At 66.9% G+C, this 53,772-nt stretch carries 39 protein-coding genes (1 of these 39 cut by a window edge); 25 read left to right on the forward strand and 14 right to left on the reverse strand.

Annotation, left to right across the window (positions count from 1 at the left end; translation table 11 throughout):
- The 3 genes from ACFOOR_RS15025 to ACFOOR_RS15035 form a co-directional block, all read right to left on the reverse strand.
- On the reverse strand, nucleotides 1-787 hold the 5' portion of the coding sequence (locus ACFOOR_RS15025) for an MBL fold metallo-hydrolase (RefSeq protein WP_343165261.1). 80 nt of this gene lie to the left of the window's left edge; only the first 787 of its 867 coding nucleotides appear in the window; it begins with the start codon at nucleotides 785-787; its stop codon lies off the left edge, out of view.
- Between the two features lie 68 nt (nucleotides 788-855).
- Nucleotides 856-1,674, reverse strand: coding sequence for a ferredoxin--NADP reductase (locus ACFOOR_RS15030; protein ID WP_343165262.1), 819 nt, complete (start codon nucleotides 1,672-1,674; stop codon nucleotides 856-858).
- 134 nt (nucleotides 1,675-1,808) lie between these two features.
- Entirely contained in the window at nucleotides 1,809-2,759 is a 951-nt protein-coding gene (locus tag ACFOOR_RS15035) for a methyltransferase (RefSeq protein WP_343165263.1), read from the reverse strand.
- Nucleotides 2,760-2,975: 216 nt separating this feature from the next.
- On the opposite strand from ACFOOR_RS15035, the gene ACFOOR_RS15040 reads away from it, so the two are divergent.
- From ACFOOR_RS15040 to ACFOOR_RS15050, 3 genes are read left to right on the forward strand one after another with little or no spacing between them, the layout of a single operon-like run.
- On the forward strand, nucleotides 2,976-3,734 hold the full coding sequence (locus ACFOOR_RS15040) for an ImuA family protein (RefSeq protein WP_343165264.1): 759 nt from the start codon (nucleotides 2,976-2,978) through the stop codon (nucleotides 3,732-3,734).
- Nucleotides 3,646-5,187 carry a Y-family DNA polymerase gene (locus tag ACFOOR_RS15045; protein ID WP_343165265.1) on the forward strand — a complete coding sequence of 514 codons (1,542 nt, stop codon included), beginning with the start codon at nucleotides 3,646-3,648 and terminating at the stop codon, nucleotides 5,185-5,187. Before ACFOOR_RS15040 ends, ACFOOR_RS15045 begins: the two co-directional genes overlap by 89 nt.
- Nucleotides 5,187-8,516, forward strand: coding sequence for an error-prone DNA polymerase (locus ACFOOR_RS15050; RefSeq protein ID WP_343165266.1), 3,330 nt, complete (start codon nucleotides 5,187-5,189; stop codon nucleotides 8,514-8,516). The genes ACFOOR_RS15045 and ACFOOR_RS15050 overlap by 1 nt, the downstream gene beginning before the upstream one ends.
- Here ACFOOR_RS15050 and ACFOOR_RS15055 read toward each other — a convergent pair.
- Nucleotides 8,510-8,962 carry an MgtC/SapB family protein gene (locus ACFOOR_RS15055; protein ID WP_343165267.1) on the reverse strand — a complete coding sequence of 151 codons (453 nt, stop codon included), beginning with the start codon at nucleotides 8,960-8,962 and terminating at the stop codon, nucleotides 8,510-8,512. The genes ACFOOR_RS15050 and ACFOOR_RS15055 overlap by 7 nt on opposite strands.
- Before the next feature lie 200 nt (nucleotides 8,963-9,162).
- Here ACFOOR_RS15055 and ACFOOR_RS15060 point away from each other — a divergent pair, with 200 nt between their 5' ends.
- Nucleotides 9,163-10,695 carry a peptidoglycan-binding protein gene (locus ACFOOR_RS15060; RefSeq protein ID WP_343165268.1) on the forward strand — a complete coding sequence of 511 codons (1,533 nt, stop codon included), beginning with the start codon at nucleotides 9,163-9,165 and terminating at the stop codon, nucleotides 10,693-10,695.
- A 32-nt stretch (nucleotides 10,696-10,727) separates the two neighbouring features.
- Nucleotides 10,728-11,465: a hypothetical protein gene (locus tag ACFOOR_RS15065; RefSeq protein WP_343165269.1), complete on the forward strand. Its 738-nt coding sequence runs from the start codon at nucleotides 10,728-10,730 to the stop codon at nucleotides 11,463-11,465.
- Between the two features lie 9 nt (nucleotides 11,466-11,474).
- Here the strand turns inward: ACFOOR_RS15065 and ACFOOR_RS15070 are convergent, their stop codons facing one another.
- The gene (locus tag ACFOOR_RS15070) at nucleotides 11,475-12,008 is read right to left on the reverse strand and encodes a DUF421 domain-containing protein (protein WP_343165270.1); all 534 of its coding nucleotides are present in this window, start codon (nucleotides 12,006-12,008) and stop codon (nucleotides 11,475-11,477) included.
- Here ACFOOR_RS15070 and ACFOOR_RS15075 point away from each other — a divergent pair.
- The 4 genes from ACFOOR_RS15075 to gltB all read left to right on the forward strand — a co-directional run bounded on the left by ACFOOR_RS15075 (nucleotide 12,007) and on the right by gltB (nucleotide 19,223).
- On the forward strand, nucleotides 12,007-12,582 hold the full coding sequence (locus ACFOOR_RS15075; protein ID WP_343165271.1) for an MgtC/SapB family protein: 576 nt from the start codon (nucleotides 12,007-12,009) through the stop codon (nucleotides 12,580-12,582). The genes ACFOOR_RS15070 and ACFOOR_RS15075 overlap by 2 nt on opposite strands.
- A 67-nt stretch (nucleotides 12,583-12,649) precedes the next feature.
- Nucleotides 12,650-13,210 (forward strand): NADPH-dependent FMN reductase, encoded by a 561-nt coding sequence (locus ACFOOR_RS15080; protein ID WP_343165272.1) that lies wholly within the window; start codon nucleotides 12,650-12,652, stop codon nucleotides 13,208-13,210.
- Between the two features lie 92 nt (nucleotides 13,211-13,302).
- Entirely contained in the window at nucleotides 13,303-14,724 is a 1,422-nt protein-coding gene (locus ACFOOR_RS15085; protein ID WP_343165303.1) for an NAD(P)-dependent oxidoreductase, read from the forward strand.
- Nucleotides 14,721-19,223 (forward strand): glutamate synthase large subunit, encoded by a 4,503-nt coding sequence (gltB, locus tag ACFOOR_RS15090; protein WP_343165273.1) that lies wholly within the window; start codon nucleotides 14,721-14,723, stop codon nucleotides 19,221-19,223. Before ACFOOR_RS15085 ends, gltB begins: the two co-directional genes overlap by 4 nt.
- A gap of 158 nt (nucleotides 19,224-19,381) precedes the next feature.
- On the opposite strand, the gene amt is transcribed toward gltB, so the two are convergent.
- The gene (amt, locus tag ACFOOR_RS15095) at nucleotides 19,382-20,674 is read right to left on the reverse strand and encodes an ammonium transporter (protein ID WP_343165274.1); all 1,293 of its coding nucleotides are present in this window, start codon (nucleotides 20,672-20,674) and stop codon (nucleotides 19,382-19,384) included.
- A gap of 242 nt (nucleotides 20,675-20,916) precedes the next feature.
- A complete protein-coding gene (locus ACFOOR_RS15100; protein WP_343165275.1) occupies nucleotides 20,917-22,149 on the reverse strand; it encodes a NupC/NupG family nucleoside CNT transporter in 1,233 nt (410 codons plus the stop codon).
- 109 nt (nucleotides 22,150-22,258) lie between these two features.
- Here ACFOOR_RS15100 and ACFOOR_RS15105 point away from each other — a divergent pair, with 109 nt between their 5' ends.
- Complete coding sequence (locus ACFOOR_RS15105; RefSeq protein ID WP_343165276.1) at nucleotides 22,259-23,737, forward strand: flavin-containing monooxygenase; 1,479 nt, start codon at nucleotides 22,259-22,261, stop codon at nucleotides 23,735-23,737.
- Here ACFOOR_RS15105 and ACFOOR_RS15110 read toward each other — a convergent pair.
- The 6 genes from ACFOOR_RS15110 to ACFOOR_RS15135 form a co-directional block, all read right to left on the reverse strand.
- Nucleotides 23,734-24,417 (reverse strand): hypothetical protein, encoded by a 684-nt coding sequence (locus tag ACFOOR_RS15110; RefSeq protein ID WP_343165277.1) that lies wholly within the window; start codon nucleotides 24,415-24,417, stop codon nucleotides 23,734-23,736. The two genes, ACFOOR_RS15105 and ACFOOR_RS15110, sit on opposite strands and share 4 nt — an antisense overlap.
- A 167-nt stretch (nucleotides 24,418-24,584) precedes the next feature.
- Nucleotides 24,585-24,944 (reverse strand): phosphate acetyltransferase, encoded by a 360-nt coding sequence (locus ACFOOR_RS15115; protein WP_343165278.1) that lies wholly within the window; start codon nucleotides 24,942-24,944, stop codon nucleotides 24,585-24,587.
- Entirely contained in the window at nucleotides 24,941-25,303 is a 363-nt protein-coding gene (locus tag ACFOOR_RS15120; protein WP_343165279.1) for a MaoC/PaaZ C-terminal domain-containing protein, read from the reverse strand. Before ACFOOR_RS15120 ends, ACFOOR_RS15115 begins: the two co-directional genes overlap by 4 nt.
- Complete coding sequence (locus ACFOOR_RS15125; protein ID WP_343165280.1) at nucleotides 25,300-26,802, reverse strand: AMP-binding protein; 1,503 nt, start codon at nucleotides 26,800-26,802, stop codon at nucleotides 25,300-25,302. Before ACFOOR_RS15125 ends, ACFOOR_RS15120 begins: the two co-directional genes overlap by 4 nt.
- Complete coding sequence (locus tag ACFOOR_RS15130) at nucleotides 26,790-27,593, reverse strand: enoyl-CoA hydratase/isomerase family protein (RefSeq protein WP_343165281.1); 804 nt, start codon at nucleotides 27,591-27,593, stop codon at nucleotides 26,790-26,792. Before ACFOOR_RS15130 ends, ACFOOR_RS15125 begins: the two co-directional genes overlap by 13 nt.
- The gene (locus tag ACFOOR_RS15135; protein WP_343165282.1) at nucleotides 27,590-28,198 is read right to left on the reverse strand and encodes a TetR/AcrR family transcriptional regulator; all 609 of its coding nucleotides are present in this window, start codon (nucleotides 28,196-28,198) and stop codon (nucleotides 27,590-27,592) included. The genes ACFOOR_RS15130 and ACFOOR_RS15135 overlap by 4 nt, the downstream gene beginning before the upstream one ends.
- A gap of 90 nt (nucleotides 28,199-28,288) precedes the next feature.
- On the opposite strand from ACFOOR_RS15135, the gene ACFOOR_RS15140 reads away from it, so the two are divergent.
- The 7 genes from ACFOOR_RS15140 to ACFOOR_RS15170 all read left to right on the forward strand — a co-directional run bounded on the left by ACFOOR_RS15140 (nucleotide 28,289) and on the right by ACFOOR_RS15170 (nucleotide 40,537).
- Entirely contained in the window at nucleotides 28,289-29,203 is a 915-nt protein-coding gene (locus ACFOOR_RS15140) for an alpha/beta fold hydrolase (protein ID WP_343165283.1), read from the forward strand.
- Nucleotides 29,200-31,515 carry a TonB-dependent receptor gene (locus tag ACFOOR_RS15145; RefSeq protein WP_343165284.1) on the forward strand — a complete coding sequence of 772 codons (2,316 nt, stop codon included), beginning with the start codon at nucleotides 29,200-29,202 and terminating at the stop codon, nucleotides 31,513-31,515. Before ACFOOR_RS15140 ends, ACFOOR_RS15145 begins: the two co-directional genes overlap by 4 nt.
- Nucleotides 31,516-31,597: 82 nt before the next feature.
- Nucleotides 31,598-32,521: an alpha/beta fold hydrolase gene (locus ACFOOR_RS15150; RefSeq protein WP_343165285.1), complete on the forward strand. Its 924-nt coding sequence runs from the start codon at nucleotides 31,598-31,600 to the stop codon at nucleotides 32,519-32,521.
- Nucleotides 32,522-33,823 carry a spinster family MFS transporter gene (locus ACFOOR_RS15155; RefSeq protein ID WP_343165286.1) on the forward strand — a complete coding sequence of 434 codons (1,302 nt, stop codon included), beginning with the start codon at nucleotides 32,522-32,524 and terminating at the stop codon, nucleotides 33,821-33,823.
- Nucleotides 33,824-33,904: 81 nt separating this feature from the next.
- Nucleotides 33,905-36,562 (forward strand): M14 metallopeptidase family protein, encoded by a 2,658-nt coding sequence (locus ACFOOR_RS15160; RefSeq protein ID WP_343165287.1) that lies wholly within the window; start codon nucleotides 33,905-33,907, stop codon nucleotides 36,560-36,562.
- 136 nt (nucleotides 36,563-36,698) lie between these two features.
- A complete protein-coding gene (locus ACFOOR_RS15165; RefSeq protein ID WP_343165288.1) occupies nucleotides 36,699-39,152 on the forward strand; it encodes a DUF1800 domain-containing protein in 2,454 nt (817 codons plus the stop codon).
- A gap of 11 nt (nucleotides 39,153-39,163) precedes the next feature.
- Nucleotides 39,164-40,537 carry a DUF1501 domain-containing protein gene (locus ACFOOR_RS15170; protein WP_343165289.1) on the forward strand — a complete coding sequence of 458 codons (1,374 nt, stop codon included), beginning with the start codon at nucleotides 39,164-39,166 and terminating at the stop codon, nucleotides 40,535-40,537.
- On the opposite strand, the gene ACFOOR_RS15175 is transcribed toward ACFOOR_RS15170, so the two are convergent.
- Nucleotides 40,534-42,348, reverse strand: a complete 1,815-nt coding sequence (locus ACFOOR_RS15175; protein ID WP_343165290.1) for an ABC-F family ATP-binding cassette domain-containing protein — start codon at nucleotides 42,346-42,348, stop codon at nucleotides 40,534-40,536. The two genes, ACFOOR_RS15170 and ACFOOR_RS15175, sit on opposite strands and share 4 nt — an antisense overlap.
- A gap of 264 nt (nucleotides 42,349-42,612) precedes the next feature.
- On the opposite strand from ACFOOR_RS15175, the gene ACFOOR_RS15180 reads away from it, so the two are divergent.
- From ACFOOR_RS15180 to ACFOOR_RS15215, 8 genes are all read left to right on the forward strand, one after another.
- The gene (locus tag ACFOOR_RS15180) at nucleotides 42,613-44,751 is read left to right on the forward strand and encodes a M3 family metallopeptidase (RefSeq protein ID WP_343165304.1); all 2,139 of its coding nucleotides are present in this window, start codon (nucleotides 42,613-42,615) and stop codon (nucleotides 44,749-44,751) included.
- Nucleotides 44,752-44,876: 125 nt separating this feature from the next.
- On the forward strand, nucleotides 44,877-45,608 hold the full coding sequence (locus tag ACFOOR_RS15185; protein ID WP_343165291.1) for an ABC transporter ATP-binding protein: 732 nt from the start codon (nucleotides 44,877-44,879) through the stop codon (nucleotides 45,606-45,608).
- Complete coding sequence (locus tag ACFOOR_RS15190; RefSeq protein WP_343165292.1) at nucleotides 45,605-47,989, forward strand: FtsX-like permease family protein; 2,385 nt, start codon at nucleotides 45,605-45,607, stop codon at nucleotides 47,987-47,989. The genes ACFOOR_RS15185 and ACFOOR_RS15190 overlap by 4 nt, the downstream gene beginning before the upstream one ends.
- A gap of 9 nt (nucleotides 47,990-47,998) precedes the next feature.
- Nucleotides 47,999-49,189: an efflux RND transporter periplasmic adaptor subunit gene (locus ACFOOR_RS15195; RefSeq protein ID WP_343165293.1), complete on the forward strand. Its 1,191-nt coding sequence runs from the start codon at nucleotides 47,999-48,001 to the stop codon at nucleotides 49,187-49,189.
- A gap of 141 nt (nucleotides 49,190-49,330) precedes the next feature.
- Nucleotides 49,331-50,314 (forward strand): protein-methionine-sulfoxide reductase catalytic subunit MsrP, encoded by a 984-nt coding sequence (msrP, locus tag ACFOOR_RS15200; protein WP_343165294.1) that lies wholly within the window; start codon nucleotides 49,331-49,333, stop codon nucleotides 50,312-50,314.
- Between the two features lie 4 nt (nucleotides 50,315-50,318).
- Entirely contained in the window at nucleotides 50,319-50,996 is a 678-nt protein-coding gene (locus ACFOOR_RS15205; protein WP_343165295.1) for a protein-methionine-sulfoxide reductase heme-binding subunit MsrQ, read from the forward strand.
- Nucleotides 50,997-51,352: 356 nt separating this feature from the next.
- Entirely contained in the window at nucleotides 51,353-52,270 is a 918-nt protein-coding gene (locus tag ACFOOR_RS15210) for an SDR family NAD(P)-dependent oxidoreductase (RefSeq protein WP_343165296.1), read from the forward strand.
- Nucleotides 52,271-52,342: 72 nt separating this feature from the next.
- Nucleotides 52,343-53,545 (forward strand): acetyl-CoA C-acyltransferase, encoded by a 1,203-nt coding sequence (locus ACFOOR_RS15215; RefSeq protein ID WP_343165297.1) that lies wholly within the window; start codon nucleotides 52,343-52,345, stop codon nucleotides 53,543-53,545.
- Nucleotides 53,546-53,772: the final 227 nt, after the last annotated feature.

A 53,772-nucleotide genomic window follows, 5' to 3' on the forward strand; every position in this document is an offset into this window, starting at 1 on the left:
TCTGGACCGAGGGCAGGATCAGCTTCGGCATCGGCAGGGTGGCATCGCGCGCGGTGCGCATGGCGATGAATTCCTCGCGCGTCGTGCCGGTCTTCACATGCTTGTTCGAGCGCTTCTGATCGCCCACCGTGGTTTCCCAGACGAAGATGTCGCGGCCCGGCGCCTTGTAGTCGTGGCACAGGAACATGCGCGTTTCGTCCGGCAGTTCGAACAGGCGCTGGATGGAGTCGAAGAGCGTGCCGGCATCGCCGCCGGGGAAGTCGCAGCGGGCGGTGCCAAAATCCGGCATGAAGAGGGTGTCGCCGACGAAAACGGCATCGCCGATGACATGGCTCATGCAGGCCGGGGTGTGGCCGGGCGTGAGGAGAGCGCGGCCCTCGAGAGTGCCGATCCGGTAGGTCTCGCCATCGGCGAAGAGATGGTCGAACTGGCTGCCATCCGTGTGGAAGGACTGGCCCTCGTTGAAGATCTTGCCGAACACGTTCTGCACGACCGGGATGCGGTCGCCGATCGCGGTCTTGCCGCCCAGCTGGCTGCGGATATAGGGCGCGGCGGTCAGATGGTCGGCGTGGACATGGGTGTCGATGATCCACGCGCAGGTAAAGCCCTGCTCGCGGACATAGGCGATCAGCATGTCGGCAGAGGCCGTATTGGTGCGGCCGGAGGCCTGATCGAAGTCGAGCAGCGAGTCGATCACCGCGCACGCCTTCGTGTCCGGATCGGACACGACATAGCTGATCGTGTTCGTCGCTTCGTCGAAGAAGCCTTTGACGTCCGGTCTGTTCATGGCGGCCTCGCGTAACAGCGTGCGGTGGTTCACAGGATGGCGGGCGGTGGCCCGGCGTTCAAGCCGCGTCAGACGCCTTCGCCGGCGAAGGCCTTCTCGATGACGAATTGCGCCGGGGCGGCATTCGAGCCCTCGGTGAAGCCGCGCTCGATCATCATCGCCTTGAGGTCGCGCAGCATGGCGTCCGAGCCGCAGATCATCACCCGGTCGGTCGCCGGATCGAGCGCGGGCATGCCCGTCGCTTCGGCCAGTTCGCCATTGGCGATCAGGTCGGTGATGCGGCCGCGCTGGGTCTCGCTGTCGTCGCGTGTGGTCGAGGTGAAGTGAATGAGCCGGTCGCCGACCAGTTCCCCGACCAGCGGATCATTGCGGATCGCGGCGACCAGCTCCTTGCCGTATTCCAGCTCCGCCCCGGTGCGGCAGGTATGGGTCAGAATGACGGTCTTGAACTTGTCATAGGTCTCCGGCTCGCGGATCACGCTGGCGAAGGGGGCGAGGCCGGTGCCGGTGGAGACGAGGTAGAGGTGCTCGCCCGGCACCAGCGCGTCATGGACGAGTGTGCCGGTCGGCTTCTTGCCGAGCAGCACTCCGTCGCCGGGCTGGATGTGCTGCAGTTCGGTGGTCAGCTGACCGCCCGGGGCCTTGATCGAATAGAATTCGAGTTCCTCGTCCCAGGTCGGGCTGCAGATCGAATAGGCGCGCAGCACCGGCTTGCCGGCGATCATCAGGCCGATCATCACGAATTCCCCGGCGCGGAAGCGGAAGGCCTGAGGCCGGGTGATGCGGAAGGAGAAAAGCGTGTCGGTCCAGTGCTTCACCGACAAGACGCGCTCGACCGTCGTGGTTTTCGGCGGCGTGAAGTCGTCGAGAAGGATGTTGTCGAACATGGGCGTTCCGGCGTTCTGGACGCGGATGGCCGGGCCGTCCGCGAAGGGTCGGCCTTCACCTATGCGCTGGGGGCTCGATTGGCCAGCCCGCACGGTGCGAAAGCGTCAACGGGTCGCACGAAGGCCTGGCGGTGTCAGGCGGTCTCCCGCGCCTCGCCGTCACCTTCGCGCAGCCGCCCGTGCGGCTGGCGTGAGGCGATGACGCAGAGCGAGGCGATGTCGGCTCCGCGGTCGCGGCGCATGACGCCCTCGGTCAGGGACACGCCTGTGAAACCTGCGGCGGTCAGCAGGTCGCGGACATAATCCGGGGCGTGGGCGAAGCGGCGGCTGTCGCGCAGCGTCACGCCGTGCTCGCCCTTTTCCACGGTGAAGGCGAGCCAGCCCGTGTCCGACAGCGACGCGGCGCACCAGGCGACGATGTCTTCCAGCGCGCCGACATAGGTGAAGACGTCGGCCGCGACGATCAGGTCATAGCGTTCCGGACCGATTTCGAGCCGGGCGATATCGGTCTTGTCGAGCCGGTCATAGATGCGCTTGCGGCGGGCCTCGGCCAGCATCCGGGCGGAAATGTCGTTGCCGTCAAGCCGGGTGCAGACCGGGCGGAGATGCTGCCCCATCAGGCCGGTGCCGCAGCCGAGATCGAGCGCGTGCCCGGCACCGGTGAAACCGGCGGCATGCAGGGCATCCATGATCAGGTCGGGTCCGCGATAGCCGAGCTTGCCCACCAGGGCCTGTTCGAAGCGCGGCGCGTACTGGTCGAACAGCAGCTCGACGAAGGCGGGCGGCAGCGATTCCGCCAGCGGCTGCGGCCGGAGAAGGTCGCGCTTCGGTCCCGCCCCGAGCGGGTCGGCGGGATCGATCGCGACACAGCGCGCCCAGGCGGCATCAGCGGCGTCGGGGCGGCCGGCCTTTTCCTGCCATTCGCCGAGCCGGTACCAGCCGGCGATCCAGTGCGGGGCGAGGTCCAGCGCGCCGGTCATGACTTCGCAGGCGCCATCCGTGTCGCCCGAAGCGGCGAGGCTTTCGGCGAAATCGGCGCGGCGATCCGCGGCGGGATCGCCCGAAAGGAAGACAGGTCCGGCCATGGCGGCGGGCTTTCGAAGGTTCCGCTCATTGACCCCGTGCCGGTCACGCGGCGGAAAGGCGCTGCATCCGGCAGGCCGGTGCATCGCGCGGCGAAGTAGGGCCCGGCCCGCTGGCTGTCAATCGGAATCGGATCGGCTGTTCCGGCCGCGCCTTCCGGGCATTGACTCTTCGTTCCGCTTGAGGATTCATGATGAAAACAAAAGTGGAACAAACTCGTGAAGGACGCGCGCTCGAAAAAGCCGGACCTGACCCTCGTCTCGCCCTTCCTGCGCTCCGGCGACACGCTGGAGCGGCCGGAAAAGGCCGAGACGGGCGAGAGGGCAGGCACGCGGGCGGAGGGGCCGGATTTCCCCGCCGGGCGGGCGGAGCTGACTGAGATATTCGCCAGCGGCGGGGATGCCGGTGCAGCCGGCTTCGCGCTGGCCCAGCTGCCGGCCGGAAAACCGCTCTTGTGGGTCCAGGACCGGCTCTCGGCGCTTGAAGCCGGCCGGCCGCATGGCGGCGGGCTGACACGCTTCGGCGCCGATCCGGACCGGCTGATCCTCGTATGTGCCCGGGATGCGGGCGATGTGCTCTGGACGATGGAGGAAGGACTGAAATGCGCGGCGCTCGGCGGTGTGATCGGAGAGGTGTGGGGCGCGGCCCGCGCGCTCGACTTCACCGCGTCGAAGCGGCTGGCGCTGCGCGCGGAGCGCACCGGGATTGCGGTCACGCTCCTGCGCTTCTCCGCGCCGGAGGATCTGTCCGCCGCGCGGCGGCGCTGGCGCGTGATGTCGCTGCCGTCCGCGCCGCATCCGGGCGATCCGAAAGCTCCCGGCGCGCCGCGCTGGCGGGTGGAATTGTTCCGGGCGCGGGACCGGACGCCCGGCGTGTGGGAGGCGGAATATGACGGCGCGTCGCATCGTCTCCGTCTGGCTGCTCCGCTTCCCGATCCAGCGCTGGCGCCGCCGCAGCTTCGGACCGCAGGCGGGTGAGGAGGACGCTCCGCTCGTCCTGTCGGTGCAGGGCAACCACGGACCGGTCATCCACGACCTCAACGCCGCTGCGGTCCACGAAGGATTGAGCCGTGGCGGCCGGGTGACGGACGTGAAGACGCGCGTGCCGGACCTTATTGTCGCCGATGCCGATATCGCCGCCGATGCCGCCGATCTCGCTCGCCTGGCCGCCTGGTCGCGGCGCTGGTGTCCGTGGACGCGGGCCGACGGGACGGACGGCCTCCTCCTCGACACCACCGGGTCGGATCATCTGAGAGGCGGCGAGGCGGCGATGCTCGCCGACATGCTGCAGGCCTTCGCGGCCTCGGGCCTGACCGCGCGGCTGGCCGCCGCGCCGACGGCCGGGGCGGCCTGGGCGCTGGCGCGTCATGCGCCCGGCGTGATGACGGTCTGCGGTGAGGGCGAGACGGCGGAGCGGCTTGCCCGCCTGCCGGTCGAGGCGCTGCGGCTCGACGGCGAGACCGCGCTGCTTCTGAACCGGCTGGGTCTGAAGACGGTCGGCGCGCTCGGCGCCGTGCCGCGCGAGGCGCTGATGCGCCGCTTCCGCAGCCGCAGGGAGGCCTGGCGCAATCCGGTGATCCGGCTCGACCAGGCTTTCGGGCGGCTCGCCGAACCGCTGAAGCCCGGCCTGCCGGACACGCCGCTGCGGGCGGTGAAGCGGCTGGTGGAACCGGTCGGCGGGATGGAGAATGTCACCGTCATCGTGAAGGCGCTTCTGGACGATCTGTGTCCGGAGATGGAGAAGCGCGGGGCGGGCGCGCGGCGGCTGAAACTGACCGGCTACCGCACCGATGGCGGAACATCCTCCGTATACGTTGCGGTCAGCCGGGCAAGCCGCGAGCCGGGGCATCTGGCCAAGCTGTTCGCGCACCGGATCGACCGGCTCGATTGCGGCTATGGTTTCGACGCGATGACGCTCGACGTCATGGCTTTCGATCCGATGGACAGCGAGGCACAGGATCTCGAGGGCAAGAGCGCGGCCGACGTCGATGTCACGCGGTTGATCGACCGGCTGACGGCGCGGCTGGGTCCCGAAGCGGTGATGCGCCCGGCTGCGCAGGGCAGTCATTTGCCGGAACGGGCGGAAGTTTACACCCATGCCGGAAAACCGGGCGGCGGGGCGGTGCGCACGGAGCGCGCCCGGCCGCTGCGCCTGCTGCCATACCCGCAGGAGGCGCAGGTTCTCTACGCCGTGCCGGAGGGGCCGCCCGCGCGTCTCGTCTGGCAAAGGCGGACGCGTCGCCTGGTGCGCAGCGAGGGGCCGGAGCGGATCGCGCCGGAATGGTGGCGCGAGAAATCGACGACGCGCCTGCGCGATTATTACCGCGTCGAGGACGAGGCCGGGCGGCGCTACTGGATCTACCGCGAGGGTCTGCCCGATGACGGGCGGGGCGGGGCGCCGCGCTGGTTCGTGCACGGGCTGGATGCGTGATGCCCGATACGCCGCTGACTCCCGACAAGCGCACGCTGGCCGATCCGGACCGGTTCACGCCCAACCCGCGTACGGATTATGTCGAGCTGGGCGTGACGTCCTGCTTCTCCTTCCTGCGCGGCGCGTCGGACGCGACGGATCTGGTGCTGGCGGCGTGGGCGCTCGGCTATGACGCGATCGGGATTGCCGACCGCAACACGATGGCCGGCGTCGTCCGCCTGCACACGGAAGCGAAGACGGCCAAGCTGCGCCCCGTCATCGGGGTGCGGCTCGACCTGCTCGACGCGCCGTCCGTCTATGCCTGGGCGAAGACGCGGGCGGGCTATGGCGCGCTGTGCCGGCTCCTCTCCGCAGGCAAGATGCAGACCGCGGAGGGCGAATGGCAGGCCAAGGGCGTGTGCGACATCACGCTGGAGATGGCCGGGGAGATTCTGGGGGCAGAGGACGGTGTGGTGCTGGCCGCCATTCCGGGCACGGACATCGACGGATTTGCCGTCGAACTGCCGCGCCTGACCGCGGCGCTGCCGGGGCTCAGCCATGTCACGGCGAACTGGCTCTATCGGGGTGACGACCGGGCGCGGATCAACCGGCTCGACCGGCTGGCGCGGAGCCATCGCCTGAAGCTGCTGGCGACGAATGACGTCCACTATCACGCGCCGGAGCGCCGCCCGTTGCAGGACGTGATGACCTGTATCCGCGAGAAGAAGACGATCTTCGAGGCCGGGTTGAGACTTGAGGCGAATGCGGAGCGCTATCTGAAAGGCCCGCATGAAATGGTGCGCCTGTTCTCCAACTGGCCGGACGCGATCGCCGAGACGCGCCGCATCGCCGACGCCTGCACGTTTTCGCTGTCGGAGCTGCGTTACGAATATCCGAAGGAGACGGTGCCGGAGGGCAAGACGCCGGACGAATGGCTGCAGGAGCTGACCTGGAAAGGCGCGGCGGAACGCTATCCCGGCGGGATCGGTGACAAGGTGAGGGGGCTTCTGGACAAGGAGCTGGCGCTGATCGCGAAGCTCGATATCGCGCAATATTTCCTGACCATTCACGACATCGTCGATTATGCGCGCAGCATCGGAATCCTGTGTCAGGGGCGGGGGTCGGCGGCGAACAGCGCGGTCTGCTACTGCCTGAAGATCACTTCGGTCGATCCGGCCCAGCACGAACTTCTGTTCGAGCGCTTCCTCTCCGAGGAACGGATCGAACCGCCCGATATCGATGTCGATTTCGAGCATGAGCGGCGCGAGGAGGTGATCCAGCACATCTACGCGAAATACGGCCGCGCCCGCGCCGGGCTGTGCGCCACCGTCATCCACTACCGGCCGCGCATGGCGATCCGCGAGGTCGGCAAGGTGATGGGCCTGTCCGAGGACGTGACCAGCGCGCTGGCGAGAACGGTGTGGGGCAGCTGGGGCGGGTCGGCGGACGCGCTGAAGACCGGACAGGCCGGGCTCGACATGTCCGACCCGCATCTTCGCCGGACGATCCATCTGGCCGACCAGCTGATCGGCATGCCGCGCCACCTGTCGCAGCATGTCGGCGGCTTCATCCTGACGGAAAACCCGCTGGTGGAGACGGTGCCGATCGGCAATGGCGCGATGGCCGACCGTAGCTTTATCGAGTGGGACAAGGACGACATCGAGGCGCTGGGCATCTTCAAGATGGACGTTCTGGCGCTGGGGATGCTGACCTGTATCCGCAAAGGCTTCGATATGATCGCGGCGCAGTATGGCGAGCGCTGGACGCTGGCGACGGTGCCGCAGGAGGATCCCGCCGTCTACGATATGCTGTGCGCGGGCGATTCCGTCGGCGTCTTCCAGGTGGAAAGCCGGGCGCAGATGAACATGCTGCCGCGCCTGAGGCCGCGCACCTTTTACGATCTCGTCATCGAGGTGGCGATCGTGCGCCCCGGCCCGATCCAGGGCGACATGGTGCACCCCTATCTGCGCCGCCGGCAGGGCAAGGAGAAAACGCTCTATCCCTCGCCCGGGCCGGGGCATGATCCCGACGAGCTGAAGAAGATCCTCGGTCGGACGCTGGGCGTGCCGATCTTCCAGGAGCAGGCGATGAAGATCGCGCTGGTGGCGGCGCAATTTTCCACGGCCGAGGCGAACCAGCTCAGGAAGGCGATGGCGACCTTCCGGTCGAAGGGCATGGTCAGCGCGCACAAGGAGAAGATGGTCGGGCGAATGGTGGCGCGCGGCTATGATCCCGATTTCGCGGCGCGCTGCTTTTCCCAGATCGAGGGGTTCGGGGAGTACGGCTTCCCGGAAAGCCACGCCGCCAGCTTCGCCCACCTCGTCTACATTTCCAGCTGGCTGAAATGCCATTACCCGGCGGCCTTCGCCGCGGCGCTGCTCAATTCCCAGCCGATGGGTTTCTACGCCCCGGCGCAGATCGTGCGCGACGCGCGCGAACACGGCGTGACGGTGCTGGAAGCGGACGTGAACTATTCCGACTGGGACAGCGTGCTGGAGCCGCGCGAGGGGGCAAGTGGTGGCCGGGAGCGGGGTTTCGCCCTGCGGCTCGGCCTCAGGCAGGTCGACGGGCTCGCCAGCGAAGACGGGGCGCGGCTGATGGCCGCGCGGGGGCGGCCCTATGAGGTGGTGGAGGAGTTGCGCAGCCGCGCCAGGGTCTCGGCGCGCGGGATCGAGCTTCTGGCTTCGGCCGATGCCTTCCGCTCGATCGGCAAGGACAGGCGGGCGGCCTTATGGGACGCGCGGGCGATCAAGAATGCGCCGGACCTGCCGCTGTTCAGCTATCGCGAGACGGAGGACGAGGGCGCGGACATTCCCGTGCCGCTGCCCGCCATGCCGAAGAGCGAGCATGTCATCGCCGACTACCAGACGATGGGGCTGTCGCTGAAGGCCCACCCGATGCATTTCCTGCGCACCGACTATACCGGACGCGGCTTCGTTCCGGCGGCCGAGCTGAAACGCCTGCGCAGCGGGCGGCGAGTCTCGGTTTCGGGCCTTGTCCTGGTGCGGCAACGGCCGGGCAGCGCCAGCGGCGTCGTCTTCGTGACGCTGGAGGACGAGACGGGCGTGGCCAATCTCGTGGTCTGGCCAGACACGATGAAGCGGTTCCGCGGCGCGGTGATGGGTGCCCGCCTGATGGCGGTCGAGGGGGTCGTCCAGTCGGAGGACAATGTCGTGCATGTCGTGGCGCGGACCATCATGGACGAGACCGCGCTGCTCTCTTCACTGTCGGACGACCTGTTGAAGACGCGGCTCGCCCATGCCGATCACGGAGTCAATCCGCTGCCGAGCCATACGCAGCGCCATCCGCGCAATGTGCGGGTGATCCCGAAAAGCCGGGACTTTCACTGATCCCCGCCGCCGGACTTGGATCCCTTGTCGATCCGGGCGAGCACGATGAGGCTGAGGAAGTTGATCAGGCTGAGGACGATGGCGATGTTGAACCGGCCCATGCCGGCGGCCAGGCCGATGGCGCCGGCATTCCAGATGCTCGCCGCCGTGGCGAGGCCGTGCACGGTCGTGCCGTTCTTCAGGATCGCCCCGCCGCCGATGAAGCCGATGCCGGTGATGACGCCCTGTAACACCCGCGCACTGGCGTCGGGAGAGCCGTCCGTGACGGGGCGCAGGATGAGGGCGATGCCGCACGCCGCCATCGCCACGATGGGCAGAGTGCGGAAGCCGCTGCTTCTTGGCCCGTAGCCGCGTTCCCACGCGATGGGCAGTGTGAGCACAAAGGCCGCGGCGATCGACAGGCCGTCGCGCAGCAACATGTCCAGGTCGAGATTGAGGGATTGCATCGCCGGAAAAACACGTCACGCCCGGCCGGGTTCCGGAAGAGCCATCGGCTCGACAATCAAAAAATCACAAAACTTTCAACGCAACGCCTGAACCATTTCCCCGAACGCGCGTTAACCTTTCTGGAAATTCGCGCAAAAGGGGAGCTATGCGCGCATCAGCTTCATCCCGTCCGCGGCCGGTCAGAGTCGCGGCAAATCACATGTTTCGGTGGTTATTGTTGCTGCCGGCCGCCGCCCTGATTCTCTCCGCATGCGACGTCAATTCCAGTCCCGGCGAACGGGTGCTGGCTGCGTGCCTGGAGGACGAATACCCGTCCCCGGCCTGCCGCTGCTATGTCGGCGAGGTCCGCGACAATCTCACCTGGAGCCAGCTGACCCGGTATGACCGGATGGCGGGCGAGGGCTATTATTCCGACCGCGACCGCCTGCGCTCCGTGTTCGAGGAGCAGGGCGATTTCTTCGAACGCGCGGCGCGGACCTGCGAACTCAATCTCTGGGCCGCTTCGGTCTCGCATCCCGACCAGACCGGCGTCTCGCTGCCCAGCAACGAGGCGGCCGCTCCGCCGGCAATCCTGACCGGGTCCTACAACCCGCCCGGCGGGCCGGGCTTCCTGCCGGGCAGCGGACCGCCCGGCCGCCCGTCCCACGCCCCGCTCTATGAATTCCCGCGCGAGCCCTGGGCTTACCGTCTGGGAGATGCCGACCAGGCGCCGATCTGCATTCACGGTTTCGGCCCCGGCGCAGAGGGCTGCATGCCACGGGAACAGGCTGCCCGGCTGTACAATGACGGCGCGCGCTACTGGCTGCTGCGCGGCGATGCGGAACTCGCGACCGTCGACCTGCAGCGCCTGACCGACCGCGACTATCGCTACGACCCGGGCGGGCCGGACTATCGCGACCAGCCGTTTTTCGAACCGGACCGGGGATCGATGCGCCGGGTTATGCGGTTCTGGAACCGTTCGGTCGAATGGGGCCGGCCCTTCGGGGCGCAATCGGCCCTGATGGCGCAGCGGCGGTTGCAGGCCCACATGGTGCAGTGCGAATCCTCGCCGGGCAGCCTGGCGCGGGTCGCGCGCCGCGGGCCCGACCAGATCGGCGATGTAATCAGCCTCGAATTGCGGCAGGCGGCGCTGGCGTCGCTCGGCTATTACGCCGGCGAGATCGACGGGCATTACGGTCCGACGACGCGCGACGCGGTGCGCGGCTTCCAGCGCGAACTGGGCTATGACGAGACCGGCACGCTGACGCCGCGCCAGACCACGCTGCTGATCTGTCACGCCGCGCAGACGGCACGCGAGCCGCATCTGCAGAACGCGCTCGGGATCATGTACGCGACCGGGCTCGGCGTGGAATACAATCCCGACCTGTCGCTGGAATGGTTCGAGACCGCGGCCCGCCGCGACGATCCGGACGCCTATTTCAACCTCGCCATCGTGTTCGGGACCGGCGCGGTTCTCGGCAGCTACCGCCTGTGCGGCATCATCGAGAATCCGGAACGCGCCGACGCCTATCTGCGCGATGCCGCGCGGCTCGGGCACAACACGGCGCAGCGCTGGCGCGCCTCGCGGGAGTTCAATGCCCAGCCCAATGCCACCGACCGCTGGCAGCTGATCTCGACGCAGCTGGAATCGGCCGCGATCTCGCGCGGCAGCCTCTTCTATCTCGACTGGCGCAACCGGATCGATCTCGACCGGCTGGAATCGGCGCCGCTGCAATGCCTCGAGGCCGAATGATGGCCCGCACCCCAACCCATGGAGTCCGAGTGATGAAACGCTTTGCCCTGATTGCCGCGCTGGCCCTCGGGGGCTGCGCATCGACCGGCTATCATGACGGTTATGACCGCTATGGCCGGCATGACGGCTATTATGATCCCTATCCGCAATACCCGCCGGCCCCCTCCGCTGGCTACGGCGGGGATTCTGCGGCCACGGCGGAACGCGTGTGTTCCATCGACCCGTTGTCGGCGGCGCGCGAGGAATGGACCACCGAGATCCGCGAAGGCGGTTACCGTTCCGGTTCGAGCCGGACGGAGAGCCGGCTGACGACGACCGAACGGCCCTGGGGTCCGCAGACCGAAACGGTCGAGCTGGTGCAGGCGTTCGAGACCGATCTCGATGCCGCCTACCGGTTCGCGACGGCGTCCTGTCAGTCCTATGCGATCTGCATGGAAGAACGCGGTTATGACGAATATGCCTGCCAGGGTGCGGCCGACCAGTGGCGTCAGGCCCGGACCGAGTTCAACGCGATGTCCGGACGTCTGGCCGAGATCCGTCTGGAAATCGCCGAGCGTTGCCGCGACTGCTATGGCGACTGGAGGCCCTATGACGGTTACCGGGAGCATTACCGCTACCGCGACCGCGGCCATTATGCCCACCGCCGCCACCGGGACCGGGATTGCGACGGCATTCTGGGTGAGGTCTTCACGACCGGCGAGTGCGAATACCGGCAGAACGAATATTATCGCGGCGACGAGCGTCGGCATCATCGCCGTTACCGCTACTAGATTCCCGGGTCACGGCTTGCGTGTGGAATGCGCGCCCGGCAGGCCGATCAGCTCGTCCTGATCGTGGTCCGTCCGGCGCGGCACGACGCTGAAGCTCGCATCGCTTTCGAGAACGACCCACCGGACATCCGACAGGTGGTTCAGGCCGTTTTCCCGTACAGCGGCGTTGATCTCGCTCTCGGTAATGCGTTCCTCGCGCATCGCGGCGCGGCGGAAATTTCCGTCGAACAGAAGGGTCGGGCGGGATTTGATGATGCGCTCCACCCAGTCGAACCGGGCCGCTCCGAGCGTGAACAGGAATTGCAGCCCCATCAGCAGGCCGATCGCGAACACCGCTTCGGCGAGGGCCACGTCCTCGATCACCAGCAACGAGCCGACGAGCGAGCCCATCGCCACGGTGACGATCCAGTCGAAATTGTTCATCTGCGAGGTCGATCGCTTCCCGCTGAGGCGGATGAAGGCGATGATGGCGAGATAGACGAGCGGAGCCGTCACGGCGATCGAGACGATATTGCCCCAGCCGTCGAAGAATATGTCCGGCATGGAGAGTCTCCTTCCTCAAACGAGCCTCAACGGAACGGTTGCGCGAGGCGGGTGTTCCCTCTTCGTGGAAGACCTGTCCCAAGCCCTCGGCTTCGCCCGCTCGGATCTGGGCATTGCCGCCGCCCTGTCGCGGCTCGCTGCCGCGCTGGTGTGCGGCGGGCTGATCGGGCTCGACCGGGAACTCCACCGGCGACCGGCGGGGCTGCGTACGCACATGCTGGTGGCCCTCGCCTCGGCGCTCTTCACCATCCTGACTTTCGAGATCGTCGCCTCGGTTGACATGCAGGGCGAGGCGCTGGGTGTCGACCCGGTGCGCGTGGTGGAAGCGCTGACCGCCGGCGTCGCCTTTCTGGCGGCGGGCACGATCCTGGTGAACAAGGGTGATGTGAAAGGCCTGACGACCGGGGCGAGCCTGTGGCTCGCCGGGGCGGCCGGCCTCGCCACGGGCATGGGCCTCTACTGGCTCGCCTATGCGGTCACGATCGCTGCGCTGCTCGTCCTGATCGTCATGGAAGTCGCCAAGATCGCGATCGGCAAATGGACCAGCGACTGGCGCAAGAAGCTTGAGGACTGATTTCGCGCGCTGGGGAACATGCCGCTGCCTCAGCGGTTGAAGACACAACGCCGAACGGGAGTCCGCCATGTCCGCCTCACTCCGCATCGCCGCTCTGTGCGGCAGCCTTCGGGAAGATTCCTACAACCGGGCCATGCTGCAGGCCGCGTGCGACCTGTCGCCCGAGGACGTGACGGTCACGATCCACGATCTCGCGGGCATCCCTCTGTTCAATGAGGACGTGGAGGCGAAAGGCTGGCCCGAACCGGTCCAGGCACTCCGCGACGCGATGGGGAAGGCCGATGGCGTGATCATTGGCTCGCCGGAATACAATTTCTCGATCCCCGGCGTTCTGAAGAACGCCATCGACTGGCTGTTCCGACCGGCCGGCAAGGGGCCGCTCTTCGGTAAGCCCGCCTGTCTGATGGGGGCCAGCCAGGGCGCGTTCGGCACACTCCGGGCGCAGATGCATCTGCGCGAAGTCTGCCACTACAACGCCATGCCGGTCCTGCCGAAACCCGAAATCCTGATCATGAAGGCGCAAGACAAGTTCGAGGACGGCACGCTGTCCGACGAGACGACGCGCAAGCTGATCCGCACGGCGATGGAGAGGTTCAAAAGCTTCGTACGCGACCACCCATCCTCCTGATCGCCCGCCGTCGGGTCCCGGGATCCGTCCCGGCGCGACTATTGTGCACAGCGGCATTTCATGCTGCACTGCAATAGGGAGGAGTTGCATCGCTGCTGAAATTCACCGACACGCACCAGGCATATCCGCCGAAACGCGACGCCGAGGACCGGCGGCGCGACTTCGCCGAGATTTACAAGGCGTTCGGAGACAAGGCGGCAGCGCTGCAATCGGCGCGCTGCTCGCAGTGCGGCATTCCCTTCTGCCAGAGCGGCTGTCCGCTCCAGAACAACATTCCCGACTGGCTGAAACTCGCCGCCGAGGGGCGGCTGGAAGAAGCCTATGCGGAATCCAGTGCGACCTCGACCATGCCGGAGATCTGCGGCCGGATCTGTCCGCAGGACCGCTTGTGCGAAGGCGCGTGTGTGATCGAACAATCCGGCCACGGCACGGTGACGATCGGCGCGGTCGAGCAATACATCACCGACACGGCCTGGGGCGAGGGCTGGGTCGAGCCGGTCCGGCGCGGGCCGGACAATGGTCTGTCGGCGGGGATCATCGGAGCCGGGCCGGCGGGCCTGTCGGCGGCGGAGAAGCTGGCCGAGGCCGGGTGCAGCGTGACGGTCTACGACCGTTATGACCGGGCGGGCGGGCTTCTGGTCTACGGCATTCCGAATTTCAAGCTCGACAAGGCGGTGGTCGCGCGGCGGGTAAAGCGTCTCGAGGAGGCCGGGATCGAATTCCGCCTCGGCTTCGAGGTCGGGCGCGATGCGCAGCTCGCCGACCTGACGGACCGGCATGACAGCGTGCTGATCGCCACTGGCGTCTACAAGGCGCGCGAATTGTCCTGTCCGGCCGGAGCCCCGGCGGTACCGGCGCTCGACTATCTGACGGCGTCCAACCGCATGGGGTTCGGCGAGGCGGTCGCGGACTTCGACGGCGGCCGGCTGAATGCAGCCGCGAAACGCGTCGTGGTGATCGGCGGCGGTGACACGGCGATGGACTGTGTTCGCACGGCGGTGCGCCAGGGCGCGAAAAGCGTGACCTGCCTCTATCGCCGCGACCGGGCGAACATGCCGGGTTCGGCGCGCGAAGTGAAACACGCCGAGGAGGAGGGCGTGGTGTTCGAATGGCTCGCCGCCCCCGATGCGATCATGGGCAATGCGCAGGGCCCGACGGCGGTGCGGGCTCACCGCATGCGCTTGGGTCTGCCCGGACCGGACGGGCGGCAGGCCCCCGAAATTCATCCCGGTTCGGCGCATGAAATCCCGGCCGACCTCGTCATCGCGGCGCTGGGTTTCGAGGCGGAGGACCTGCCCACCCTGTTCGGCCATCCCGATCTGACCGTCACGCGCCGGGGCACGGTGAAGGTCGACGGGCCGAGCCTGATGACCAGCGTACCGGGCGTGTTCGCCGCCGGCGATATCGTGCGCGGGGCGTCTCTGGTGGTCTGGGGCATCCGCGACGGCATGGACGCGGCGGGCTCGATGCTGAAATGGATGAGCGCGCAGCGCGCCAGGGTGGCCGCGGAATGACACGTTGGACCCCCGAAACCTATCGTGACGGCCAGGCGCGGCTGGCCGCGTCCGGCCTCTATTCGCCCGAGAGCGAGCGCGACGCCTGCGGCACCGGCCTGATTGCCGCGATCGACGGCGCACCGCGCCGCGAGGTGGTGACGCTGGCGATCAAGGCGCTGAAAGCGGTGTGGCACCGCGGCGCGGTCGATGCCGACGGAAAGACCGGCGACGGGGCCGGCCTCCGGATCGGGATCGCGCAGGACTTCTTCAAGGCACAGGTCGTGCGCACCGGACATGAAGCCCCGGCCAGCGATGTCGGTGTCGGGATGATCTTCCTGCCGCGCACCGATTTCTCGGCGCAGGAAAAGGCAAGGACCATCGTCGAGGCGGAAATCCTGCATGCCGGCCTCGAACTGTTCGGCTGGCGGCAGACGCCGGTCAATCCGGTCGCGCTGGGGCAGAAGGCCAATGCGACGCGGCCCGAGATCGAGCAGATCCTGTTCACCGACCGGCATGGCCGCGACCGCGAGGCGCTTGACCGGGCGCTCTATCTGGCGCGGCGGCGGATTGAGCGGCGGGCGCGGGAGGAGGCGATCCCGTCCTTCTATGTCGCCTCGCTGTCGACCCATGACGTGATCTACAAGGGCATGTTCCTCGCCGAGGCGATCGACCATTTCTACGCCGATCTGCGCGATGACCGCTTCGCCTCGCATTTCGCGATCTTCCACCAGCGCTATTCGACCAACACCTTTCCGGAGTGGCGGCTGGCCCAGCCCTTCCGCATGCTCGCCCACAATGGCGAGATCAATACGCTGAAGGGCAATATCAACTGGATGAAGAGCCACGAGATCCGCATGGCCGCCGAAGGCTTTGCGGGTTCGGAAGGCGATGTGAAGCCGGTGATCCAGCCCGGATCGTCGGACAGTGCGGCGCTCGATCAGGTGTTCGAACTTCTGGTCCGGGCCGGGCGCTCCGCGCCGATGGCCAAGGCGCTGTTGATGCCCGAGGCCTGGTCGAAGCGGACCGATGTCGTGCCGCGCCGCTGGCAGGCGCTCTACGAATACTGCAACGCCGTGATGGAGCCGTGGGACGGGCCCGCGGCGGTCGTCGCCTGCGACGGCGACTGGGCACTCGCCGGGCTCGACCGCAACGGGCTGAGACCGCTGCGCTATTCACTGACCGATGACGGGCTGCTCGTGGTCGGGTCTGAAACCGGCATGACGCCCGTGCCGGAAACGCGCGTCGTGGAGCGCGGCGCGGTGCCGTCGGGACGGATGATCGCGGTCAATTTCGCCGAAGGCCGCTTTTATTCCGCCGAGGACGTTCTGGAATCCCTGTCGGCGAAACATCCGTATGAAGACTGGCTCGACAATATCCGCGACATTGAAGTGGAAGCGGGTCCCGGCGACGAACCCGTCCTGTGGGAGGCCGGGGAACGCCTGCGCCGTCAGGCCGCCGCGGCGCTGAGCGAGGAAGAGGTCGAACTCATCCTCGCGCCGATGGTTTCGGGCGGCAAGGAAGCGATCGGCTCGATGGGTGATGACAGCCCGCTGGCCGTGCTGTCGGCGCGCTACCGGCCGCTGACCCATTTCTTCCGGCAGAATTTCAGCCAGGTGACCAATCCGCCGATCGACCCGCTGCGCGAAGGCCGGGTCATGTCGCTGAAAACCCGGTTCAAGAATCTCGGCAACATCCTGGCGCAGGACAAGGCGCAGACCGACGTCCTCGTGCTCGAAAGCCCGATCCTGACGAATGGGAGTTTCGCGCGCCTGATGGCCATCTTCGGCGACACCGCTGCCGTCATTGACTGTACCTTCCCGTCCGAGGACGCGAAGGGGGACGGGCAGGGCCTGAAAGCCGCGCTCGACCGTATCCGGGCCGAGGCCGCCGAAGCGGTCAAGGCCGGGGCAGGCCATGTCGTCCTGACCGACGAGGCCCAAGGGCCGGACCGGATGACCGTGCCGATGGCGCTCGCGATCGGGGCGACACATCTGCATCTGACGCGAGCCGGACTGCGCACCTATTGCTCGCTCAATGCGCGCGTCGCGGAATGTTCCGACGCGCATGGCTGCGCGGTGATGATCGGGCTCGGTGCGACGACGGTGAACCCCTATGTCGCCTTCGAAACGGCGCTGACCCTGCGGTCGAGGGACTGCGAGGGGATGGGCGCGGAGGAGCGTGCTTTCAACCTGAAGACCGCGCTCGATGCGGGGTTGATGAAAATCCTGTCGAAGATGGGAATTTCGGTGATCTCGTCGTATCGCGGCGGATGCAATTTCGAGATCGTCGGCCTCTCCCGCGCGCTGGCCGACGACTATCTCGGCGGCGTACCGAGCCGGATTTCCGGGCTTGGCCTGGCCGGGATCGAGGAGAAGGCGAAGGCGCTGCACCGCTGGGCGTGGACCAGCGATGCCCTGCGCCTGCCGGTCGGCGGCTTCTACCGCCAGCGCGCATCGGGCGAACGCCATGCCTTCGAGGCCGGGATCGTGACCGATCTTCAGCGCGCCGTGCGCGAAGGCGACTACGCCGCCTACAAGGCCTTCTCCGACGCGACGCATTCGCGCGACCCGATCCAGCTGCGCGATCTGCTCGATGTGCGCCCGGCCGGAGATGCCATCGGGATCGACGATGTGGAATCGGTCAACACACTGCGCCGCCGCTTCGTAACGCCGGGCATGTCTCTGGGCGCGCTGTCGCCGGAGGCGCACGGGGCGCTCAATGTCGCGATGAACCGGATCGGCGCGAAGTCGGTCTCGGGCGAGGGCGGGGAAGACCCCGCGCGTTACACGCCCCTGCCCAATGGCGACAACATGAATTCGGCGGTCAAGCAGATCGCGTCCGGGCGGTTCGGCGTCACCGCTGAATATCTCACCCAATGCCGCGAGATCGAGATCAAGGTGGCGCAGGGCGCCAAGCCCGGCGAAGGCGGCCAGCTGCCCGGCTTCAAGGTCACCGAATTCATCGCCCGGATGCGTCATGCAACGCCGGGCACGACGCTGATCTCGCCGCCGCCGCACCACGACATCTACTCGATCGAGGATCTGGCGCAGCTGATCTACGACCTGAAGCAGATCAATCCGGTCGCCCGAGTTGCGGTGAAACTTGTCTCCGCCGCCGGGGTCGGCGCGGTCGCGGCAGGCGTCGCCAAGGCCAAGGCGGACATCATCCTGATCTCGGGCAATGTCGGCGGCACCGGCGCCAGTCCGCAAACCTCGATCAAATTCGCCGGCGCGCCGCTCGAACTGGGGCTCGCCGAAGCGCACCAGGTGCTGTCACTCAACGGTCTGCGCGAGCGGGTCACGCTGCGCGCCGATGGCGGCATCCGGACCGGGCGGGACGTGGTAATCGCGGCGATGCTGGGTGCGGAAGAGTTCGGCATCGGCACGACTTCGCTCGTTGCGCTCGGCTGCCTGATGGTCCGGCAATGCCATTCGAACACCTGCCCGGTCGGCGTGTGCACGCAGGATTCCGCCCTGCGCGAACGCTTCAAGGGCCTGCCGGACCATGTCGTCAACCTGATGAGTTTCATTGCGCAGGAGACGAGGGAAATCCTCGCCGGCCTCGGGGCGCGGTCGCTGGAAGACGTGATCGGCCGCGCCGACCTGCTCGACCAGGTCAGCCGCGGTGCGCCGCAGCTCGACGATCTCGATCTCAACGCGCTGCTGGTCCGCGTCGATGCGACGGAAAAGCCGATGCGCTCGACCCGGGAGCAGCGCAACGCTGTTGCCCCGGCGCTCGACGACACCATTCTCGCCGATTGCGAGCCGCTGTTCTCGCGCGGAGAAAAGCTGCAGCTCGACTATGATGTGCGTAACACGAACCGGGCGGTCGGAACGCGGATCTCATCTGAAATCGTGACCCGGATCGGACCGAATGCCCTGCGCCCCGGGCATCTCACGCTGCGCCTGAAAGGCTCGGCCGGGCAGTCGCTTGGCGCGTTCGGGGCGACGGGGCTGCGGATCGAACTGACCGGCGATGCCAACGACTATGTCGGCAAGGGGCTGTCCGGAGCGGTGATCGCCGTGAAGCCGTCACCGGGTCGCGCGATGCGGACAACCGAGGACGCGATCATCGGCAATACCTGTCTTTATGGGGCGACGTCCGGCGCGCTCTACGCCGCAGGCCGCGCAGGCGAGCGATTTGCCGTCCGCAATTCCGGTGCCGAGGCCGTGGTCGAGGGGTGCGGTTCGAACGGCTGCGAATACATGACCGGCGGACGTGTGATGATCCTCGGCAAGGTGGGCGACAATTTCGCCGCCGGGATGAGCGGGGGCGAGATTTTCGTTCTCGAAAGCCGCGAGCGTCTCGAAGCCCGGCTCAATGACGACAGCGTGGTGATGATGCCCGCCGATGCACAGGCGACGTCGCGGGCGCGCGCGATGCTGGAAGCGCATGTCGCCGCGACAGGGTCGCTGCCCGGCCGCGGCCTGCTCGACCGCTGGACCGAGACCGAGGCGGCGCTGGTCTGGATCCTGCCGAAGGAAAGCATCGAGCGGGAAGAGAAGAAGCGGGCGTAGGGTTTGCCCTCCCCCTTGAGGGGAGGGCCGGGAGGCTGAGCGTCAGCCGACCGACCGGGGTGGGGGTGACTTGCAGGAACGCTCACCCCACCCCGCTCCCGTCGACCTGAAGGTCGCCGCTCACGTCCCTCCCCTTCAAGGGGAGGGAAAACTCCAGATCAATCCCGGCCGAAGAAGTCCGGATAGGCTTCCATGCCGAGCTCGGCGCGGTCGAGCCCGCGCATCTCGTCCTCGATGGTTGGTCTGAGGCCCATCGTCTTCTTCAGGGCAAACCAGACGAGCGCGCTGGCGGCGGCGGTGAAAGCCCCGATGGACAGCACACCGAGCGCCTGCATGCCGAATTGCTGCCAGATGTTCAGCCCGTCGCTGTCCGAGGTGAAGGGCACGACCATCGTGCCGAATATCCCGCACAGCAGGTGCGCGGGGATCGCGCCGACGACGTCGTCGATGTTCAGCCTGTCGAGCAGCGGGACTGCCACGACAACGATGATGCCGCCCATGCCGCCGATGATCATCGACTGCCACAGGGCCGGTTCAAGCGGGCCGGCGGTGATGGCCACGAGGCCGCCGATCGCGCCGTTGAGAACGAAGGTCAGGTCGGCCTTCTTGAACATGATCTCCGAAGTGATCAGCGCCCCGATCACGCCTGCCGCGGCGGCCATGTTGGTGTTGGCCATGATCTTGGCCACGGCGCTGATGTCCTCGATCGTGCCGGCGGCCAGCTGGGAGCCGCCATTGAAACCGAACCAGCCGAACCAGAGGATGAAGGTGCCAAGCGCGGCGAGCGGCAGGTTGGAACCGGGCATCGGCTTCTGGACGCGGCGGTCCGGGCCGTATTTGCCATAGCGCGGGCCGAGGAAGAGCGCGCCGGTGAGGGCGGCCCAGCCACCCACGGAGTGAACCAGGGTGGAGCCGGCGAAGTCCTGGAAACCCAACGTGTAGAGCCAGCCTTCGCCCCACTGCCAGGCCCCGGTGATCGGATAGATCAGGGCGGTCAGGACCGCGACAAAGACCAGGAAGGGGCGCAGCTTGATGCGTTCGGCCAGCGTCCCGGAGACGATGGACGCCGCCGTCGCGACGAAGGCCATCTGGAAGAACCAGTCTGCCGCCGAGGCGACATCGCCTTCCGGCGCGTCGAGCGCGTCGGGCGACCAGACGCCGAGTGTGCCGAACAGGCCGCCATCGACGCCGTCATACATCAGGCGGTAGCCGACGAGGTAGAACATGATCCCGGCGATGGCGAAGAGGGTGATGTTCTTCAGCGCGATCGTGGCGGCGTTCTTGGAGCGGACGAGACCGCTTTCGAGCATGCAGAATCCCGCCGCCATGAAGACGACGACCATGCCGGAAAACAGGAGAAGGAAGGAGTTGTCGACGAAGGCGCCGGTGTCCACCGCGGCGGCCGGCGCGGCGGCAGCGGTTGCGAATGCGCTCAGCAGTCCCGTCGTCATGCGACCCCCCTTTGCTGCATTGCAGCACCGTGTCGCACCTGCGAAGAAATGTAAACGGCGGGCAGGCGATTTTCGAAGATGGGGTTTGGTTATCATTTCCCCTCGCCCCCATTTGGGGGAGAGGGGTCAGGGGTGAGGGGGCGGACGCAGTCTTCGGCTACGGAGCAGAACCCCTCATCCGCCCTGACGGGCACCTTCTCCCCTTCAAGAAGGGGAGAAGGGAATGCGATCGAACGAATGTTCTACCCGCCGACGAACAGGATTCCGGCGATTGCGGCGCTCATCAGGTTGGACAGGGTGCCCGCGGCGACGGCGCGCAGGCCGAAGCGGGCGATCTCGCCCATCCGGTCGGGAATCAGGCTGCCGAGCCCGCCGAGCAGAATGCCGACCGAGGAGAGGTTGGCGAAGCCGCACAGGGCAAAGGTCAGCACCGCCAGCGTCCGCGGGCTGAATTCGCCTTCCGAGCCGGTCAGCGAGAGATAGGCGACGAATTCGTTGAGGATGATCTTCTCGCCGAGGATCGCGCCGGCCGCCTGCGCCTCCGCCCAGGGGATGGACAGGACGTACATCAGCGGGGCGAAGACCCAGCCGAGGATGGACTGGATGGTCAGGCCCTCGATTCCGAACAGGCCGGCGACGCCGCCGATCACACCGTTCAGCAGCGCGATCAGCGAGACGAAGGCGATCAGCATCGCGCCGACATTGAGCGCGAGCTGAAGCCCGTCCTTGGCGCCGATCGCGGCGGCCATGATGACGTTGGAGTGCTCGTCGCGCGGCAGCTTGACCGCGATCAGATCCTGTTTGGCCGTATCGGACTTGTCGTCCGGCATGATGATCTTGGCCATCAAGAGGCCGCCTGGCGCGGACATGAAAGAGGCCGCCAGCAGGTATTCCACCGGAATGCCCATCTGGGCATAGGCGGCGAGCACGGAACCGGCAACCGAGGCGAGGCCCGACGTCATCACGGCGAAGAGCTGGGGCTGGGTCAGGCCGGCGAGATAGGGGCGGACAACTAGCGGCGCCTCGGTCTGGCCGACGAAGATATTGGCTGATGCGTTAAGCGATTCCACCCGGCCGGTCCCGAGGACAAGGTGGAGGAAACGCCCGAGCCCGGCGACGACCCATTGCATCACGCCGATATAGTAGAGGACCGACATCAGTGAGGCGAAGAAGACGATGACGGGCAGGACGAGGACGGCGAAGATGACACCGTTTTCCTCGACCGAGGCGAGCGGCCCGAAAACCATGGAAATCCCCGCCTGCGAATAGGCGAGCAATTCGCTGATACCCGAAGACATGACGTCGATCGCGTCGCGGCCGAAGGGCACATGCATCACGAGGACGGCGATGCCAACCTGGATGGCGAAGGCCGACAGTACGATGCGCAGGCTGATCGCGCGGCGATTGGTCGAGAGGGCCAGCGCGATCGCGAAGATCGCCGCGATGCCGAACAGGCCGCTGACGGATTCAGGCATTCGGTGCGCGCTCCCCCGCAAACTCCGTATTCGGCGTAGCGGGGCGGGCCGGATCGCGCAAGCGCGCACGCCCTCTGGTCAGGGCGCGACGGACGAATAGAGTGTGAGCATGAGCCGCGATGATCCGCAGATCCTGGACGCGCTCGTCATCGGGGCGGGCTTTGCCGGCCTGTGTTCGGCGATAAGGCTGAAGCAGGCCGGGTATCGCTTTGCCGTGCTGGAACAGGCACCGGCGGTGGGCGGAACCTGGTGGTGGAACACCTATCCGGGCATCGCGTGCGATATCCCGGCGCATTTCTACTGCTTCTCCTTCGCGCCGAACCCGGACTGGAGTGCGGCCTATCCGCCGGGTCCGGAAATCCAGCGCTATCTGGAAGACGTCACCGACCGCTTCGGTCTCAGGGCGTCGATCCGCTTCGGCACGCGGGTGACGCAGTGCGCCTGGGAGTCCGACCGGGGTTGCTGGAGGATCGAAACCGGGAGCGGCGAGGCGATCCGCGCCCGGCACCTCGTCCAGGCGACGGGCGGGCTGCATGCGCCGAACCTGCCGGACATTCCCGGCCGCGACGGCTTTCCTGGCCCTAGGCTGCACACAGCGCGCTGGGACCATTCCATTGACTTCAAGGGCAAGCGGGTGGCGATCGTCGGGAGCGCGGCCAGCGCGATCCAGCTGGCGCCGGCGCTCGCCCGCGACGGGGCCGAGGTGACGCTGTTCCAGCGCACCGCCAACTATATCAATTCGCGCGGCAACCATGCCTACAGCGCGCGGATGCGCGGCCTGTTCCGGCGTTTCCCCTGGCTGATGTCGGCGTGGCGCGGCTTCCTGCGCCGGCGGCTCGACGCCGTCGTCTATCCCATCGTGCGGCGCGCAGGCGGGTTCGGACGGTTCGCGCGCGGTCTCGTACTGAAGGGGATGCAGGCGCGGATAACCGATCCGGACCTGCAGGCGGCGCTGACCCCGCCCTATGCGCTGGGGTGCAAGCGAATGCTGATCTCCGACGATTTCTACCCGGCGCTGCAGCGCGGCGATGTCCGGCTGGTCGCGTCGGGCGTCGAACGGATCGAGGGCTACACCGTCGTGGCCGGCGACGGCACGCGGGCCGAGGCCGATATCCTCGTCTTCGCGACCGGCTATGACATCGGGGCGCAGCTGCGGGCGCTGCCGGTCACGGGCCGGGATGGCCGCGTGCTGCAGGACGCGTGGTCCGAGATCGCCGAGGCGCACCGGGGCACGGCAGTGGCCGGTTTTCCGAATTACTGGATCGTGACAGGCCCCAATACCGGGGTGGGGACGACATCGGTCATCTTCATGATCGAGACCCATGTCGATTACATATTGCGCGCCATGGCACGGGCCGGGTCCGGCACGATCGAGGTCAGGCCCGAGGCGCAGGCGGCCTATAATGCCGACATCCAGTCACGTCTGTCGGATACCGTCTGGGCCACGGGCGGCTGCGACAGCTGGTACAAGCGTCCGGACGGGCGGATCGAGACACTTTATCCCGGCAATGCCGCTGATTTCCGGCGCATGCTGAAGCGGGTGCGGAACGAGGAATACGTTCTGACGCCAGGCCGGGTCACGGCCTAGCGGAAGGCGGCCTCGCGCTCATCGACCACGGGGCGGCGCTTCGTGGCGATCCAGTCGCCGAACTGTACCGGAATGCCGATGGCGACGCCGCCAAACAGGATGGCGAGGCGCGTCCAATCGAGCGGCGTGACACCGCCGCCGGTCAGGCTGTCCCACAGCGAAAGCAGCATCGAGGCGGGCGAGAAGCCCATCTCCATCTCGCCGAAACCGGCGAGGCCCATGGCGTGATTGAGACCGGTGGCGGCGAAGACGGCACCGGCGATGGGCGTCGCGACCATGACGGCACGCGCGGGATAACGCAGCGCCGCGGCGGTCGTCAGCCCGCCGAGGACAAGGCCGAGGATGGCGGGCAGGCCGGTCAGCCAGAGCGCGCCATAGACGATCCCGCCAGCGAGCACCGCGCCATAGACGGGTGTCAGCAGGATGGAGAGCGAACCGGCGACGATTCCGGCCACGGCTGCGCCGGTCATGCCGGTGTCGGCTTCGATGGCGATCAGGGCGGCAATCGTCCCGCCCGTGACCGCCGACAGGAGCGGGGCGAGGCGGCGTCCCAAAACGATCATGAGCGTGCCGAGGCCCAGCCCGGCCAGTGCCATGGCGAGCGTCGGCCCGGCCAGATAAGGCCGGAGCCAGTCCTGGAACGCATACCAGGCGTCAAAAACCGGTGCGGCACCGTCCATCCGCGACCTCCTGACAGGCGCGGAATGCAAGGAGCGCGCCGGGTTTTTGACTTCCCCCTCACCCTGACGCGCGTCCCTTTCAGGGCCGCACGTCTTTCCCTCTCCCTGCAGGGAGAGGGAGGGGACCCGGCCTGAGCCGAAGGCGAAGGTTGGGGAGGGTGAGGGGTCTACCCCGTCACATCCTTCGCCAGTACCAGCGCGCGGCCTTCGGCGATGATTGTGCCATCGGAAAGGATGCAGGTGGTCTTGAGGTCGACGAGGTGTTTGTCGGGGCGCAGGCGGGTGATCTCGACGCGCGCGGTGAGCGGCTGCCCCAGCGGGGCGGGGGCGAGGTAGGCGGTTTCCTGTTTCAGGTAGTTGGTGCCCTGGCCGGGCAGTTCGACGCCGAGGAGACAGGAGAACAGGGCGTGGATAAGCGGCTCCGGCACGGAGTCCGCGGCCGGACTTGTCCCCGCCAGCGCGGCGAGGTCTGCGACCTCCGCGGCGGTGAAAATGCGCGTGATTTCGGCCGACTGACCCAGCCTCATTTCACCATCTCCGCACGGCCTTCGACCACTGTTTCGCCGGTCTTCGTGGCTTTCAGAGTGATGATCTTTCGATCTTCGTCATCTTCGACGATCTCGGCATTGAAGGTGACGGTCTCGCCGGCATGGGCCGGGGCGGGAAACATCACGTCCTGACGCGCCTGCCGCCAGCCGGGCGCGAGTTGTTCGCAAAGCGCCCGCAGCACCGAGCAGAGGAGGGCGCCATGGGCGACGGTCTTGCCGAAGCGTGTGCGCGCCGAGAAGTCCGGATCGACATGGATCGGGTTGTCGTCGCCCGACAGTTTCGCGAAGGCGTCGAGTTCGGCCTGGGTGAAGGCGCGGTCGAGCGAGACGGATGTCATGCGCGCCTTTCCGGTTTCGGCAGCAGGTGTTTCTGCACCTTACCCGCCGCCGTGCGCGGGAAGTCGGCGGCGAAGATCCAGTGGCGCGGTACCTTGAAGCCGGCGAGATTTTCGCGGCACCAGGCGGTCAGTTCGCCCGCTGCGGCTGTCTGACCGGGGCGCAGGATGATGTGGGCGCAGCCGACCTCGCCCCATTTTTCATCGGGCACGCCGGTGATGGCGGCTTCCAGAACGGCGGGGTGGCGGGCGAGGACATTCTCGACCTCGGCGGGATAGACGTTCTCGCCGCCGGAAATGTACATCTCCTTGATCCGGCCCGCGACATAGACGAAGCCGTCCGCGTCCTCGCGGCCGAGATCGCCGCTTTTGAGCCAGCCGTCCGCGGTGAAGAGTTTCGCCGTCTCTTCCGGCCGGTTCCAGTAGCCGGGCGTCAGGCCGGGGCCGTGGAACTGGATCTCTCCGGTCTCGCCGCGCGGGACGGGCTGGCCCTCCGGCGTGGCGATCCGTGCCTCGGTGAGGAGCCAGGTGCGGCCGACCGAGCCGATCTTTTCGAGCGCGTAGGCCGGGTCGGAGAGGAAGGCGGTCGGGCCGGTCTCGGTCATGCCGAAGCCGTTGCAGACGATGGCGCCCCTCTTCGCGAAAGTCTGGACCAGAATGTCGGGCAGGGGTGCGCCGCCGCAGGCCCAGTGGCGGACTTTCGTCAGGTCGGCGGTCTGGAAATCGGGGTGCAGGGTCAGCTCGCGGTAAACCGCCGGGACGCCGATGAAAATGTCCATCTTCCCGGCATTGACGAGCGCCAGCAGCGCGCCCGGGTCGAAGCCGGGCAGGACGTAATTCGTGCCGCCGGCGAAGAAGACCGGCAATGTGTGCAGATTGATCCCGGCGGTATGGAAGAGGGGCAGGAAGTTGAGCGTTGCATGCGTGCCGCGCAGGCCGGTCGCCTGGGCGATGTTGATGTAGTTCACATGCGCCATGGCATAGGTCTGGATGACGCCCTTGGGCCGGCCTGTCGTGCCGGAGGTGTAGATCAGATACCAGGTCTCGTCCGCCGGCCATTCGGCGCGGCCGGGATGGCGGGCGCTGGCGTCGCGCCGCGCGGCATAGTCCGCATCGAGACCGATCAGGACCGCGCCCGATCCCTTTGCCGCGTCATTCGCGACGGCTTCATCCTCTGCCCCGAACAGGACGAGTTTCGCCGCGCAATCGGCGATCAGCGGGACGAGTTCGGCCGCCGGCATGCGCCAGTTGAGCGGCACCAGGATCGCGCCGAGCCGGGCGCAGGCGAACAGGATCTCGAAGAATTCGACCCGGTTGCGGCACAGGATGGCGACGCGGTCGCCAAATCCGATCCCGGCTTCCGCCAGCAAGGTCGTAGCGCGTCCGGCGCGGTCGTCGAACTGCGCGAAACTGACACTTTCGTCCGTCATCAGATCGATGAAGGCGGTGCCGCCGGGATTGATCGCGGCTCGGCGGGCGGGGATATCGGTCAGGAAGCGCATCGCGCGGCCTCCGTTTTGGGCGCGGTGAAGGCGCGCATGCGGTCCAGCGTCTCGGGCCGGACGACCTTGTCCAGAAAGGCTTCACGCTCGGCTTCCAGCGCCGGGGCCAGGTCGCCGGAATCCGTGCCGGCGAGACGCCGCGCCTCGAGGAGGATGGCCGGATCCAGCGGGATCGCGGCCCGGGCTTCGGCCAGCGCTGCGGGCGTCAGGCCAGCCGGTGTGCAGATGCGGTCGGCGAGACCGATGCGCAGCAATTCGTCCGCATACAGACGGGCGTCCGTGGCGATCCAGCCCGAGGCGCGCGCTGCACCGATCCTTTGCGGCAGAAGCGCGGTCCAGCCGCCATCGGGCGCGAAGCCCATCACGGCGTAGTAGGGCTGCACGAACGTGGTATCGGTGATCAGGATCCGGTCGGCGGCGAGGGCGAGGCCGAGCGATCCGCCGGTGACCGGTCCGTTCACCGCAGCGATGACGGTTCCGGGGTGGCGGCGCAGGGCGAGAATGACACGGTTGAGCGCGCCGACAAGATCGCCGGCATAGGCGCGCAAGGTTTCTGCCGAACCGGCATGATCCAGGAAGCCGCCGATATCGCCGCCGGTGGAGAAGGCCTTGCCGCTGCCGGTGAGGACGAGCGGGCCGCCTTGCAATGCGGCGGTATCGAGCGCGGCCTGAAGGGATGCCAACAGGCCGGGGACAAGCGCATTGCCGCGTTCCGGCCGGTCGAGCGTCACAAGGCTGACGCCGCCCTGCCGCTCGTGACGGACGAGCGGATGTCCGGACCGGGCTGTCACGGCCGCAGCCCTTCGACGATCATCGCCGCGGCTTCGTTGGCGATTTCCCGGCTCGATCGGCTTTCGTCCCAGATGCCGTATTTCAGACCGAGATAGGTGTTCATGCCCATCAGCGCCCAGGCCCGGATATCGGCGTCACCGGCACTGATCTCGCCGCGTCTGACGGCGTCATCGAGATTGCGGCGATAGCCTTCCACGAAGGTCTCGTAATAGGCGCGGTAGGCGTCGGGCGCGACGAATTGCGACTCCATGACGATTCGGTAGAGATCGCGGTGGGCGCGCACGAAATCGATGTAGAGTTCGATGCCGAGACGTTCCGCCTCGAGGCGGTTGGTGGCGGTTCCGATACGCTCGGCAAGCCAGCTTCGCGTGGTCCGCCCCATATGGTCGACGAGGCCGCGGAAAATCTCGTCCTTGGAGTCGAAATAGACGTAGAAGGTGCCGAGCGCGACCTTGGCCCGCCTGGTGATTTCGCCGATCGAGGTGGCGTGAAATCCGTTGGCGCCGAACTCGCGTTCTGCCGCTTCCAGCAGCTTCCGGCGCGTTCGTTCCCCACGTTCGGTTTTCGGCCCCTTGGCGGAGGCTCTATCGACTGAAGTTGACATATGATTCACTTTTCACAAAATGAGCACACGCGCAATATCGCACAAAAGGGTCCGCAAGCGACCCCGCGCGCAACGGGGAGGACGTGAGCCTTGCCTCACGCGAATGCACTGGCCGAAGCCGGCGGGATCGCACGGCTGAAGGTGCCGCTCGGCGACGGCACGGGCATGTCCGTGGCCGTGAGCGGCGAGGGGCCGGACCTGTTGCTGGTGCACGGGTGGTCGGCCCATGCCGGCTTCTTCGAGGATGTTCAGCATCGTCTGGCGGACCGCTTCCGGGTGATCGCCCCCGACCTGCGCGCGCATGGGGCGACGCCGCGCGGCACCGCCCCCCTGACAATCCGGCAGCTGGCCGACGATCTCAACCGGATGTTCGAAGCGCTCGCCGTCCGCGACGCGGTCGTGTCCGGCTGGTCGATGGGAGCGATGGTGCTGTGGCGCATGATGGCGGACCACGGCGCGCAGCGGATTGCCGGTCTCATCGTCGAGGACATGAGCCCGCGCATCCTGAACGATCATGCCTGGACGCTGGGAATGTCGAACGGAATCGACGCCTCGACGTCGCAGCGCGCCTGCGATTCGATGCGCGCCAACTGGATGGCCTATGCGGAGGCTTTCGCGCCGCGCATGTTCGCCCGGGATTCACGCCACCGGCTCGGCAAGACCCGCGACTGGGTCGTCGGCGAATTCGCCGCCCATGACGGCGACGCGATGGCCGATCTGTGGACTTCGATGGCCGCCGAGGACGCGCGGCCCATCCTGCCCGAACTGAAGCTTCCCGTCCGCGTCATCCATGGCGCGCTAAGCGAAGCCTACAGCCCGGAGACGAGCCGGTTTCTCGTCGAAACTCTTCCCGATGCCGAAGTCGTCTCCTTCGCGCGATCGGGCCATGCGCCCCACCTGGAGGAGCCGGAACGCTTTTCCAGTGCGGTCGCCGAATTCGCCGACCGGGTGCAGCCGGCCGGCGGCCATAAAAACCCAACCAGTTCCGAGGGGAGTAAATCATGACCACCATGCGTAAACTGACCCTGCAGGCCACGCTGCTGTCCAGCGTTGCCGCAGCCGCCATCGTGACCGCGCCGGGCGCGATCGCGCAGGAGGCGGAGGCTTCGGCCCCGTCCGACGTCATCACCGTCACGGCCCGCCGCCGCGAGGAATCGCTGCTCGACGTGCCGATCGCGGTGACCGCCGTTTCCGGCACCCAGCTGGAAGCGATGGGCGCGGCGGACATCCTGTCCATCGCCCAGCTCGCGCCGAGCGTGACGCTGGAAGCCTCGCGCGGCACCAACTCGACCCTGACCGCCTTCATCCGCGGTGTCGGTCAGCAGGACCCGGTGTCGGGCTTTGAATCGGGCGTCGGCATCTATGTCGATGACGTCTATCTCAACCGTCCGCAGGCGGCGGTCCTCGACATCTTCGACGTCGAGCGGATCGAAGTGCTGCGCGGTCCGCAGGGTACGCTCTACGGCCGCAACACGATCGGCGGCGCGATCAAATACGTTACCCGCCGTCTTGATGCGGACAGCCCGACGGTCTCGCTGCGCGCCAATGTCGGCACCTATGAGCAGTTCGACCTGATCGGTTCGGCCTCGACCCCGATCGGCGACACGCTGCGCGTCGGCGCGGCCATCGCCCGCCTGACCCGCGGCGGTTTCGGTACCAATCTGACCACCGGCGAGGACAACTACAACAAGGACGTCCTGGCCGGCCGGATCTCGGTCGAGTTCGAGCCGAACGACCAGTTCCTGCTGCGCCTGTCGGCGGACCGGATCGAAGACAATTCGAACGCCCGCGGCGGTCACCGCCTGATGGTCGGCCGTCTGACCGGCGCGCCGATCCTCGACGACGTGTTCGACACGCGCGGCGGCCTCAATGTCGTGGCGCAGTCGGTCGAGGCCCAGGGGGTCTCGCTGTCGATGGAATACCGCCTCAACGACAACTGGACGGTGCGCAACATCCTCGCCTATCGCGACGACGAATCGATCACGCCGATCGATTTCGATGCGCTTCCGGGCGCCGACCTCGACGTGCCGGCGATCTACACCAACGACCAGTTCTCGGAAGAATTCCAGCTCCTCTATGAAGGCGACCGCCTGTCGGGCGTCATGGGCGTCTACTATCTCGATGCCAATTCCACGACGGTGTTCGACGTGCTTCTGGGCACCACCGGCACGCTGATCAATCTTCCGGGCCTCAACGCCCAGACCTTCGGCGATGTCGGCACCAATACCTGGTCGGTGTTCGCGGACTTCAGCTATGACGTCGCGCCGCGCACGACGATCTCCGTCGGCGGCCGCTACACCTATGACGAGCGGAATTCGACGGTTCTGCGCCGGACCTATATCGGCGGTTTCTCGGAGTATTTCGGCGGCAACCCGACGCTGATCGCGACGACGTCGAACTTCACCGGTTCCAACGACTGGACCGATTTCAGCCCGCGGGCGTCGATCAGCTTCGAGCCGAACGACACCAACACGCTCTACGCGTCCTACAGTCAGGGCTTCAAGGGCGGCGGTTTCGATCCGCGCGGCCAGACCTCGGCGACGCCGGACTTCAACCAGGACGGCAATATCACCGCCGACGAAATCTTCGAATTCATGTCCTTCGATCCGGAAACGGTCGACACGGTCGAACTCGGCTGGCGCGTCGCGACCGGCACCTACCGTCACAGCCTGACGGTCTTCCACTCCGAGTATCGCGATGTGCAGATCCCGGGCTCGGTCGGCGTCGACACCAACAATGACGGCATCAACGACACCTTCACCGGCGTCACGACCAATGCCGCCTCGGCGAAGATCACCGGCATCGAGTTCGAAGGTGCCTGGACGTTCGGCCAGGACAGCTTCACGCCGGGCGATGCGTTCAACCTGACCTGGGCGCTGGGCTATCTCGACGGTCACTACGGCCAGTTCATCTCCGGCCTGGGCGTGGACATCTCCAACCAGGTCCAGATCCAGAACACGCCGAACACGACGGCCAATGCGACGCTGGCCTATGTCGTTCCGGCCTGGTCCGGCGATCTGACCCTGATGGGCCAGGCGGCCTATCGCAGCGACTCCAGCCAGTTCGAGATTCCGTTCGCGGCGCTCGACCAGGGCTCCTTCACCCTGTGGAATGCCAGCGTGGTCTGGGATTCCGGCAACGGGAACTGGCAGTTCGGCCTGCATGGCCGCAACCTGACGGACGAGGAATACCGGGTCGCCGGCTATGACTTCGTCAACAACACGACCTTCGCGCCGGAACTCGGCCTCGAAGGCACGCTGACCGCCTATTACGGCGATCCGCGGACCTTCACCGCGACGGTCGCTTACCGCTACTAGGCGCGGGGGGACGCGTCTGGAACCCGGCCGGGAAGCGCTCTAGGGCTTTTCCCGGCCGGTGCTTTTTTCGGGGAGAAGAGACATGCGCCTGATCTGGATCATTGTGGCCCTATTGGTTGTGGCCGCAGGTGCCGCGGTCTTCTTCCTGACCCGGCCGGCGCCCGAGGCCGGACCGGCGATCGATTCGCCCTACTGGAGCGAGACCGACCAACTGGTCGATGTCGGCGGGCGGCAGGTCCGCGTCCGGATCACCGGACCGCGCACTGCGCAGCCCATCGTGCTGGTCCACGGATTTTCCGTCTCGCTGGAAAGCTGGGACGCCTGGGCCGAAGGCCTAGAAAGCGACTACCGCGTGATCCGCATGGATCTGCCGGGGCACGGGCTGACCGGTCCTGACCCGGAAGCGCGCTACACGGTTCAGGACACGGCCGATTTCATCGGCGAGATGATGGACGCGATGGACATCGACCACGCCGTGATCGGCGGCAATTCGCTGGGCGGGCTCGCCGCCTGGCGCTTTGCAGCCGACCATCCGGAGCGCGTCGATGCGCTGGTTCTGGTGTCGCCCGGCGGGTATTCGATCAACGGCGTCACCGAGGAGCCGGTCGCGGTGCCGCTACCGGTGGCAATGTATCTGCGCGGCGCGCCGGAAGGCCTGGTGCGTGCGGGCACCGCCAATCTCTATGGCGATGCCAGCCGCATGGACCCGTCCGTGCCGGAGCGGATCACCGCGCTGATGGCCGGCAATGGCGACGCCTTCGTGGAGCGCCTCGAAGTCTTCACCCTGCCGGAACCCACGGCCGATCTTGAGCGCATTTCGGTGCCGACGCTGATCCTGCACGGGCGGATGGACCGGATGATCCCGGTCGATCACTCTGAGGCGATGGCCGAAACGATTCCCGGTGCCCGCCTGATCACCTACGACGACCTCGGACATGTCGCGCACGAGGAAGACCCCGGGCGCACGCTGGCCGATGTCCGCAGCTTTCTCGACGAGGTTCTCTAGATGAGCGATGCCGCAGCCCCGATGAACCCGGCGGAGAACACCAAATACCGCTATCTGGTGCTTTTCCTTCTCTTCCTGGTCTATGCGTTCAACTTCCTCGACCGGCAGATCATTTCCATCCTGGCGATCCCGATCCGCGACGAGCTGGGGCTGAACGACCGTCAGTTGGGGCTTCTCGGCGGCCTCGCCTTCGCCTTTCTCTATTCGACCCTCGGCGTGCCGATCGCCTGGCTGGCCGACCGGACCAACCGGACCTGGATCATCACCGGCGCGCTGACCTTCTGGAGCGGCTTCACCGCGCTGTGCGGTTTCGCGACGAATTTCTGGCAGCTGTTCGCAGCGCGCGTCGGGGTCGGCATCGGCGAGGCGGGCGGTGTGGCCCCGTCCTATTCGCTGATCGCGGACTATTTCCCGCCGAAGAGCCGGGCACGGGCGCTCGCTGTCTATTCGCTCGGCATTCCCATCGGCTCGGCCTTCGGCGTGATCGCCGGGGCGCAGATTGCCGGCGGGGCGATCAGCGAGGCGCTCGACTGGCGCGCCGCCTTCATCATTGTCGGCGTGGCGGGAATCATCATCGCGCCGATCTTCAAATTCTTCGTCCGCGAACCGGTGCGCGGTGGGCTGGATACGGTGCCGATCGACCCGGCCGCGAAGAAGCCGAGTTTCTTCCAGGTACTCGGCGTGCTCAGCAAGAAGCCGTCCTTCTGGTACCTCACTTTCGGCGCGGCGTGCTCCTCGATGATGGGATATGGCGTCTTCTTCTGGCTGCCCTCCTTCTTCGCGCGCACGTTCGACCTCGGCATCATCGATACGGGTTGGTTGTTCGGCACGGTGTTGTTCATCGGCGGCACGGCGGGCATCGTGCTCGGCGGAGTCCTGAGCGACTGGCTCGGCAAGCGCTCGGTCTCGGCCTATGCGCGGGTGCCGGGCATCGCCTTCCTTCTGACCACGCCGCTCTATATCGCCGGCGTGCTGGCGCCGACGCCGATCCTGTCGCTGGTGTTGTTCCTGATCCCGACGGCGCTCGGCCTCGCCTGGCTCGGCCCGGCCCTGTCGGCCTTCCAGCATCTCGTGCCGCCCTCGATGCGCACCACGGCGTCGTCGATCTTCCTGCTGATCAACAACCTGTTCGGCATCGCCGGGGGCATTTATGTGCTGGGCGAATTCTCGACCTTGCTGACGCCAAGCTTCGGTGACGAGGCATTGCGCTATTCGATCATCCTGGGGTCGCTGATCTACCTCGTCGCGGGCGGGCTCTTCCTGCTTGCGTCGAAGCGCCTGGAAAAGGACTGGGAAGGCTAAGCGATTTTTCATGCAGACCGCCGTCGCGCGGCGCGCGGCGGCGGGCTAACGTCCGCTCCGGGCGATACCGGGGAGGATTTCATGCGGATGATTGCGGCCATTCTGGCAGGCGCGTTGTTGAGCGGTGCCGCGGCGCAGGCGCAGGACGCCTCGCCCTTTGAAATCCGTCACGACACGGACATTCCGGCGGCAGCCGATGTCCTCGGCCATGACTTCGGTACGGAGATCACCCCGCCGGAGGACGCGATCGATTATCTGCGCGCGCTCGAAGCCGCCGCGCCCGACCGGATCCGCGTGTTCGACTATGCCGAGAGCTGGGAAGGCCGCACGCTGGCCTATGCGGTGATCGCCCGTCCCGAAATCCTTGCCGATCTGGACGCCGTGCAGGCCAACCTCGCCCGCCTCGCCGATCCGCGCGGCGTGTCCGCCGCCGATCTTGACCGGCTGGCCGCGGAAACCCCGCCGGTCGTCTGGCTGTCCTATGGCGTGCATGGCGACGAGATTTCCTCGACCGATGCGGGCCTCAGGACCGCCTATCACCTCGTCTCGGCGGTGAACGACCCGATGGCTCGGACCATTCTCGACAATACGATCGTGATCATCGATCCGGTGCAGAATCCCGACGGACGCGCCCGCTTCGTGCACAGTTTCGAACAGGCACGCGGCCTTGAAGCCGATCCGCTGCGCTTCGCGGTCGAGCACGACCAGCCCTGGCCGGGCGGGCGGTTCAATCACTATCTGTTCGACATGAACCGGGACTGGTTCACGATGAGCCAGCCCGAAACCGTCGGCCGGGTTCAGGCGATGCTGGACTGGCATCCGGTCGTCGTGGTCGATGCCCACGAAATGGGCGGGGATTCGAGCTATTTCTTCGCGCCCGCCGCCGAACCCTTCAATCCGCAGATCGTGCGATCGCAGCGCGCGGCACAGGATCTGATCGGGCGCAATCATGCGCGCTGGTTCGACCGCTTCGGCTACACCTATTTCACGCGGGAAATCTTCGATCTCTTCTATCCGGGTTATGGCGACATGTGGCCGACCCTGCACGGCGCCGTCGCCATGACCTATGAGCAGGCGTCAGCGCGCGGCCTCGTCTGGCGGCGTCAGGATGGCTCGACCCTGACCTATGGCGACGCCGTCGATCACCATTTCATCGCGAGCCTGTCGACGGCGCAGGTGGTGGCTGAAAACCGTGAACGCTTCGTGCGCGACCGTCTGGCCTTCCGTCAGGGCGCGATCGACGAACGCTCCGGGCCGCGCGGCATCCTGCTCGACCGCACCGGCAATCGCTGGGGCGCGGAGCGGCTCGCCCGTCTCCTGGCGCGGCAGGGGATCGAGGTTGACGCGATCGAGGGCGGTTTCACCGCCTGCGGGTCGCGCTTCCGCAACGGAGCCTATCTCGTCCGCTTCGACCAGCCGGCCGGGCGTCTGGCGCGGACGCTGCTGGAAGCCGATACGCGCCTGCCCGACGCCTTCATGGAAGAACAGGAATCGCGCCGCGCCCGCGGGCTCGATCATGAACTCTATGACGTGACCGCGTGGTCGCTGCCGCTGATGTTCGACGTCGAGATGGCCGCCTGCCAGACGCTGCCGGCGAATGCGTCGCAGCGGTTCGACTCGGAGACTGCGATGTCCGGCGGTGTCGTTGGCGATGCCGCTTTCGGCTACGCGATTCCGTGGACCGATGCCGGTCAGGCGGCGATGGCCGCGGCGTTGCTGCGCGACGGCGTGGCGATGCGCACCACCGACGCGCCCTTCACGATCGGCGACCGGGTCTTCCCGCGCGGCACGGTGGTGATCCAGCGTCATGGCCAGACCGGCGATCTCGACGCACTGGTCCGCGCGGCCGCCGAGGAGACTGGTGCGATCGCGATCGGCCTGTCGTCCAGCTGGACCGACGAGGGCCCCAATCTCGGCAGCGGCAATTTCAACGCGATGGTCGCGCCCCGTATTGCCATGGCCTGGGGAGACGGCACCGCGCCGACCTCGGCCGGGGCGGTGCGTTTCGTGCTGGAACGCCGCTACGGCCTGCCGGTGACGATCATCCGCACGGCGCGCCTTCGAAGCGCCGACCTGTCGCAGTTCGATGTGCTGATCCTGCCGGAAGCGGGTGGCGCCGGGTACGCCGGAGAGCTCGGGGAGAGCGGCGCACATGCCATCACCCGCTTCGTGCAAACCGGCGGCGTACTGGTCGGCCTCGGCGATGCGACGCGCTGGATGGCGTCTTCCGGTGTCGATCTTCTGCCGGTTCAGCGCGAGCGTGCGGCGGACGCGATCCCGGACGATGGCGTGGACGGTCCGGTCATTCCGGGCCGGATCATCGAGGACGAGGCCGAACTGCTCGCGGCGGAAACCCCGCGCGATGCGATGCCGGACTCCTCTCCCGGCGCGCTCTTGCGGGTGACTGCCAACGGCGATGCCTGGATGTCGGCGGGCTATGACGACGGCGCCTTCGCGCTGGTCACCGGTTCGGACATCTATTCCACGGTGCCGCTAGACGAGCTGACAACGGCGCTGCGCTTTGCCGGGCCGGACACTCTCGTGGGTGGCGGCTATCTGTGGGCGGAGAACCGGGCGCAGATCGCCTTCAAACCCTTCCTCGTCAGCCGCCCGTCCGGACAGGGCCAAGTGATCGCCTTCACCCAGGATCCGACGACCCGCGCGTATCAGGAAGGCCTCGACCTGGCGCTCCTGAATGCGGTGCTGCTGGGTCCGGCTCACGCCTCGCCGCTGCGCTGACCTGCTCCCGGGCGATGGTGCGGAAAATTTTCCCGCGGCGCGAAGGATTGCAGCAACCAAGAGCGTTCAAGCGTCGTGAGACTGTTGCCGGAGTCCCTTAGGGTCGCTTGGGCTCTGGGCGGGGCGGAGAGACGGGATGCGCGGACAAGACTGGGGATGGAAACTCGCGGCTGCGGCCGCACTGGTGCTGACCGCGTCGGGACCGGCCTTCGCACAATTGCGCGCCTCGATCCTGCCCGATGCCAGGTCCGTGACCCTGCCTGGCGGCGGCCAGGCTGCGACCGCGACCGTCTTCGCGACCGTGATCAATGCCGGCGGTGCCGCGCTGTCGAATTGCCGCGTGACGCTCGACACGCCCGGCCTGACCCTGCGCTACGAACCGACCGATCCGGCGACCAATGCGATTGCCGGACCGGCCGATACACCGTTTGACCTGGCGGCGAGCGGCAGCCAGTCGCTGCTGCTGAGCTTTACCGGGACGGCCGCGATCACGGCCCAGCTGGCCCCGCAATTCGTCTGTGACGGGACCGCACCGGCCCCGGTGCGCGCCGGGGTGAACACGGTCGATGTGACTCTGTCGGCCTCGCCGCTGCTCGACATCATTCCCATCGCGCTCGCGCTTCCCGACCTCGACGGAATCGTCAAGGTGAGCCAGGCCGGCGGGTCCGGCGCGATGGCCGTCGCGGCGATCAATATCGGCGCGTCGCGCCCGGTCCGGATTTCGGCAAGCGCAACCAGCGGGTCGGCGGACGGGTTTTCCGGAGCGGTGCTGATCTGCGAGACCAATGCGTCGGGCCAATGCCTCGCGCCTCATGCGCCCTTCATCGACACCAGTTTCGATACCGACCAGGTGCGCACCTATACGCTGGTGCTGCGCACCCAGGCCTTTGCCGGGATCGGGCTCGATCCGGCGGCGACCCGGATCCGCATCGACTTTCACGACTTGGGAACCGGACGCCGGGCGGGCGGGACCAGCGTGGCGGTGCGGTCGCCGGAGCCGCAGGGCCTGGCGCTGAGCCATGATGCGGCAGCGCGCTTCCTGACCCAGGCAAGCTTCGGCCCGACCTGGAGCGATGTCGACAGCGTCGCCCGGGGCGGAATAGAGGCCTGGCTCGACGCCCAGCTGGCCATGCCGCCCCTGGAATCCCATTGGGATTATGTCGAGCGCGGCGGCCCGCCGGGATGCGTCAGCTGCGAAGCGCAATACATCAACGCGACGATGGAGAGTTTCTGGCGGCAGGCCGCGACGGGCGACGACCAGCTGCGCCAGCGCGCGGTGTTCGCGCTGTCGGAAATCTTCGTCGTCTCCTCGGTGAACAGCGCGATCGATTCCGATCCCTACGCCCACGCCGCCTGGCTCGACATGCTCGGCGAGCATGCCTTCGGCAATTACCGCGATCTCCTGGAAGCGGTCACGCGCCACCCGGCGATGGGCTATTATCTGTCGCATATCCGCAATGAGCGCGAGGATGCGGCGACCGGGCGGATTCCGGACGAGAATTATGCCCGCGAAGTGATGCAGCTGTTCTCGATCGGTCTGTGGGAGCTTAATCCCGACGGGTCGCGCCGCCTCGACGGCCAGGGACAGCCGATCCCGACATACGGGCAGCCGGAAATCGCCGGCATGGCGCGGGTCTTCACCGGGCTGAGCTGGGGCACGCCCGATACCAGCGATTCGACCTGGCATGGCTGGAATATCTGGCCGAACACGCCGCCGTGGAATGTGCCGATGCAGATGTTCGAGCGCTACCATTCGACGAGCGAGAAACGGATCGTCAGCGGCGTGGTGATCGCACCGAACACGCCGGGCGATGAAAGTCTCCGGATCGCGCTCGACACGCTCGCGAACCATCCCAATACCGGCCCCTTCATCAGCGAGCAGCTGATCAAGCGGCTCGTCACCTCCAATCCCAGCCGGGAATATGTCGGCCGCGTGGCCGCGGTCTGGGCGGACAACGGGGACGGGGAACGCGGCGATCTGGCGGCGGTCTTCCGCGCGATCCTGACCGATCCCGAAGCTCGCGATGCCGCGCGGATCGACGATCCGGAATGGGGCAAGCTGCGCGAGCCGATGTTGCGCTTCTCGGCCTGGATGCGGGCCTTCGCGGTGCGGCCGCCGGACGATGCCGACGGCCGGTTCCAGATCTGGAATCTGGAAGATCCGGTCCAGAGTCTCGGCCAGAATCCGTTGCGCGCGCCGAGTGTGTTCAACTGGTTCCGCCCGGACTACGCCCCGCCGGGCGCGATCCTCGATGCCGGCCTGGTCGCACCGGAATTCCAGATCACGCACGAGACCACGGTGACCGGGTATTCGAATTTCATGCGCGATACCGTGCTGGGCGACAACTGGCGATCGGGCAATGTGCTGCCGGACTATTCGCCTGAACTCGCCCTGGCCGGCACGCCGGATGCGCTGATCGCCCGGCTCGACCTGCTGCTGACGTCGGGCCAGCTGTCAGCGGCGACCCGGTCGGAGATCCGCACGGCGCTGGAGGCGATCCCCTATGACGATCCCAATGGTCCCATCCTGCGCGTCGTCACGGCGGTCCAGCTGATCCTGGCGTCGCCGGACTTCGTCGTGCAGCGCTGAGGGAGAGCACAATGAGCCAGATCGGACGCCATCTCAGCCGCCGCGCCGCCCTCAGGGGCATGGCGGCGTGCTGCGCCGGGGCGGGGACGCCCTTTGCCTTCAACCTGCTGGGGATCGGCGCGGCGGCGCAGGCCCAGGCCGTGGCCGACTACAAGGCGCTGGTGTGCATCTTCCTGTTTGGCGGCAATGACCAGTCGAACACGGTCATCCCGCGTGAGGGTGCAGCCTATTCGAGCTATGCCGCGGCCCGCCCGACACTGGCGCGTCCGTCTGGTGATCTGGTGCCGCTGACGGTTCAGGACTGGTCCGGCCCGGCGCTGGGCCTGCCGCCGGAATTGTCCGGTCTGGCCGGGCTGTTCAATACCGGCCGAATGGCGATCGTCGCCAATACCGGAACGCTGCTCTACCCCACGACCCAGGCGCAGATCCTCAATGGCAGCGTCGCCCTGCCGCGCCAGCTCTTCTCGCATTCCGACCAGCAGAATTCCTGGCAGACCGGCCTGCCCGACCGGGATTCGCGCAGCGGCTGGCTGGGCCGGATCGGCGATGTCATCGAACCGCTGGCCAATGGCGGCGCGCTGGCGCCGATCTGCATGTCGGTGGCCGGAAACAACGTGCTCCAGGCCGGCGACACGACGGTGCAATACCAGCTGACGACGAATGGTCCTGTCGCGGTCCGCAACCTCGAACGTCTCTACGGTGTCTCGGCATCGGGAACCGCCTATCGTTCGGTGCTGACGCAGCCGCGGACGAATCTGCTCGAAGCCGAATATACCGGGATTGTGAGCCGGGCCATCGCGACCGAGACCGAGGTCACGGCCGCCCTGGCCGGCATACCCGCGTTGACGACCGGCTTTCCGCAGACCCGCCTCGGGGCGCAGATGGGCATGATCGCCCGGATGATCGCCGCGCGATCGGCACTGGGCCAGAACCGTCAGGTCTTCTTCGCCGCGATCGGGGGTTGGGACTTCCACGACAATCTGCTGGCCGACCAGGCCAACCGGCTGACCGAGCTGGGTGACGCGATGGCAGCCTTCAATGCCGCCACGGAAGAGCTTGGCGTCGCCCCGGCGGTCACAACCTTCACCGCGTCGGATTTCGGCCGGGCGCTGCAGTATAATGGCCGCGGATCGGACCATGGCTGGGGCGCCCATCATTTCGTGATGGGCGGGGCGGTGCGCGGCGGGCGGGTCTTCGGACGCTGGCCTGATGTGGCGCTGGGTTCGGCCGACGACGCCGGTCAGGGCCGGCTGATCCCGACGACTTCGGTCGATGAATACGCCGCCGAACTGGCGGGCTGGTTCGGCGTGCCGCCGGGCATGCTGAGCGATGTGATCCCGCATGTCGGCCGGTTCGACCGCGCCAACATGGACTTCCTGACCTAGCCGCCTTCGAGCGCTTCGCGCATCGCTTCCAGCTCCAGCCAGCGGTCCTCGGCTTCGGCGAGGCGGGTCTGTGCTGCGGCGACGTCTTCGGTCAGCCGGGCGAAGCGGGCCGGATCCTTCGCATAGAGATTCGGATCGGCGAGTGCGGGCTCGAGCGCCGCGATCTTCACCTGCAGTTTCTCCATCTCGCCGGGCAGGGCTTCCAGCTCGTATTTTTCCTTGTTCGGCATGCGCTTCCTGGGCGCATTCGACGGGGCGGAGGCGGCCGCCTTGTCCGTCTTCTGACCGGCTTTCAAGGTGTCACGCTTCACGCTTTCGACGCCGGCGCCGCGCTGGGCCAGCATGTCGGAGTAGCCGCCGGCATATTCGCGCCAGACGCCCTGACCTTCCGACATGATGACGCTGGTCGCGACCCGGTCGAGGAAGTCGCGGTCATGGGTGACCAGCAGGACCGTGCCGGCATAGTCGGCGATCAGGCCTTCCAGCAGGTCGAGGGTTTCGAGATCGAGATCATTGGTCGGTTCGTCGAGGACGAGGAGGTTCGACGGCAGGGCGAGCGCGCGGGCGAGCATCAGCCGGGCGCGTTCGCCGCCGGACAACACCTCGACCGGCGTGCGGGCCTGTTCGGGGCGGAACAGGAAGTCCTGCATGTAGGCCATGACATGCTTGACCTGGCCGCCGACCTCGACCCGGTCGCCGCTGCCCTGGGTCAGCGCCTCGGCCAGCGTCCAGCCGGGTTTCAGCGCGGCGCGCTTCTGATCGAGGCTGGCCAGTTCGAGATTGGTGCCGAGGATGATTTCCCCGGAATCGGGTTTCAGCTCGCCGGTCAGCATGTTGAGCAAAGTGGTCTTGCCGGCGCCATTGGGGCCGACAATGCCGACGCAATGCCCGCGCGCGATCCGGGTCGAGAAGTCCGACACGATGGCGCGGCCGGCATAGGTCTTGGAGATCGATTTGGCCTCGATCACGCGTTTGCCGGAGGCATCGGCGTCGGTGACGGTGATCTTCGCCTGCCCCTGCGGTCCGCGATGGTCGCGCCGCTGGGCGCGCAATTCATGCAGGCCGGCGAGACGCCGGACATTGCGCTTGCGCCGCGCGGTGACGCCGTAGCGCAGCCAGTCTTCCTCGCGGACGATCTTGCGGTCGAGCTTCTGCAGGTCGGTCTGTTCCTGCTCGAACACCTCGTCGCGCCAGGCCTCGAAGGCGGCAAAGCCCTTTTCCAGCAGGCGGGTCTCGCCGCGGTCGATCCACAGCGTTCGGCGCGACAGGTTGGACAGGAAGCGGCGGTCGTGACTGATCAGGACCAGCGCGCCGGGCAGGCTGGCAAGCTCGCTCTCGAGCCATTCGATCGCCGGCAGGTCGAGATGGTTGGTCGGCTCGTCGAGCAGCAGGATGTCAGGCTGGGGCGCGAGCGTGCGGGCCAGGGCGGCGCGGCGCGCCTCGCCGCCGGACAGGTTCGCGGTCTTCAGGTCTCCATCAAGCGCGAGATGTTCGAGCAGGTAACCGATACGCCAGGTGTCGTCGCCGTCCTCGAGCCCGGCGGCGGCATAGTCCCAGACCGTGGGATGACCCGACAGGTCGGGTTCCTGGGGCAGGTAGCGCAGGGTCGCGCCGGGATGCACGAAGCGTTCGCCGTCATCGGCCTCGATCTGGCCGGCCGCGATCTTGAGCAGGGTCGACTTGCCCGATCCATTGCGCCCGACCAGGCACAGCCGCTCGCCCGGCTCGACGCTTAGCGAGGCGTCGGTCAGCAGCGGACGCCCCCCGAAGGTGAGGGCGATGTTCTGGAGAGTGAGAAGGGGCGGGGCCATGCGGCGCGGAGGCTTACAGTCGTGCGCCGAACTTGTCATCCGGTGTCTGCGTTCCCACGTTGAAGATTAAACTTCGGTCAGAGGCGGCCCATCCGGCTTTGACCCGTCCGTGCGCGCGGATAGTCTCCGCGCCAACCAATCCAATCGGGGAGAAGAGTAGCCCTCATGAAAAAGATTCTGACCGCAGGCGCGAGCCTTGCCGCCATTCTGGTTGCCGTCCCGGCGGCCCAGGCGGCCTACACGCTTCAGGAAAGCGAAATGCCGATGACGCAGGCCAGCCTGTCCTGGATGAGCGCCGAGGACGTCGAGGCGCAGATGGAAAACAATCCGCTGCTCGCCGAATGGACCGGCCCCTATCAGGGCGTGCCCGATTTCGAGGCCGCCTCGCTCGATGATCTCGAGGCCGCGCTGGAAGCCGGCATGGCCGCCCATCTCGCCGAGATCGAGGCGATCGCCAACAATTCCGAGCCGCCGACCTTCGAGAACACGATCGTTGCGATGGAACGGGCCGGCGATCCGATCGGCCGGGTGTTCAGCTATTACGGCATCTGGTCGTCGAACGTGTCGTCGCCGGAGTTCCGCGCGATCCAGCAGCGCATGGCGCCGCGCCTGTCGGCCTACAATTCCGCGATCACGCAAAACGCCGCCCTGTTCGCGCGCATCGCGGCGGTGCGCAATTCCGACGAAGTCGCCGATCTGCGCCCTGACCAGCAGCGTCTCGTGACGCTGGTCTATGACGGCTTCGCGCGCAATGGCGCAACGCTGGAAGGCGAGGCGGCGGAACGCTACGCCGCGATCAATGCGCGCCTGGCGGAATTGCACACCACCTTCGCCAACAATGTGCTGCACGACGAGGAAAGCTACGTCACCTACATCACCGGGGACCAGCTGTCGGGCCTGCCGCAATCCTTCGTCAACGCCGCCGCGGCGGCGGCCGCCGAGCGCGGGCGCGAGGGCGAATACGCCATCACCAATACCCGTTCGTCGATGGATCCCTTCCTGACCTTCTCCGACGAGCGCGCGCTGCGCGAAGAGGTCTGGCGGACCTATTACAATCGCGGTGACAATGGCGATGAGTGGGACAACAACGCGATCATCGCGGAAATCCTGCAGCTGCGCGACGAGCGGGTCGGCCTTCTGGGCTATGACAATTACGCCCAGTGGCGGCTCGAGGACCGCATGGCCCAGACGCCGGAACGCGCCCTGGAGCTGATGGAAGCGGTCTGGCCCGCGGCGGTCGCCCGTGTCGAGGAAGAAGTCGCCGAGATGCAGGAACTGGCGGCGTCACAGGGCGAGGACATCACCATCCAGCCCTGGGATTATCGCTATTACATGGAGCAGGTGCGCCAGGCCCGCTACGACCTCGACAGCAACGAGGTGAAGCAATACCTGCAGCTCGACAATCTGCGCGATGCGATGTTCTACGTCTCCGGCGAGCTGTTCGACTTCGCCTTCTCCGAGATCACGGACGGCAGCGTTCCGGTCTGGCACGAAGACGTGCGGGTCTGGGAAGTGACCGACCGCGAGAGCGGCGACCATATCGGTCTGTGGTATCTCGATCCGTTCGCGCGCACCGGCAAGCGTTCCGGCGCCTGGGCTGGCGGCTTCCGCGGCCACACCACGTTCGACGGTCCGGAAAACGTGCTGGCGACGAACAATTCCAACTTCGTCGAAGGCGCGCCGGGCGAGCCGGTTCTGATCTCGTTCGACGATGCGCGGACCTTCTTCCACGAAATGGGCCACGCGCTGCACTATCTGTCGTCCAACGTCGCCTATCCGACGCTGAATGGCGGGGTTCGGGACTATACCGAATTCCAGTCGCAGCTGCTGGAGCGCTGGCTGCTGACCGATCCGGTGATCGAGAATTACCTGGTGCATGCGGAAACCGGCGAGCCGATCCCGGACGCGCTGGTGGAGCGGATCCGGGCCTCGTCGACCTTCAACCAGGGCTTCGCGACGACCGAATATCTCGCCTCTGCGCTGGTCGACATGTATTTCCATACGACCGATCCGGAAGGCATCGATCCGGACGCGTTCGAGCGCGAGACGCTGGAACGCCTCGGCATGCCGGACGAGCTGCCGATGCGTCACCGCAGCCCGCACTTCGGACACATCTTCTCCGGTGAAGGCTATTCGGCCGGATACTATGGATATATGTGGGCCGACGTGCTGACCTCGGACGCGGCGGAAGCCTTCGCGGAATCCCCGGGCGGCTTCTACGACCCGGAAATGGCCGAACGCCTCGTGGAGTATCTGTTTGCTCCGCGCAATGCGATCGATCCGGCCATCGCGTACCGGGAATTCCGCGGCCGCGATGCCGATATCGCGCCGCTGATGCGCGACCGGGGCTTCCCGGTGCCGGGCGAGGACAACCAGCATGAGGACGCCGGCGACAGCGAGTAACGCTGCCTTCCTTCCTCAACGGATCAGGGGCGCCTTCGGGCGCCCCTTTTTCGTGCGCGCTGCGACCCTTGTGCGCCTATCGGGCGGCGACCGGCTTCGCTAGGCTCCTTCTTCTGGAGGGAAGGATGACCCCGGCCGACCGGCAGACGTCGACAACGCCCTGTTTCAGAACACGCGGATTGACCAAGGTCTATGGCAGTGGCGAGAACGCCGTGCATGCGCTGCGCGGGGTCGATCTCGACCTGCCGGAAGGCGAACTGGTCGTGCTGCTCGGGCCGTCGGGATCGGGCAAGTCGACACTCCTGAACATTCTCGGCGGGCTCGACGCGGCCAGTGATGGCGAGGTCTGGTTCCGGGACCAGGAATTGAGCGCGGCCAGCCAGACCGCCCTGACGCTCTACCGCAGGCGGCATGTCGGTTTCGTGTTCCAGTTCTACAATCTGATGCCGAGCCTCACGGCGCGGGAGAATGTCCAGCTCGTGACCGAGATTGCCGACCGGCCGATGACGGCGGAAGAGGCGCTCGGCATGGTCGGGCTGGAAAAGCGGCTCGATCATTTTCCGGCGCAATTGTCCGGGGGGGAACAGCAGCGCGTCGCGATCGCACGGGCCATCGCGAAACGCCCCTCCGTCCTGCTCTGCGACGAGCCGACGGGCGCGCTCGACAGCGCCACCGGAATCCGGGTGCTGCAGGCCTTGAAACAGGTCAATGAGTCGCTCGGTGCGACGACGCTGGTGATCACCCACAATGCCGGCGTGGCGGCGATGGCCCACCGCGTCATCACCTTTTCCGACGGGCGGATCGGCGAGGTGCGCACGAATGAGCGACGGGCCGACCCGTCGGAGCTCAGCTGGTGACGTGGCTGCTGCGCCTTCTCTCCCCCCTCGACCGCAAGCTGGTGCGGGATCTGTGGGCGATGAAAGGGCAGGCGCTGGCGATCGCCTGTGTCATCGCGGGCGGCGTTTCGGTTTTCCTGATTTCGGCGGGCATGCTGGATTCCCTCACCGAGACGCGGCGTGCCTATTACGAGCGCTACCGCTTTGCCGACATCTGGGCACCGGTGGTTCGCGCCCCGGACGCCCTTGCCGCCGACATCCGCCGCATCGAAGGGGTGCAGGCAGCCGAAACCCGGATCCGGGCGCCGCTGCTGTTTGACATTCCCGGCATGGCCGAGCCGGCATCGGGCGAGGTGATCTCGCTGCCGGACGGGCGCGAGCCCTCGGTCAACCAGCTCTACCTGATGGACGGCCGGCTGCCACGGCCGGGCCAGCGCGGCGAGGCGGTGGTGATCGACAGCTTCGCCGCCGCGCACGGGCTGGAAATCGGCGACACGCTGAGCGCCACGATCCGGGGTGGGCGAAGCGATCTGACGGTGGTCGGCCGGGCGCTGTCGCCGGAACATGTCTACACGATCGCGCCGGGACAGATCGTGCCCGATCCGCGGCTGTACGGCGTGATCTGGATGAGCCGGGACGCGCTGGGCGAAGCGGTCGACCAGGACGGGGCATTCAACGAGGCTGTGGTGCGGCTGATGCCGGGGCATGATGCGGCACCAGTGATCGACCGTCTCGACCGCCTGCTCGACCCTTATGGCGCGCCGGGTGCCTATGGCCGGGCCGACCAGATTTCCGATGCCTTCGTGTCGAGCGAGATCGAGCAATTGTCGACGATGGGCCGGATCCTGCCGCCGATCTTTCTCGCCGTGGCTGCCTTCCTGGTGAATGTCGTGCTGTCGCGCCTCGTGGCGACCGAGCGTGCCGAGATCGGCCTGATGAAGGCGTTCGGCTATCGCGACCGGGACGTGATGGCGCACTATCTCAAATTCGCGGGGTTGATCGGCGTGCTGGGGCTGGGCCTGGGGGGCGCGGCCGGGATCTGGCTGGGGCGGCTGATGGCCGGACTGTATACCGACTATTACCACTTCCCCTTCCTGGTCTTCACCGCAAACCCCCGTGTCTACCTGCTCGCTCTGGCGATCACCGTGCTGGCCGTCGGCGGCGGCGCCATCCTGGCCGCACGCCGGGCCGCCCTCCTGCACCCGGCCATTGCCATGCAGCCGCCGCCACCGCCAGACTATTCGCGGACGGCGGGGATGGGGCTGACCCGCTGGTCGCTGCTTGACCAGCCGTCGCGGATGATCTTGCGGCGGATGGTGCGCTGGCCGGGACGGGCAGGCTTCACGCTGGCCGGAGTGGCGATGTCGGGCGCGCTTCTCGTCGGGACGCTCTATTTCACCGATGCCATGGAAGCGATGGTGTCGAGCTATTTCGACCAGTCCAACCGGCAGGACGTGACCGTGAGCTTCGTCGAGCCGCGCCAGCGCTCGGCCTTTCACGAGGTGTCGCGCCTGCCGGGTGTTCTGGCCGCCGAACCGTTCCGCTCGGTGGCGGTCCGGCTGCGCTATGGCCCGGCCGAGGAACGTGCGGCGATGATGGGGGTGCCGCGCGGCGCGGCCCTGTCGCGGATGATCGGTGCCGACGGGCAGGGTGTGGAAACTCCGCCCGGCGGGCTGGTCGTATCGCGCGACCTGGCCGAGACGCTGGGGATCGAGGCCGGCGACCGCATCGCGGTAGAGATCACCGAGGGCCGCCGTCCCGAGCTGGAATTGCCCGTCGCTGCGGTCGTGACCACGCTGATCGGGTCCGGCGTGCAGATGGAGCTGGGTGATCTCAACGCGCTCATGGGCGAGGGCGCGGCCGTCTCCGGCGCACACCTGGTCGCTGACGCCGACGCGGTCGACCGGCTCTATACCGCCCTGAAATCGGCCCCGGGTGTCGCGGGCGTGTCGCTGCAGAGCGTCGCGGAGCGCAATTTCCGCGCGCTGATGGACGAAAGCATGGGCGTCGCGATCTGGCTCTATACCGGCTTTGCCGGCCTGATCGCGATCGGCGTGATCTACAACAGCGTGCGCATCTCCCTGTCCGAAAGCGCGCATGAATTCGCGACCCTGCGCGTGCTCGGCTTCACCCGCGCTGAGGTGTCCTACATTCTGCTTGGCGAGATCGGGTTTCTGACACTGATCGCCCTGCCGGCCGGCGGTCTGCTCGGCACCGGACTGGCCTGGTATTTCGCCGAAGCCATGAGTTCGGATCTGTTCCGGCTGCCCTTCGTCATCCATCCGGCGACCTATGGCTTCGCGGCTGCCGTCATCCTCGTCACCACCGCCCTGTCAGGACTGATCGTGCGCGCACGCCTCGATCATTTCGACCTGGTAGCGGTGCTCAAAGCACGCGAGTAGGAATCCGACATGCGTCTTCGTTTCCGAAATCTGTTCTGGGCCGGAGCCGGACTGGTCATCCTGGCGCTCATGGTCTTCGCCTTCTGGCCCCGTCCGGTCCTCGTCGACCTGGCGGACGTGGCGCGCGGCCCGATGAGCGTGGCCGTACGCGACGAGGGGCGCACGCGGGTCCGCGACGTCTATGTCGTGTCGGCACCGGTGGCCGGACGGCTGCTGCGGGTCGAGCGCGAGTCGGGCGATGCAGTCGAAGCCGGCGAGACAGTGGCGCGCCTGTTGCCGAGCGAGCCGGCGCTGCTCGATGCGCGCAGCGAGTCCGAGGCCCGCGCCGCCGTCCGGTTGGCCGAGGCCGCGCAATCCTTTGCCCGCGCCGAGGCGGCGAGTGCCCTGGCGGCACTGAATTTTGCGCAGGCCGAGTTCCAGAGGATCGAGTCGCTGCATACCGGCGGGGTGGCCTCCCAGGGCGCGCTCGACCGGGTCCGGCTCGACCTGCGGCGCGCACAGGCCGCCTACAACACCGCCCAGGCCGGGGTGCGGATGCGCGACGCCGAGCTGGAAGCGGCCCAGGCCCGCCTGCAGCCGGACCATGTCGATGGCGAGAGCGAGGTCATGGAAATCGCAGCGCCGGTCGGTGGGCTGGTGCTGCAGGTCCTGCAGGAAAGCGAAAGCCCGGTTGCCGCGGGTGCGCCGCTCCTGGAAATCGGCAATCCAGCCGATCTGGAGATCGTGGTTGAACTCCTGTCGACGGACGCGGTCCAGGTCCGTGACGGTGCCGCCGCCACGATCAGCGACTGGGGCGATGGTGCGCTGCCCTTGCGTGGCCGTGTCAGGCGGGTCGAACCCTATGGTTTTCTCAAGATATCGGCGCTGGGTGTCGAGGAGCAGCGCGTCAACGTGATCGTCGACCTCGTCGATCCGCCGGAAGACTGGCAGCGTCTCGGTCATGGTTTCAGGGTCGAGGCGGCCATCGAGACCTGGTCGGAAGAAGACGTGCTGCAGGTGCCGGTTCCGGCGCTGTTCCGCCATGAAGGCGGGTGGGCGCTGTTCATCGTCGAGGCCGGACGGGCCCGGCTGACCCCGGTCGAGATTGGCCATGACAATGGCGAAGTCGCCGAAATTCTCTCCGGCCTTTCCGGCGAGGAGACAGTGGTCCTGTATCCCGGTGAAGCGGTGAGTGACGGTATCAGCGTCACAGCGCGATGACGTCGCTCACGCGCCCACACGAAGACTTGAGGCGCGGTCACGCCCGCGTGGGCGGGGCGGACGAATGGCCTAGATCCGTGTAGGATCGCTCCATTGATCGCCCGCCGAATCCGGCGATCGCCGTCCAGCCGAGGCCGCTCCATGCTGATCAAGTCGCGCAAATCCTGGCACCTGACCGAGAACGACGTCACTCCGGAACATCTCTATCTCAACCGCCGCGCCATCATGGCCGCGGGCGGGGCCGCCGCCGTCAGCCTGACCGCAGGCGCGTGTTCGGCCGAGGAGGCGCAGACCGGCGCGGCGCGCAGCGGAATGCCGGCGGACGGAAACTTGACGGCGCGGGAGACGGGATACCTTCCGCCGGACGGCGATCTGACGGCGCTCGACGCGGTGACCGGCTACAACAATTTCTACGAATTCGGCACGTCGAAGACCGATCCGGCGCGGTATGCCGACCGGATGACGACCGATCCGTGGTCGATCGAGGTGACCGGCCATGCCGAGCGCACCGGCAGGTTCGGGATCGAGGATCTGATCGACTTCAACGCGCTGGAGGCGCGGATCTACCGGCTGCGCTGCGTCGAGGCGTGGTCGATGGTGATCCCGTGGATCGGCGTGCCGCTGGGGCCGATCCTGGAAAGCTTCCGGCCGACCTCGGATGCGCGGTACGTCGCGTTCGAGACCTATTTCGACCGCGAGGAAATGCGGATCGGCCCCTTCCCGGTGCTCGACTGGCCCTATGTCGAGGGCCTGCGCATGGACGAGGCGATGAATCCGCTGACCCTGCTCGCGGTCGGGCTCTATGACCGGGTGCTGCCGAACCAGAATGGCGCCCCGATCCGCCTCGTCGTGCCGTGGAAGTACGGCTTCAAGTCGATCAAGTCGATCGTGCGGATTTCCTTCGTGTCAGAGCAGCCGCCAACGAGCTGGAACCGGTCGGCGCCGAACGAGTACGGCTTCTATTCCAACGTCAATCCGAACGTCGACCACCCGCGCTGGAGCCAGGCGAGCGAGCGGGTGATCGGGGCCGGTCCGTTCGCGCGGCGCGATACCGACATGTTCAACGGCTATGCCGACGAAGTGGCGTCGATGTATGCCGGGATGGACCTGGCGGAGAATTACTGACCGCATGGCTGCCGCGCAACGTTCGCCCGTCCTGCGGAGCTTTGCCAAACACTGTCTGAAGCCGCTCTCCCTGATCGCGCTTCTGGTGCCGGGGTTGTGGCTGATCTGGCTGTGGGTGCAGGTCTTCACCTTCAACCCGACGGCGCTGGGCTTCGACCCGGTGGCGCGGACACACCACTTCCTCGGTGACACGGCGCTGCGCGTGCTGATCGTGTCGCTGATGGTGACACCCTTCCGTGACCTGACGAAATGGGCGCCGATCATCCAGATCCGCCGCAGGATCGGGCTTGCGGCCTTCTTCTACGCGTTGCTCCACGTGACGGCCTATCTCGCCTTCGACCTGCGCGGCTCGCTGCCCGGCTTGTGGGAAGACGTGGTGGAGCGGATCTACATCACGCTGGGGATGGCCGCCTTCGTGTTGCTGATCCCGCTCGCCATCACCTCGAACAACGCGATGATCAAGCGAATGGGTGCGCTGGCCTGGCGGCGGCTGCATACGCTCGTCTATCCGATCGCGGTGCTGGCGGTGTTCCACTACGGCTTCATGGTGAAGGGCGTGCAGATGGGGCCGTGGATCCATGGCGCTGTGATCGCGCTGCTGCTCGGCTACCGGGCCTGGCGGGGCGTGTCCAATCCCGGCTCTTCCTTCCGGACGCGATTGAGGCAGGTGCGAGGGGCCTAGCCGTTTTCAATCGCCTCCCGGAACACCGCATTCGAAAGTCCAGAAGAGATCACCCCACCCCAACCCTCCCCTCAAGGGGAGGGAGTCGCGCAGGCATTTTCTCCCTCCCCCCACGGGGGAGGGCCGGGGTGGGGGCACTCATTATCGCTTTCTCCCCCCGCCTGCGGGGGGAGTGCCCCGGACTTGTCCGGGGCGAGGGGGATTTCCCCCCTCCAACACTTCGTGGTCCCCCTCCCCCGCAAGCGGGGGAGGAAAACGGCGTCTCCCGATTGCTGGAACCGCTTTTGCCCACTGGCCTCTCCGGCATGAGCCGCTAGGTTTCGCCGCAGCGGAACTTGCGAGGGGAGAAGACAGTCATGATCCGGTTCGACGGACGCACCGCCATCGTCACGGGTGCGGGCAATGGTCTGGGGCGCAGTCATGCGCTGATGCTGGCCGCACGCGGCTGCAATGTCGTGGTCAATGATCTCGGCGGCAGCGTATCGGGCGAGGGGGCTTCGGTCTCCGCCGCTCAGGCAGTCGTCGACGAGATCACGGCGAAGGGCGGCAAGGCGATGGCGCACGGCGCGAATGTCACCAAGGCCGACGAAGTCGCCGACATGGTCGAGACTGCGATCGCGACATTCGGCGCGGTCGACATCCTGGTGAACAATGCCGGCATTTTGCGCGACAAGTCGTTCTCGAAGATGACGGAGGAGGATTTCCGCCTCGTCCTCGACGTGCACCTGATGGGCTCGATGATCTGCACCAAGGCGGTGTGGGATCACATGAAGGAGCGCAATTACGGGCGCATCGCGATGACGTCCTCGTCATCGGGCCTGTACGGCAATTTCGGCCAGTCGAATTATGGCGCGGCGAAGATGGGCCTGGTCGGGCTGATGAATGTGCTGCAGATCGAGGGCGCGAAATACGACATCCGGGTCAACACGCTGGCACCGACCGCGCATACCCGCATGACGGAAGGCCTGATCCCGGAAGCCGCGCTCGAACTGATGACGCCGGAGAGCGTCTCGGCCGGCCTCGTCTATCTCGTCAGCGAGGACGCGCCGAAGCGGACCATCCTGGCGGCGGGCGCGGGCGGCTATGCCGCGGCGAAAATCTACGAAACGCCCGGCATCTATCTGAAGCCGGAGGATCAGACGCCGGACAAGGTGGCGGAGCATTTCGAACGGATCACCGCGCCCGAGGGCCAGCAGGAACTGACCGACGGGTCAGGCCAGACCCTGAAATTCCTCGCCTATGCGGCGGATCATTTCGGCGTGAAGCTCGGCTGATCAAATCCGTGGCTTGATCTTCCCGCCGCCGGGCGGTGAAGTGCCATACCTGATATTCAAAAGGAGCCCGCCATGCGCGAAGCCGTCATCGTCTCCACCGCCCGCACGCCGATCGGCCGCGCCTATCGCGGCGCGTTCAACAACACCCAGGCGCAGGAACTGGGCGGCCACGCCATCAAGCACGCCGTCGAGCGCTCGGGCGTCGATCCGAAGGAGATTGACGATGTCATCATGGGCGCGGCGATGCAGCAGGGCTCGACCTTCCAGAACACGGCGCGGCAATGCCTGGTGCGTGGCGGGCTGCCGGTGACGGTGGCGGGCATGACGGTCGACCGCCAGTGCGCCTCGGGCATGATGGCGATCTCGGTCGCGGCCAAGCAGATCATCTCCGACGGCATGACGGTGACCGTGGGCGGGGGCCTCGAATCCATCTCGCTGGTCCAAAACGAGCACATGAACATCCACCGGGCCTTCGACCCGTGGCTCAACGAACACGTCCCGGCGATCTACATGTCGATGCTGGAAACCGCCGAGGTTGTCGGCGAACGCTATGGCATTTCCCGCGAGGCGCAGGACGAATACGCGCTGCAGAGCCAGCAGCGGACGGCGGCGGCGCAGGCGGCGGGCAAGTTCGATGACGAGATCGTGCCGCTTGCCTCGAAAATGGGCGTGATGAACAAGGAGACGAAGGAAATCTCCCTCGTCGACACGCTGCTCGACAAGGACGAGGGCAACCGGCCGGAAACGACTCTCGAAGGCCTCAACAGCCTGAAGCCTGTGTTCGGCGGCGGTCAGAAGATCAAGGCGGGTCAGTTCATCACGGCGGGCAATGCCAGCCAGCTGTCGGACGGGGCCTCGGCCAGCGTGCTGATGGAAGCCAGGGAAGCCGAGAAGCGCGGTCTGAAGCCGCTTGGCGCCTATCGCGGCATTGCGGTGGCCGGTACCGAGCCGGACGAGATGGGCATCGGGCCTGTGTTTGCGGTGCCGAAGCTGCTCAAGGCCAACGGCCTGAAGATGGACGATATCGGCCTGTGGGAGCTCAATGAGGCCTTCGCGGTGCAGGTCCTCTATTGCCGCGACAAGCTGGGCATCCCGAACGAGAACCTCAACGTGAATGGCGGCGCGATCTCGGTCGGCCACCCCTATGGCATGTCGGGCGCGCGCATGGTCGGCCACGCCCTGATCGAGGGCAAGCGCCGCGGCGCGAAATACGTCGTGTGCACGATGTGCATCGGCGGAGGCATGGGCGCGGCGGGCCTGTTCGAGGTTTACTGACCAATTTCTGCTCCGACGTTCCCCGGCCTCGCTTTGCGAGGGCCGGGGTCCAGTCTGGATCCCGAATCGGCTCCGCCGTCCGGGAGACGTCAATCAAGATGATTCTGGGGTCCCCATGAAAATGGGGACCTGAAGCTTGCACCCCGTTTCGGGTTCCCGCATTCGCGGGAAACCCAGATTGAAGCAAGGAAATCTCACCCCACCCCGCTCCCGCCTTGCTTTCGCAA

It is taken from the genome of Hyphobacterium vulgare, from assembly GCF_042643335.1.
Classification (GTDB): Bacteria; Pseudomonadota; Alphaproteobacteria; order Caulobacterales; family Maricaulaceae; genus Hyphobacterium; species Hyphobacterium vulgare.

Excerpts from the sequence above, each read along its gene's own strand:
- ACFOOR_RS15115 (WP_343165278.1), bottom strand. The coding sequence starts at position 24,944 with ATGAGGCTGGGTCAGTCGGCCGAAATCACGCGCATTTTCACCGCCGCG.
- ACFOOR_RS15060 (WP_343165268.1), top strand. The coding sequence starts at position 9,163 with ATGTTTCGGTGGTTATTGTTGCTGCCGGCCGCCGCCCTGATTCTCTCC.
- ACFOOR_RS15210 (WP_343165296.1), top strand. The coding sequence starts at position 51,353 with ATGATCCGGTTCGACGGACGCACCGCCATCGTCACGGGTGCGGGCAAT.
- ACFOOR_RS15175 (WP_343165290.1), bottom strand. The coding sequence starts at position 42,348 with ATGGCCCCGCCCCTTCTCACTCTCCAGAACATCGCCCTCACCTTCGGG.
- ACFOOR_RS15125 (WP_343165280.1), bottom strand. The coding sequence starts at position 26,802 with ATGCGCTTCCTGACCGATATCCCCGCCCGCCGAGCCGCGATCAATCCC.
- ACFOOR_RS15215 (WP_343165297.1), top strand. The coding sequence starts at position 52,343 with ATGCGCGAAGCCGTCATCGTCTCCACCGCCCGCACGCCGATCGGCCGC.
- ACFOOR_RS15110 (WP_343165277.1), bottom strand. The coding sequence starts at position 24,417 with ATGGACGGTGCCGCACCGGTTTTTGACGCCTGGTATGCGTTCCAGGAC.
- msrP (WP_343165294.1), top strand. The coding sequence starts at position 49,331 with ATGCTGATCAAGTCGCGCAAATCCTGGCACCTGACCGAGAACGACGTC.
- ACFOOR_RS15030 (WP_343165262.1), bottom strand. The coding sequence starts at position 1,674 with ATGTTCGACAACATCCTTCTCGACGACTTCACGCCGCCGAAAACCACG.
- ACFOOR_RS15035 (WP_343165263.1), bottom strand. The coding sequence starts at position 2,759 with ATGGCCGGACCTGTCTTCCTTTCGGGCGATCCCGCCGCGGATCGCCGC.
- amt (WP_343165274.1), bottom strand. The coding sequence starts at position 20,674 with ATGACGACGGGACTGCTGAGCGCATTCGCAACCGCTGCCGCCGCGCCG.
- ACFOOR_RS15195 (WP_343165293.1), top strand. The coding sequence starts at position 47,999 with ATGCGTCTTCGTTTCCGAAATCTGTTCTGGGCCGGAGCCGGACTGGTC.
- ACFOOR_RS15120 (WP_343165279.1), bottom strand. The coding sequence starts at position 25,303 with ATGACATCCGTCTCGCTCGACCGCGCCTTCACCCAGGCCGAACTCGAC.
- ACFOOR_RS15185 (WP_343165291.1), top strand. The coding sequence starts at position 44,877 with ATGACCCCGGCCGACCGGCAGACGTCGACAACGCCCTGTTTCAGAACA.
- ACFOOR_RS15105 (WP_343165276.1), top strand. The coding sequence starts at position 22,259 with ATGAGCCGCGATGATCCGCAGATCCTGGACGCGCTCGTCATCGGGGCG.
- ACFOOR_RS15155 (WP_343165286.1), top strand. The coding sequence starts at position 32,522 with ATGAGCGATGCCGCAGCCCCGATGAACCCGGCGGAGAACACCAAATAC.
- ACFOOR_RS15050 (WP_343165266.1), top strand. The coding sequence starts at position 5,187 with ATGCCCGATACGCCGCTGACTCCCGACAAGCGCACGCTGGCCGATCCG.
- ACFOOR_RS15135 (WP_343165282.1), bottom strand. The coding sequence starts at position 28,198 with ATGTCAACTTCAGTCGATAGAGCCTCCGCCAAGGGGCCGAAAACCGAA.
- ACFOOR_RS15045 (WP_343165265.1), top strand. The coding sequence starts at position 3,646 with ATGACGGCGCGTCGCATCGTCTCCGTCTGGCTGCTCCGCTTCCCGATC.
- ACFOOR_RS15160 (WP_343165287.1), top strand. The coding sequence starts at position 33,905 with ATGCGGATGATTGCGGCCATTCTGGCAGGCGCGTTGTTGAGCGGTGCC.
- ACFOOR_RS15165 (WP_343165288.1), top strand. The coding sequence starts at position 36,699 with ATGCGCGGACAAGACTGGGGATGGAAACTCGCGGCTGCGGCCGCACTG.
- ACFOOR_RS15180 (WP_343165304.1), top strand. The coding sequence starts at position 42,613 with ATGACGCAGGCCAGCCTGTCCTGGATGAGCGCCGAGGACGTCGAGGCG.
- ACFOOR_RS15145 (WP_343165284.1), top strand. The coding sequence starts at position 29,200 with ATGACCACCATGCGTAAACTGACCCTGCAGGCCACGCTGCTGTCCAGC.
- ACFOOR_RS15070 (WP_343165270.1), bottom strand. The coding sequence starts at position 12,008 with ATGCCGGACATATTCTTCGACGGCTGGGGCAATATCGTCTCGATCGCC.
- ACFOOR_RS15205 (WP_343165295.1), top strand. The coding sequence starts at position 50,319 with ATGGCTGCCGCGCAACGTTCGCCCGTCCTGCGGAGCTTTGCCAAACAC.
- ACFOOR_RS15075 (WP_343165271.1), top strand. The coding sequence starts at position 12,007 with ATGGAGAGTCTCCTTCCTCAAACGAGCCTCAACGGAACGGTTGCGCGA.
- ACFOOR_RS15080 (WP_343165272.1), top strand. The coding sequence starts at position 12,650 with ATGTCCGCCTCACTCCGCATCGCCGCTCTGTGCGGCAGCCTTCGGGAA.
- ACFOOR_RS15100 (WP_343165275.1), bottom strand. The coding sequence starts at position 22,149 with ATGCCTGAATCCGTCAGCGGCCTGTTCGGCATCGCGGCGATCTTCGCG.
- ACFOOR_RS15170 (WP_343165289.1), top strand. The coding sequence starts at position 39,164 with ATGAGCCAGATCGGACGCCATCTCAGCCGCCGCGCCGCCCTCAGGGGC.
- gltB (WP_343165273.1), top strand. The coding sequence starts at position 14,721 with ATGACACGTTGGACCCCCGAAACCTATCGTGACGGCCAGGCGCGGCTG.
- ACFOOR_RS15055 (WP_343165267.1), bottom strand. The coding sequence starts at position 8,962 with ATGCAATCCCTCAATCTCGACCTGGACATGTTGCTGCGCGACGGCCTG.
- ACFOOR_RS15150 (WP_343165285.1), top strand. The coding sequence starts at position 31,598 with ATGCGCCTGATCTGGATCATTGTGGCCCTATTGGTTGTGGCCGCAGGT.
- ACFOOR_RS15065 (WP_343165269.1), top strand. The coding sequence starts at position 10,728 with ATGAAACGCTTTGCCCTGATTGCCGCGCTGGCCCTCGGGGGCTGCGCA.